This window comes from Amycolatopsis sp. NPDC104587, from assembly GCF_055583645.1.
In genome coordinates, this window is sequence record NZ_JBVJNO010000010.1 from 337,497 (window position 1) to 395,167 (window position 57,671).

Below are 57,671 nucleotides of genomic sequence, written 5' to 3' on the forward strand. Positions count from 1 at the left end.
GGAGCGTTTCCCCGCCTGCTGGATCCGTCCCCCCACCCCCCCGCCCCCCTTGCCCGGTTGTTTGGGGGTGGCCGTTTGCGCCCCACCCCCACCCCCCCCCCACGACAACCGCGGCAGGCCACCCACGTGACGTACACACAAAACCGGGCCGGGGATCGCTCCCCGGCCCGGCTTCGTGGAGAAACCTCAGGCGGCGACCGCCTGGAAGGTGCGCGAGTTCCACCGCACCGCCAGCGCCGCCAGGGTGATGATCACCGCCGCGCCCAGCAGCGTGGGCACCAGCGGCAACGTCTCGCGGAAGCTCGCCCGGCTGATGTCCACCACGTACGCCAGCGGGTTGAACCGCGACAGCACGTACAACCACATCGGCGCGCGGTCCGGCGTGATCGGCAGCAGGATCCCCGACAGCAGCGTCAGCGGGAGGATCACGATGTTCACGATCGACGTGAACGTGTCCTCCTTCCGCAGCTTCAGCACGATCGCGTCCGCGCAGCAAGCGATCGTCAACGCCGTCAGGGCCGTGATCAGCAGGACCAGGACCACCCCCACCACGCTCAGCGCGACGCCGAACACCAGGCTCGCCAGCAGCAGGATGATCACCCCCTGCACCAGCGACAGCGTCACCGACGGCAGCGCCTGCCCGAGGCTCAGGGCGGTGCGGCTCACCGGGGTCACCCGCAGCCGGTCGACCGCGCCCGCGCGGATGCCCGCCAGGAGCACGAACCCGCAGTAGACGCCGTTGGTCGCCGCGATCTGGATGATCAGGGCCGGGGTGAGGTCGACCCAGGACGTCTGGGCCGGCGTGCCCGGCGTCTTGCTCACCAGCACCGCCAGCAGCGGCCCGCACAACACCAGGTACAGCACCGGCTGGATCATGCCCAGCACCAGGTACGGCTTGTTCCGCAGGGTCACCGCGAGCTCGCTGCGGTAGACCAGGATCGCGTCACGCAGCATCGGCCGCTCCTTCGCGCAGGCCCCGGCCGGTCAGGGCGAAGAACACGTCGTCGAGGGTGGGACGTCGCACGCGCAGCGCCACCAGCGGGATGTCCTGCTGGTCGAGGGCCCGCACCAGCGGTGACAGGACCTCCTCGCTGTGGGCGACCTGGAACCGCAGCGTCTCTTCCTCGCGCCGCAGGCCGCGCACACCCGGCAGCCCGGCCAGCAGCAGTTCCGCGTGGTCGGCGCGCTCGGGCGGCACCGTCACCTCGACGCCGTCGCCGAGCAGGCGGGACTTCAGCGCTTCGGGGGTGTCCTCGGCGACGATCACGCCGTCGTCGATGACCTGGATGCGGTCGGCCAGCGCGTCCGCCTCGTCGAGGTAGTGGGTGGAGAGGAACACCGTCACGCCCTGCTCGTCGCGCAAGCGCCGGATGTGGGTCCACAGGTGGGCGCGGCTCTGCGGGTCCAGCCCGGTGGTCGGCTCGTCGAGGAACAGCACCACCGGCAGGTGCACCATGCCCAGCGCCAGGTCCAGCCGCCGCCGCTGGCCACCCGAGAGCGACGCCGTCAGCCGCTCCTCCAGGCCGTCGAGGCCCAGCTGGCCCGAGACCTCTCGGACGCGCTCGGTGGCATCGGCCTTGTTCAGCCCGTACAGCCGGGCTTGCAGCATCAGCTCCTCACGGACCTTGCGCTCGTCGAGCGTGCCGCCGCCCTGGGCGACGTACCCGAGGTGCCGGCGCACCCGCGCCTGCTCGGTGCGCAGGTCGGCGCCGGCGATCCGGGCCTGCCCGGCGGTCGGGCGCAGCAGGGTCGTGAGCATCCGCATGGTCGTGGTCTTGCCGGCGCCGTTCGGGCCGAGGAAGGCCACGATCTCGCCGGGGTCGACCCGCAGGTCGACCCCGCGGACGGCGGCGACCTCACGGCCGTCGGAGACGAAGGTGCGGGCCAGGCCCGCCGCCTCGATCACCGGGCCGACCGGGCCGGCTCGGCCGCGGCGTCCTCATCGGCGACCAGCGCGAGCAGCGCGTCGACGGCGCCGTCGCGGCCCCGTCCCGGCTCGTGCTGCAGCCGGCCCATCTCCCGCGCGCGGGTGGTGAAGGACGGGTTCTCGAGCACCTCGGTCAGCTTCGCGGTGACGTCGTCGACGTTGATGCCGTGCGAGGACTCGACGATCAGGCCGACGCCGGTGTCGCGGGCGCGCACCGCCTGGTCGTAGCCGTCGACGAAGAGCGGGCGCAGCAGCAGCGGCTTGCCGAAGTACAGGCTTTCGATGTACCCGTTGCCGCCGCCGTGGGTGAAGTGCGCGCGCACGTGCGGGTGGGCGAGGACGTCGAGCTGCGACGGCAGCCACTGCTCGGCCCGCAGGTTCGACGGCAGTTCCGCGGCCGGCGGCAGCAGGTGCCACGACTCCTTCGGCAGCCGCCAGAGCACGGCGTGCTTGCCTTCGAGCCGCCGTGCGACCTCGACGAGCCCCTTCACCTCGTCGCCGGTCAGCCGCACGACCGTGCCGAAACCGATGTACACGACCGATTCGTGCCGGTCGAGCCAGCCTTTGACGTCCTGCTCGTCCGGCAGCTCGGGCAGCGGCGGCACGATCGCGCCGAGCATCCGGAAGTTCGCCGGGATGTCCACCGGGTACTCCAGCTCGGCGAGCGAGTAGACGAGCACGAGCGCCGCGTCGTCGATCCGCGCGGTGTACTTCGCGGCTTGCCGGGAGACGCCGAGCTCCTTGTTGGACTTGACGTACTCGACAACCCTCTTGCGCAGCAAGGAGTCGGCCACGAACAGCGTCTTGCGGCGGAACCCGAACAGCGCGTTGGCCCGGCGCTGCTTCGGCGTCATCTCCAGCGGCAGCCCCGAGTGCGGGACGGGGAACCCCTTGGGCAGCTTGGTCAGGTGGTTGCTCACCGAGAACGGCACGCTCACCACGTGCGGGATCCGCAGGGTCACGGCCAGCTCGAACCCGGCGTGCAGCAGCGAGTCGACCACCATCGCGGCCGGCTCGACCTCGCGCACGACCTCGGTGAGCGCGCGGTAGGCCTGGTCGCGGAAGCGGGTGTCGAAGGTGTGCCGCATCAGCGCCTTGTGCGCTTTCCAGCGGGACTTCTGGGTCACGGCGTGGTAGGTCTCGTCGTCCCACGAGCCGGAGGACAGCTCGGGGATCGGCGCGCCGAGCGAGCGGAACCGCACCGGGGTGCCGGTGCCGTCGGCGCCGATCGCCTCGACCTCGGCGCGGCGGTTGTCGAAGGTGGCGAAGTAGAGGTCGGGCACGCCCCGCCGGGACAGCTCCGCCGCGAGGACCAGCAGGGAGTTGACCAGCCCGCTGTCCGGTGAGCTGACGAACAGGATCGGACGCCGTTGTCGGCTCATGGGGAAGCACCTTTCCTCGGGCGGGGAGCACACGGCCGTCGCGACCGTAACGCCGGCCTTTCCGTGAATCACCTACATTCCGCGACCCCGCCGGCGCCGAAATCTAAGGGTTTAAGGGAGGTGGACGCGGTTGACTCACGCGATGCGGAACCCGGACCGCGGTGCCGCGAGCCCTCACCGGACGACCCCCGAGAGGCGAGGATGGCCAGCGAGAGCCAGCTGCGTGACTACCTCAAGCGCGTCACCGCCGACCTGCACCGGTCGCGCCGGCGCGTGCGGGAGATGGAGGACGCGGCCGCGGAGCCGGTCGCGATCGTCGGCATCGGCTGCCGCTTCCCCGGCGGGGTCGCCACCCCCGAGCAGCTGTGGGACGTGCTCGCGGCGGGCACCGACACGATCGGCCCGCTGCCGGCCGACCGCGGCTGGTCGGCGTTGCTGGCCGGGGTGGACCGCAGCACGATCAGCCTGGGTGACGTCGGCGCGTGGCGCGGCGGGTTCGTCGAGGCGGCGGACCGGTTCGACGCCGGGTTCTTCCGCGTGTCCCCGCGGGAGGCCCTCGCGATGGACCCGCAGCAGCGGCTGCTGCTCGAAGTCACCTGGGAAGCCCTCGAACGCGCCCGGATCGTGCCGGCGAGCCTGCGCGGCAGCCGCACCGGCGTGTTCGTCGGGACCAACGGCCAGAGTTACGGCAAGCTGCTCGCCGCGTCCGGCGAGACCGTCGAAGGGCACGCCGGCACCGGCACGACCGCGGCCGTGCTCTCCGGCCGCGTCGCCTACTCCTTCGGGTTCGAAGGCCCTTCGGTCACGGTCGACACGGCGTGTTCGTCCTCTTTGGTCGCCGCGCACTGGGCCGCCCAGGCGTTGCGCTCCGGTGAGTGTTCGCTGGCGCTCGCCGGCGGGGTCACGGTGATGGCGACGCCCGAGGCGTTCGCCGAGTTCAGCAAGCAGGGCGGGCTCGCGCCGGACGGCCGCTGCAAGGCGTTCGCCGAGGGCGCGGACGGCGTCGGCTGGGCCGAAGGCGCCGGGATCCTGGTTCTGGAACGGCTGTCCGACGCGCGGCGGCTCGGCCACCCGGTGCTCGCGGTGCTGCGGGGCACCGCCGTCAACTCCGACGGCGCCAGCAGCGGCCTGACCGTCCCCAACGGACCGTCGCAGCAGCGGGTGATCCGCGCGGCGCTGGCCGCTTCCGGACTGTCCACATCGGACATCGACGTCGTCGAGGCGCACGGCACCGGCACGAAGCTCGGCGACCCGATCGAGGCCCAGGCGCTGCTGGCCACCTACGGCCGTGACCGCGAGCACGAGCTGCTGATCGGTTCGGTCAAGTCGAACTTCGGGCACACCCAGGCCGCGGCCGGGGTCGCCGGGATCATCAAGGCCGTCCTGGCCATCAACCACGGCGAAGTGCCGCGCACCCTCCACGCCGAGGAGCTCTCGTCCGAAGTGGACTGGACCGCGGGCGCGGTCCGGCCGGTGACCGAGCCGGCGCCGTGGCCGGAGACCGGACGGCCGCGCCGCGCCGCCGTCTCGTCCTTCGGGGTCAGCGGCACCAACGCCCACACGATCATCGAGCAGGCGCCGGAGCCCGAGCCGGTCGAGCGCGGTCCGCGGGCCGGTGGTCCGGTGCCGTGGTTCGTCTCCGCGCGCTCGGAACCCGCGCTGCGCGCCCAGGCCGCCGCGCTGCTGGCCGCCACCACCGATGACGCCGACGCGGCCGACATCGCCTTGTCGACCGCGGTGACCCGCACGGCCTTCGACCACCGCCTCGCCGTGACCGGCCCGGACACCGCGTCCCTGCGTGCGGGCCTGCGCTCCTGGCTCGACCAAGGGGCCGCGGCGAACGTGACGACCGGGACCTCGTCACGCGGCGAAACCGCTTTCCTCTTCTCGGGCCAGGGCGCACAGCGGATCGGGATGGGCACCCGGCTCGCCGAGATGTACCCGGTCTTCGCCGAGACGTTCGCCGAGCTCTCCGCACGCCTCGGCGTGGTCACCGACGACCGGCTCGACCGGACGGAGCACGCGCAGCCCGCGTTGTTCGCCTACGAAGTCGCGCTGTACCGGCTGCTCGAGTCGTGGGGCGTGCGCCCGGCGTTCCTGGCCGGGCACTCGGTCGGGGAGATCGTGGCCGCGCACGTCGCCGGGGTGCTGTCCCTGGACGACGCCTGCACGCTGGTTTCCGCCCGCGCTCGCCTGATGGGCGAGCTGCCCGAAGGCGGCGCGATGATCGCCGTGCGAGCGTCCGAAAAGGACGTTCGCGCCCACGACGTCGACCTCGCCGCGGTGAACGGTCCGGAGTCGGTGGTGCTGTCCGGCCCCGAAGCCGCCGTCACCGCGGTTGCCGCCCGGTTCCCCGGGGCCCGGCGGCTCAAGGTGTCCCACGCGTTCCACTCGCGCCTGATGGACCCGATGCTCGACGGCTTCCGCGCCGTGGTGGCGAAACTGTCCTTCGCCGAGCCGGAGATCCCGGTGGTCGCCGGCGGTGACGTCACCGACCCGGAGTACTGGGTCCGGCAGGTCCGCGACACCGTCCGGTTCGGCGACGCGGTCACCCGCCTCACCGGCTCCGGCGTGACGCGGTGCGTCGAGCTGGGCCCGGCGGCCGTCCTTTCCGGACTCGTCGACGGCGCGATCCCCCTGGCGCGCAAGGACCACGACGAAGCCGCCGCCTTGATCGCCGGGCTGGCCGCGCTGCACGTCGCGGGCGGCGCCGCCGACTGGCCGGCCGTCCTCCCCGGCGCCCGCCCGGCCGGCCTGCCCACCTACGCCTTCCAGCGCGAGCGCTACTGGCCCACGCTCACCCCGCGCACCGGCGACGCGGCCGGGCTCGGCCTCACCCCGGTGCGCCACCCGCTGCTCGGGGCCGCGCTCGACGTCGCCGCGAGCACCGAGACCGTGCTCACCGGCACCGTCTCACCGGCCACCCAGCCCTGGCTCGCCGGCCGGACCTCGTTCCCCGGCACGGGTTTCCTGGAACTGGCCCTGCGCGCGGCCCGCACGCTCGGCTGCGCGGAGGTCGCCGAGCTCACCCTCACCGAGCCGCTCGCCCTGGCGCCGAAGGACGTGGTGGCGCTGCAGGTGCGCGTCGGGCCGCCCGGCCCGGACGGCCGCCGCCCGGTCGACGTGCACTCCGCACCCGCGGCACTTTCACGTGAAAGTGCCCACCAGGGGGCGGCACTTTCACGTGAAAGTGCGGCGGGCTGGACCCACCACGCCACCGGCGCCCTCGCCGCGGACGCGGGCCCGGAACCCACCGTCCTGGCCGAAGGCGCGTACTTGACCGACGTCTCCTTCGAAGGGGACCCGGGTGCGTTCGACCTCCACCCCCTCCTGCTCGCCGAGGCCGCGCAGGCGTGCGGCGACGAACCGGTGTCCTGGCGCGGGGTTTCGCTCCACGCGCGGGGGCTTTCCTCGCTGCGGCTGCGTGTCGCCCCGCTCGGCGACCACGCGGTCAGCCTCGCGCTGCTCGACTCCGCCGACCGGCCGGTGCTGCTCGCCGCCGAGGTCGAGTTCGCCGGGGCCGCCCACAAGATCGAAGTCGCGCCCGCGACGCCGGTGCGCGTCCCGGCCAGCCCGGTGGCCGGCGGCTGGGCGGCGCTCGGCGAGGCCGACCGCGGCCGCGCGGCCGAAGACCTCGTGCGCACCACCGTCGCCGCCGTGCTCGGCCACGGCGACACCGGCGCGGTGGGCACCGCCGACCCGTTCACCGACCTCGGGTTCGACTCGATGATGTCGGTCGAGCTGCGCAACCGGCTCGCCGCCGCCACCGCTCTCGAACTGCCCGCCACGCTCGTGTTCGACCACCCGACCCCGGCCGCCGTTGCCCGCCTGCTGCTGGCCGGGCTCTTCGGCGACGACGAGCGGTCCGGGCCGGTCCGCCGCGGCCGCGCACGCACCGACGACCCGGTCGTGATCGTCGGCATGAGCTGCCGCTACCCGGGCGGGGTCCGCTCGCCGGATGACCTGTGGACGCTGGTTTCCGAGGGCCACGACGCCGTCGGCCCGTTCCCGGCCGACCGCGGCTGGGACCTCGCGACCCTCGCCGCGGGCGCGTCCGCCACCACCTACGGCGGGTTCCTCGACGGCATCGACCGCTTCGACGCCGCCTTCTTCGGCATCTCCCCGCGCGAGGCCCTCGCGATGGACCCGCAGCAGCGGCAGGTCCTCGAAACGTCGTGGGAGGCCCTGGAAGACGCCGGGATCGACCCGCTCGGCCTGCGCGCCACCCCGACCGGCGTGTTCGTCGGCACCAACGGCCAGGACTACGCGAGCGTGCTCGCGGGCAGCACCGCCGACGTCGGCGCGCACGCCGGGCTCGGTAACGCCGCCAGCGCGGTCTCCGGCCGGGTGTCCTATGTGCTCGGGCTCGAAGGCCCCTCGATGACGGTCGACACGGCGTGCTCGTCGTCGCTGGTCGCCCTGCACCTGGCGGCGCAGGCGCTGCGGGCGGGGGAGTGCGAGCTCGCGCTCGTCGGCGGGGTGCTGGTGATGTCCAGCCCCAACTACTTCCTCGGCACGAGCCAGCAGGGCGGCCTCGCGCCCGACGGGCGCTGCAAGGCCTTCGCCGACGCGGCCGACGGCACCGGCTGGGCCGAGGGCGTCGGCATGCTCGTCGTGGAACGGCTTTCCGACGCCCGCCGCCGCGGCCACGAGGTCCTCGCCGTGGTGCGGGGGTCCGCCGTGAACTCCGACGGCGCGTCCAACGGCATCACCGCGCCCAACGGCCCGTCCCAGCGCCGGGTGATCCGGGCCGCGCTGGCCGACGCCGGTCTGTCCACTTCGGACGTCGACGTCGTGGAGGCGCACGGCACCGGGACGACCCTGGGTGACCCGATCGAGGCGCAGGCGCTGCTGGCGACCTACGGGCAGGATCGCGAAACGCCGTTGCTGCTGGGCTCTTTCAAGTCGAACATCGGCCACACCCAGGCCGCCGCGGGTGTCGGCGGCGTGATCAAGGTGGTCCAGGCCATGCGGCACGGCCTGGTGCCGCCCACTCTGCACGTCGACGCGCCGTCATCCCATGTGGACTGGACGGCCGGGGCGATCGAGCTGGTCACCGAGGCGACGCCGTGGCCCGAGGTGGCCCGGCCGCGCCGGGCGGGGGTGTCCGCGTTCGGCGTCAGCGGGACGAACGCGCACGTGGTGCTCGAACAGGCGCCCGAGGCGCCCGCGCCGGTCCCGGAACCCCCGGCCGCCGTGGTGCCGTGGGTACTTTCGGCCCGCGGCCGGCCCGCGCTGCACGCCCAGGCCGCCCGCCTGGCCGACGCCGGATCGCCGCTCGCCGCCACCGGGCTCGCGCTCGCCACTCACCGGGCCGCGCTGGAGCACCGCGCGGTCGTCGTCGGCGCCGACCTCGAAGCGATGCGCTCGGCACTGGCCGGAAACCTCGTCGAGGGCACCGCGAGCGACGGCGGCACGGCTCTGCTGTTCACCGGCCAGGGTTCCCAGCGGCTCGGGATGGGCCGCGGGCTGTACAACCGGTACCCGGTGTTCCGCGAGGCGTTCGACGAGGCCTGCGCCGAGTTCGGTGACGAGCTGCGGGACGTCGTGTTCGGCTCCGATGCCGCCCGCTTGGACACCACCGGCTGGGCGCAGCCGGCGATCTTCGCCGTCGAAGTCGCGCTGCTGCGGCTGCTCGACGACTGGGGCGTGCGCGCCGACCACCTCGCCGGGCACTCGATCGGCGAGATCACCGCGGCCCACGCGGCCGGTGTGCTGTCGCTGGCCGACGCGTGCACGCTCGTCGGCGCCCGCGCCCGGCTGATGCAGGAGCTGCCCGAGGGCGGCGCGATGGTCGCCCTGCGCGCGAGCGCCGCCGACGTCGAGCCGCTGCTCGGCCCGGATGTCGCGCTGGCCGCGGTCAACGGGCCGTCGTCGGTGGTGATCGCCGGGACCGAAGCCGCCACGCTCGCGGTGGCGGAGAAGTTCGAGAAGGCCCGGCGGCTCACCGTCAGCCACGCGTTCCACTCGCCGCTGATGGAGCCGATGCTGGAGGACTTCGCGAAGGTCGTCGCCGGGCTCGACCTGCGGCCGCCGAAGCGGTCGCTGATCTCGGCGGTGACCGGGCGGCCCGAGCACGAGCTGTTCGCCACGGCCGGGTACTGGGTGGACCACGTGCGCCGGACCGTCCGGTTCGGTGACGTCGTCGCGGACCTGGCCGGGCGCGGGGTCACGCGGTTCGTCGAGGTCGGCCCGGACGCCGTGCTCTCCGGCATGGCGGCCGAGACCGTCGAGGCGACCTGCGTGCCGCTGCTGCGGGCGGGCCGCGACGAGGAGACCACGATCGTCACCGCGCTGGGCCGGCTGCACGTCGACGGCGTCGCGGTCGACTGGCCCCGGTTCTTCGCCGGGGCCGACGCGCGCGGGGTCCGGCTGCCGACGTACCCCTTCCAGGGTGAGCGGTTCTGGCCGGAGGCCGCGGCGCCGGTGGAGGCGAGCGACACGTTCTGGACCGTGCTCGAAGGTGCCGACGTCGCGACGCTGGCGGCGGAGCTCGGCGCCGACGCCGAGGAGCTGGCGCGGGTCCTGCCCGCGCTTTCCGCACACCGCAAGGGACACGTCGACCGTTCCACGACCGACGGCTGGCGGTACCGCGTCGACTGGCAGCCCTTCACCGGCACCGCCGCGCCGCGCCGCGAGGACTGGCTGATCGCGGTCCCGGCCGCCCTCGACGGTGACGAGCGGGTCGACGTGCTGGTCGACGTGCTGGGAGCGGACACCGTCCGGCTGGTGGTCGACGGGCCGGACCGCGCGGCGCTGGCCGAGCGGATCACGGCGCTGCTCGAGACTTTCCCGAGCCCTACCGGGGTGCTTTCGCTGCTGGCCCTGGACGAGAAGCCGTGCTCCGACGCGCCATCCGTACCCGGCGGCCTCGCGACGACGGCGGCCCTGGTGCAGGCGCTCGGGGACGCCGGTGTCGACGCCCCGCTGTGGTGCCTGACGACCGGCGCGGTCCGGACCGGCCCGGATGACGCGGCGGGCGGTCTCGCCCAGGCCGCGGTGTGGGGCCTGGGGCGCGTGGCCGCGATGGAATACCCCGGCCGGTGGGGCGGGCTCGTCGACGTGCCGCCGGACTTCGACCCCCGCGCGGTCACCCGCCTGCCCGGAACGCTCGCGGCGGCGGGGGAGGAGGACCAGATCGCTCTGCGCCCGACCGGCGCGCTGGTACGGCGGCTCGTACCCGACCCGGCCGGAGCACCTGCCCGGCACCCGGGCGAGGTGCCCGCCGACGGCACCGTGCTCGTCACCGGCGGCACCGGCGCCCTGGGCGGGAAGCTCGCGCACTGGCTCGCCGAGTCCGGCGCCGGGCACATCGTGCTCACCAGCCGCCGCGGCCTCGACGCCCCCGGTGCGCGGGAGCTCGCCGAGGAGCTCACCGCCGCGGGCGCCCGGGTGACCGTCGCCGCCTGCGACGTCGCCGACCGGGACGCCGTGGCCGCCCTCATCGAGAACCTCCCGGCGGAGTTCCCCCTCCGCGGGGTCGTCCACGCGGCCGGCGTGCTCGACGACTGCGTGGTCGACGCCGTCGACCCGGGCCGCTTCGAAACCGTGCTGCGGCCCAAGACCGCCGCCGCGCTGCACCTCCACGAACTGACCGCCGGGCTGGATCTCAGCCTCTTCGTGCTGTTCGCTTCCATCGCCGGCACCGTCGGCGGGCCCGGGCAGGGCAGCTACGCCGCCGCGAACGCCGTCCTCGACGCGCTCGCCGAACAGCGGGCCGCCGCCGGGCTGCCCGCGCTTTCGGTCGCCTGGGGCGCCTGGGGCGAGGTCGGCATGGCGGCCGACCCGGCCATCCAGGAACGCATGCGCCGCAGCGGCGCCGCGGCCCTCGCACCCCGGCGGGCGCTGCTCGCGCTCGGGGAAGCGCTGCGCCGCGGGGACACCTCGGTGACCGTCGCCGACATCGACTGGACGCGCTACGCGCCCGGCATGGCCCTCATGCGCGCGACGCACCTGCTCGACGGCGTCCCCAGCGCCCGCGCGGCCATCGAAGCCGCGCGCCGGGCGCCGGAGACCGCCGAGGAGCCGCTGGCCGCGCAGCTGGCCGGGATGTCCGAGCCCGAGCGCGTCAGCACGCTGTCGAAGGCCGTGCGGACGGCCGCCGCGATGATCCTCGGGCACGCGTCCGGGGACACGATCGAGCCCGAGGCGAAGTTCGGGCTGCTCGGCTTCGACTCGCTGAGCGCGGTCGAGTTCCGCAACCTGCTGGCCCGGCGCACCGGGCTGAACCTGCCGCAGGGCCTGGTCTTCGACCACCCGACCCCGCTCGCGCTCGCGCGGTACCTGCGCGAGGAGCTGGTGCCGGCCGGCCGGCCCGCGGCCGACCCCCTGGACGCCGAGCTGGCCGGCCTGGAGCGGGCCGTGGCGGCCGCCGACCTCGGGGAAACCCGCAGAGACGACGTGGCACGCCGGCTGAACCGGCTGCTCGACGGCCTGCGGCCGGAGCGCGCGGACGGCGAAGACGTCTTCGCGGCTTCGGACGACGAAATGTTCGACCTGCTCGGCAAGGAGTTCGGGATCTCGTGAGCACGCAGGATGGGCGAGCGCTGATGGACAACGAAGAAAAGCTCCGGCACTTCCTCAAGCGGGTCACCGTGGAGCTGCAGGAGACCCGCGCGAAGCTGCGGGAGGCCGAGACGGCCGACCAGGAGCCGATCGCGGTCGTCGGCCTCGGCTGCCGCTTCCCCGGCGGGGCGTCGAGCCCCGAAGCGCTGTGGGAACTGCTTTCCGAGGGGCGGGACGCGATCACGGAGTTCCCCGCCGACCGCGGCTGGGACGTCGAGCGGCTGCACGACCCGGACGGCGCGTCGCGCGGCACGTCCTACGTGCGCCACGGCGGGTTCCTGCACGACGCGGGTGACTTCGACCCGGCGTTCTTCGGCATCTCCCCGCGCGAAGCGCTGGTCATGGACCCGCAGCAGCGGCTGATGCTGGAGATCTCGTGGGAGGCGGTCGAGCGCGCCGGGATCGACCCGTCGTCGCTGCGCGGCTCGGCGACCGGGGTGTTCACCGGCACGAACTTCCAGGACTACATCCACCTCGCCGCGAGCGCCGCGGAAGGCGCCGAGGACTACCTTTCGACGGCCAACGCCTCGAGCGTCCTGTCCGGCCGGGTCGCCTACGCGCTCGGTCTCGAAGGTCCCGCGATCACCGTCGACACCGCGTGCTCGGCGTCGCTCGTCGCGATGCACCTGGCCGCGCACGCCCTGCGCCGCGGCGACTGCTCCCTGGCCCTGGCCGGCGGCGCGACCGTGATGGCCACGCCGACGTTGTTCATCGCCTTCAGCCGCCAGCGCGGGCTCGCGCCCGACGGCCGCTGCCGCTCGTTCGCCGAGGGCGCCGCGGGCACCGGCTGGGGTGAGGGCGCCGGTGTCCTCGTGCTGGAACGGCTGTCCGACGCCGAGCGCAACGGCCACCGCGTCCTCGCGGTCCTGCGCGGCAGCGCGGTCAACCAGGACGGCGCGTCCAACGGCCTGACCGCCCCGAGCGGCCCGGCGCAGGAACGGGTCATCCGCGCGGCGCTCGCCGGCGCGGGGCTGACCCCGGCCGACGTCGACGCCGTCGAAGCGCACGGCACCGGCACCACCCTCGGCGACCCGATCGAGGCCCGCGCGCTGGCCGCCACCTACGGCCGTGACCGCGGCGGCGAGCCGCTGTGGCTGGGCTCGGTCAAGTCGAACCTCGGGCACACCCAGGCCGCCGCCGGTGTGGCCGGGGTGCTGAAGATGGTCCTGGCGCTGCAGCACGGCGTCCTGCCGGAGACCCTGGGCGTCGACGCGCCGACGTCGGCGCTGGACTGGGACGGCAGCGGGCTCGCGCTGGTCACCGGCACCCGGCCGTGGCCGGCGACCGGGCGGCCGCGCCGGGCCGGGGTGTCGTCGTTCGGGCTGAGCGGCACCAACGCGCACGTCATCCTGGAGCAGGCGCCCGCCCTCGAGGCCGCGGCCGAGCCGGCGCCGCGGGTGCCCGGCGTGCTGAACTGGCCGGTGTCCGGCAAGAACGCCGCCGGGCTGCGGGGCCAGGCCGCCCGCTTGCTGTCCTTTGTGGACTCAGGGCCGTCGCTCGTGGACCTGGCGTACTCGCTCGGGGTCTCGCGGGCCGCGCTGCCGCACCGCGCGGTCGTCACCGGGTCCACTGTGGACGACCTGCGGGCCGGACTGACCGCGTTGGCCGAGGGGAACGGTCCTTCCGGCGTCGCGACGTCCGGAGCGGTCGCGTTCCTGTTCACCGGACAGGGGTCGCAGCGTGCCGGGATGGGCCTGGAACTGCGCGAAGCCTTCCCGGTGTTCGCCGAGGCGTGGGACGCCGTGTGCGCCCACCTCGACCCGGCGCTCACCGAGGTCGTGCGCACCGGCGCCGGTCTCGACGACACGAAGCACGCGCAGGCCGCGCTGTTCGCCCTGGAGGTCGCGCTCTTCCGGCTCGTGGAGTCGTGGGGGCTGCGGCCGGACTACCTGCTCGGGCACTCCGTCGGCGAGCTGGCCGCGGCGCACGTCGCCGGGGTGTTCTCGCTGGAGGACGCGTGCGCGTTGGTCTCTGCGCGCGGCCGTCTCATGCAGGAGCTGCCTTCCGGGGGCGCGATGCTCGCCGCCGAGCTCACCGAAGCCGAAGCCCGCGAGCTGATCACCGGCCCGGAGGTCTCGCTGGCCGCGGTCAACGGGCCGGACTCCGTGGTGTTCTCCGGGGACGCGGCGGCCATCGACGCCCTGGAAACCGCGCTGGGCGACCGGCGGACCAAGCGGCTGCGGGTGAGCCACGCCTTCCACTCGGCGCGGATGAAGCCGATGCTCGGCGAGTTCGCCGCCGTCGCGCGCCGGATCTCCTACGGCGAAGCGACGCTGCCGGTCGTTTCGAACCGCACCGGCCGCGTCGCGACGGCCGGGGAGCTGCAGGATCCGGCCTACTGGGTGTCCCACGTGCGGGACACCGTCCGGTTCGGCGACGGCGTGCGGTGGCTGGCCGACCGGGACGTCACCCGGTTCGTCGAGCTGGGCCCGGACGGCGTGCTGTCCGCGATGGCGAGTGGCGCCGGTGACGACGTCAAGTGCGTGCCGCTGCTGCGGGCCGGACGGCCGGAAGAGCAGTCCGCGGCCTCTGCGGTCGCCGCGCTGCACGTCGCGGGTGTTCCCGTTGACTGGCGCGGGTTCTACGCCGGTGCCCGGCTGATCGACCTGCCGACGTACGCGTTCCAGCACGAGCGCTACTGGCCGGCCGCGACGCCGCCGGGCGCGGTGGCCACCGACCCGGGCGGGCTCGGCCTGACCGCGGCCGGTCACCCGCTGCTCGGCGCGGCGACCGGCCTGGCCGACGGTGAAGGCCACCTGTTCACCGGCCGGCTCTCCGCCACGGCGACACCGTGGCTGGCCGACCACGTCATCATGGGCGCGATCCTGTTGCCCGGCACGGCTTTCCTGGAGCTGGCGATGCGGGCGGGCGACAGCGTCGGCTGCCCGCGCGTCGCCGAGCTCACCCTCGAAGCGCCGCTGGTGCTCCCCGATCGTGGCGGCGTCCGGCTGCAGCTGCTCGTCGGCGCCCCGGACCACGCGGGGCGGCGCGCGTTCACCGTCCACTCGCGACTCGAGGACGAACCCGAGGACACGGCGTGGGAACGGCACGCCGGCGGTGTGCTCGCGCCGGGTGCCGCGGCGCCGGCGCCGGTCGAGTGGCCGCCCGCAGGCGCCGAAGAGGTCGACCTCACCGGGTTCTACGACGGATTGGCGTCGGCCGGGTTCGGCTACGGCCCGGCGTTCCAGGGGCTGGAGCGCGTCTGGCGCCGCGGCACCGAGGTGTTCGCCGAGGTGACCCGGCCCGAGCAGGCCGGCGCGACCGACGCGTACGGCCTGCACCCGGCGGTGCTCGACGCGGCCCTGCACGCGCTGGGCGCGGCGGACCGCGGCGAGGACGCGGACCGGCTGCTGCCGTTCGCGTGGTCGGGTGTCACGCTGCACGCGCCGGGCGCGTCGGCGCTGCGGGTGCGGATCGACGCGGCGGACCCGGTGTCGGTGGCCATCGAAGTCGCCGACACGGCGGGCGAGCCGGTGGCGTCGGTCGAGGCGTTGGCTCTTCGACCGGTGACCGCGGGCACCGGCGCGGGCCGGAAAGCCCGGCACGAGTCCCTGTTCACCGTGGACTGGGTCCCGGTCCCGGCGAGCGCGGCGGCCGGTCCGGTGGACTGGCCGGCCCTGGAAGACGCCACCGGGACGCCGTCGCACGTGGTCTACCGGCCCACCGGCGGGGACACCCCCGAAGCCGTTCGCGAGACCCTGCGCGAAGTCCTCCACACCGTTCAAGACTGGCTGGATCACTCCACGGACTCCCACCTCGTGGTCGTCGCCAGTACGACCGATCTCGCCACCGCGCCGATCTGGGGCCTCCTCGGCTCGGCGCAGGCCGAACAGCCCGGCCGCATCACGCTCGTCGACACCGACGACGACGAGCTGCTCGCCGCGGCAGTCGCGCTCGGCGAGCCGAAGGTCGTCGTCCGGGAGGGGCGGCTGCACGTCCCGCGGCTCGGCCGGGCGGCTGTCGCACCCGCTGCCGAAGGCCGCTTCGACGGCACCGTCCTCATCACCGGCGGCCTCGGCGGCCTGGGTTCGCACCTCGCCCGCCACCTGGTCGCCGAGCACGGCGCCCGCCGCCTGCTGCTCGTCGGCCGCCGCGGCCCCGACACGCCGGGTGCAGCCGAGCTGATCGCCGAGCTGGGCGTCGACGCCACCGCGATCGCCTGCGACGTAACCGATCGCGACGCCTTGGCGGCGGTCTTCGCCGAGCACGAGATCACCGCCGTCGTGCACACCGCGGGTAGGCTCGACGACGCCACCTTCGGGTCGCTGACCGAAGACCAGCTCGACGCCGTCCTGCGTCCCAAGGTCGACGCCGCCTGGCACCTTCACGAACTGGCCGAACACGCCGAGACCTTCGTGCTGTTCTCGTCCGTGGCCGGGGTCTTCGGCGCGGCCGGCCAGGGAAACTACGCCGCCGGCAACGCCTTCCTCGACGCCCTCGCCGCCCATCGGCGCGCGCACGGGCAGGCCGCCGTGAGCCTCGCGTGGGGCGCGTGGGAGACCGGCATGGCCGGCACCCTCACCGACGCCGACCGCGACCGGATGACCCGCGCGGGCACGCCGCCGCTGAGCGTCGAGCAGGGCCTGAGCCTGTTCGACGCGGCCCTCGGCGCGGACGACGCCCTGCTCGCCCCGGTCCGGCTCGACCTCGACACGCTTTCCGCCGCGCCCGAGGTGCCGTCGTTGCTGCGCCGCCTGGTCCGCGGCACCGCGCGCCGCCGGGCCCGCGCCGACTCCGGCCTCACCGCGCGGCTCGCCGGGCTCGCCCCCGCCGACCGGCAGCGCGCGCTCGTCGACCTCGTGCGCACGCACGTCGTCGGCCTGCTCGGCTACAGCTCGCTCGGCCAGGTCGAACCCGGACAGTCCTTTTCGGACCTCGGCTTCGACTCGCTGTCCGCGGTCGAGCTGCGCAACGCCGTCCAGGCCGACACCGGCCTGCGCCTGCCCGCGACCCTCGTCTTCGACTACCCGACCGTCCTCGCGCTGGCCCGCCACCTGCACGACGAGCTGGTCGGCACGCTGGAAGCCGTCCAGGCGCCGACGCGGACGACCCCGGTCGAGGCCGACCCGGTGGTCATCGTGTCCATGGGGTGCCGTTACCCGGGCGGCATCACCTCGCCCGACGAGCTGTGGGACTTCGTGCTCGGCGACGGTGACGGCGTCTCCCGCTTCCCGGGCGACCGCGGCTGGCCGGTCGACGCGCTCTACCACCCGGACCCCGACCACGCGGGCACCAGCTACACCCGCGAAGGCGGCTTCCTCGACGACGTCGCCGGCTTCGACCCCGGCTTCTTCGGCATCTCCCCGCGCGAGGCTCTCGCGATGGACCCGCAGCAGCGGCAGCTGCTCGAAACGTCTTGGGAGGCCCTGGAACGCGCGGGCATCCGGCCGGAAACCCTGCGCGGCAGCCGCACCGGCGTCTACGCGGGCATCATGTACCACGACTACCTCGGCGCGAACGTCGAGTTCCCGGCCGACTCGCTCGGGTACCTCGGCACCGGCAACGCGGGCAGCGTGCTGTCCGGCCGGCTGTCCTACGTCTTCGGCCTGGAAGGGCCGTCGGTCACCGTCGACACGGCGTGCTCGTCGTCGCTGGTCGCGCTGCACATGGCCGCGACCGCGCTGCAGCGCGGCGAGTGCGAGCTGGCGCTCGCCGGCGGCGTCACCGTGATGGCGACCCCGGGCACGTTCATCGACTTCAGCCGCCAGCGCGGCCTCGCCGCCGACGGCCGCTGCAAGTCCTACGCCGACGCCGCCGACGGAGTCGGCTGGTCCGAAGGGGTCGGTGTCCTCGTCCTGGAACGGCTGTCCGACGCGAAGCGCAACGGACACCCGGTCCTCGCCGTGGTCCGCGGCAGCGCGGTCAACTCCGACGGCGCGTCCAACGGCCTCACCGCCCCGAACGGCCCGTCGCAGCAACGCGTGATCCGCCAGGCGCTCACCGCCGCCGGACTGTCCACTTCGGACGTCGATGTCGTCGAAGGGCACGGCACCGGGACCACGCTGGGCGACCCGATCGAGGCTCAGGCGCTGCTGGCCACCTACGGCCAGGAGCGTGACGAGTTCCGGCCGCTGCTGCTCGGCTCGGTCAAGTCGAACCTCGGCCACACGCAGGCGGCAGCCGGCGTCGCCGGCGTGATCAAGTCCGTCTACGCGCTGCGGTCCGGCGTGGTGCCGAAGACCCTGCACGTCGACGCGCCGTCGTCCCATGTGGACTGGACGGCGGGGGACATCGAGCTGGTCACCGCGACCCGGCCGTGGCCGGAGACCGGGCGCCCGCGCCGCGCGGCGGTGTCGTCGTTCGGCATCAGCGGCACCAACGCCCACGTCGTGCTGGAGCAGGCCCCGGCGGCCGAGCCCGTGGCCGTCGAGACCGGGCGGGCGACGCCGTGGCTGCTGTCCGCGCGCACCCCGGAAGCCCTGCGGGCGCAGGCGACCCGGTTGCTGTCCACGGCGGTCGGCGACCGGCCCGGTGACGTCGCCTGGTCCCTGGCCACGACCCGCACCACCTTCGAGCACCGCGCGGTGCTGACCGGCGACCCGCTCGCCGCGCTCGCCGCCCTGGCCGCAGGCGCCGAGGCGCCGGGTCTCGCGACCGGTGAAGCGGTTTCCGGCGCCCGCACAGCTTTCCTGTTCACCGGCCAGGGCGCCCAGCGCGCCGGGGCGGGCCGCGAGCTGTACGACCGGTTCCCGGTGTTCGCCGCCGCCCTCGACGAGGTCTGCGCGCAGTTCGACTTCCCTTTGCGCGAAAGGATGTTCGAAGTCGAGGGGTCGCTGGAGTCCACCGACCTCGCCCAGCCCGCGCTGTTCGCGCTCGAGGTCGCGCTGTTCCGGCTGGTGCGCTCCTGGGGCGTCACGCCTGACCTGCTGCTCGGGCACTCGATCGGCGAGCTGGCCGCGGCGCACGTCGCCGGGGTCTTCTCCCTCGAGGACGCCTGCCGCCTGGTCGCCGCCCGCGGCCGCCTGATGGCCGCGCTGCCCGCCGGCGGCGCGATGGTCGCGATCAACGCCCCCGAAGCCGCTGTGTCGGAAGCCCTGACCGACCGGGTGTCGATCGCCGCGGTCAACGGACCCGGTTCGGTCGTCATCTCCGGCGACGCGGACGCTGTCACGGAGATCGCCGCCGCATTCGCCGCCGACGGGCACCGCACCCGCCGCCTCGACGTCAGCCACGCCTTCCACTCGCCGCTGATGGACCCGATGCTCGAGGACTTCCGCGCGATCGCGGAGACGGTCGAGTACGCGCCCGCCGAGCTGCCGGTGGTGTCGAACCTGACCGGCGCGGTCGCCGGCGCCGAACTGTCCACGGCGGACTACTGGGTGCGGCACGTCCGCGCCGCCGTCCGGTTCGCCGACGGCGTCTCGACCCTCCTCGCCGACGGCGTCACGGCGTTCCTGGAGCTCGGCCCGGCCGGGGTGCTCAGCGCGCTGGCCGCGGAAACCCTGCCGCCGGAAGCGGTCGCGGTCCCGTGCCTGCGTCGCGACCGCGACGAAGACGAATCGGTCGTCGACGCGCTGACCGCGTTGCACCTGCACGGTGTCGACGTCGGCTGGGAGTCCTACCTGGACACCGGGCGGCCGGTCGAGCTGCCGACCTACCCGTTCCAGCACGAGCGGTTCTGGCCTCGGGTGGCGCTGCTGACCGGCGGCGGCGGCCTCGACGCCGTCGCCCACCCGCTGCTGAGCGGCGGCATCGAGCTGCCCGAGTCCGACGGTTTCCTCTACACCGCAAGGCTTTCCCTCGCGTCGCACCCGTGGCTGGCCGGACACCGGATTGCCGGTTCCCTGCTGGTTCCCGGAACCGCGCTGCTGGAGCTGGCCACGGCGGCCGGGGAGCAGGCCGGCTGTCCGGCCGCCGGCGAGCTGACGCTCGAAGCGCCCCTGGTCCTGGCCGAGGAGACCGGCACGCACGTCCAGGTCGCCGTCGGCGCCCCGGGCGAGGACGGCGAGCGGCCGGTCTCGATCTACTCGCGCCGCGAAGACGCCCCCGATGAACTGTGGACCCGTCACGCCGGCGGCACGCTGCGTCCCGCCGCCGAGCCCGCGGCCGCGGTCACCCGCCCGGCCGACGCCACCGCGATCGACCTCGACGGCCTCTACGACCGGTTCGCCGACCAGGGTTTCGAGTACGGCCCGGCGTTCCGCGGCCTGACCGCCGCGTGGAGCCACGGCGAAGACGTCTACGCCGAAGCCGAGCTGCCCGAGGACGAGCCCGCCGAGGGGTTCGGCCTGCACCCGGCGCTGCTCGACGCGTGCCTGCACGCGACGTCGTTCAGCTCCGCCGTGCGGCCGGGCGCCCTGCCGTTCTCGTGGGAGGGCGTCACCGTGCACGCCTCGGGCGCGACCGCGGTGCGGCTGCGCGTCACGCCCGCCGGCGACGACGCGGTGTCCCTGCACCTGGTTGATCCCGGCGGCGAGCCGGTCGCGACCGTGCGCTCGCTCGTGCTGCGGCCCCAGTCCGCGGCGCCGGCGGCCGACCGCGACTCGCTGTTCCGGCTCGACTGGACGCCGATCGCCGTCGGCGCGCCCGAAACCGGCCCGGTCTCGGTCGCCGGGGCCGACCCGCTCGGCGTCGCCGGGGTGTTCCCGGCCGCCGCGCGGCTTTCCGGCCCCCTGGAGGCCCGGGACGGCGTTGTCCTGTGGCCGGTCGCGGCCGCCGAGGGCGCCGACGTCGTGCGGGAGACCCACGAACTGACCACGCACGTGCTCGGCGTGCTGCAGGACTGGCTGGCCGACGAGCGGCCCGCGCGGCTTGTCCTGGTCACCCGGGGCGCGACAACCGGGTTCGACCTGCCCGCGGCCGCCGTGTGGGGCCTGGTCCGCACCGCCCAGGTCGAGCACCCGGGCCGCGTCGCGCTCATCGACCTCGACGGCGCCGACGCGTCCCTGACCGCGTTGCCGACCGCGCTCACCACCGGTGAACCGCAGCTCACGCTCGTCAACGGCGAACCGCGGGCCGCCCGCCTGACCCGCGCCGACGCACTTTCACGTGAAAGTGCCCACCAGGGAGCCGCACTTTCACGTGAAAGTGCGGGCTGGGACCCGGAGGGGACCGTCCTCATCACCGGGGGCACCGGCGGGCTCGGCGGGCTGCTGGCCCGCCACCTCGTCACCGAGCACGGCGCGCGGCGCCTGCTGCTGGTCAGCCGCCGCGGCCCGGCCGCCGACGGCGCGGCCGAGCTGGCCGCCGGCCTCACCGCGGCCGGCGCCCACGTCGACGTCGAGGCCTGCGACATCGCCGACCGCGACGCGCTCGCGGCCCTGCTCGCCGCCGTCCCGGCCGAGCACCCGCTCACCGCGGTCGTGCAGACCGCCGGTGTCCTCGACGACGGCGTCCTCGGCTCGCTCACGCCGGACCGGCTGGCGGCCGTGCTGCGTCCGAAGGTCGACGCGGCCTGGAACCTGCACGAGCTGACCCGCGACCTCCCGCTCGCGGCGTTCGTCTCGTTCTCTTCGGTCGCCGGCACCTTCGGCGGCGCCGGCCAGGCGAACTACGCCGCGGCCAACGCCTTCCTCGACGCGCTCGCCCTGCACCGCGCGGCTGACGGCCTCCCGGCGCAGTCGCTGGGCTGGGGTCCGTGGGCGGCGGCCACCGGCATGACCCGGACCCTGACCGAAGCCGACTTCGAGCGGATGGCCCGGCTCGGCATGCCCGTGCTGCAGCCGGAGCAGAGCATCCGGCTCTTCGACCGGGCGCTCACCACCGATCGCGCGGTGCTGCTGCCGGTCCGCCTCGACCTCCCGGTGATCCGGACGCAGCCGGAGATCCCGCCGCTGCTGCGCGGCCTGGTGCGCGTCACCGGCCGCAAGCAGGCCGGCCGCGGCTCGGCCGGGCTGCTTCGCCGCCTGGCGGGGCTGTCGCCGGACGAGCGGGCCGAAGCGCTGCTGACCCTGGTGCGCGAACAGGTCGCGCTGGTCCTCGGGCATGCCGACGCGGCGGCCGTCTCGGCCACGAAGACGTTCCAGGAGCTGGGATTCGACTCGCTCACCGCGGTCGACCTGCGCAACAAGCTGACCGCCGCGTCCGGGGTCGCGCTGCCCGCCACGACGGTGTTCGACTACCCGACGGTCACCGCGCTGGCCCGCCACCTCGTCGAGGTGCTGGGCGAGGGCGGCCGCGTCGAAGACACCCCGGCGCCGGTCGCGGTGGCCGACGAGCCGATCGCGATCGTCGCGATGAGCTGCCGCTACCCGGGCGGCGTCACCACCCCGGAGGAGCTCTGGGACCTGGTCGCCGGCGGCACCGACGCGATCACCGAGTTCCCCGGCGACCGCGGCTGGGACGTCGACGCGCTCTACGACCCCGACCCGGACCACCCGGGCACCTCCTACACCCGCCACGGCGGCTTCCTGCACGACGCGGCCGAGTTCGACGCGGCGTTCTTCGGGATGAGCCCGCGCGAGGCGGTCGCGACCGACACCCAGCAGCGGCTGCTCCTGGAAGTCTCGTGGGAGGCGTTCGAGCGGGCCGGCATCGACCCGCGCAGCCTGCGCGGCAGCCGGACCGGCGTCTTCGCCGGGGTGATGTACAACGACTACAACAGCCTGGTCGCCGGCGCGGACCTCGAGGCCTACCAGGGCAACGGCAGCGCGGGCAGTGTCGCTTCCGGGCGCGTCGCCTACGTGCTCGGCCTGGAGGGCCCGGCGGTCACCGTCGACACGGCGTGTTCGTCGTCGCTCGTCGCCCTGCACTGGGCCGCGCAGGCCCTGCGCTCGGGTGAGTGCTCGCTGGCGCTCGCCGGAGGTGTCACGGTCATGTCGACCCCGGGCACGTTCGTCGGGTTCTCGCGCCAGCGCGGGCTTTCCCCGGACGGCCGCTGCAAGTCCTTCGGCGACGGCGCGGACGGCGTCGGCTGGTCCGAAGGCGCCGGGATGCTGCTGCTGGAACGGGTTTCCGACGCGCAGCGCAACGGACACCCGATCCTCGCCGTGGTGCGGGGCAGCGCGGTCAACTCCGACGGCGCGTCGAACGGCCTGACCGCCCCGAACGGCCCGTCGCAGCAACGCGTGATCCGGCAGGCGCTTTCGGTCGCCGGACTGTCTACTTCGGACGTCGACGTCGTCGAAGGCCACGGCACCGGGACCACCCTGGGCGACCCGATCGAGGCGCAGGCCCTGCTGGCCACCTACGGCCAGGAGCGCGAAACCCCGCTGCTGCTCGGCTCGGTGAAGTCGAACATCGGCCACACGCAGGCCGCGGCCGGCGTGGCCGGCGTGATCAAGATGGTCGCCGCGCTGCGGCAGGGCGTCGTCCCGCCGTCGCTGCACGCCGGAGCGGTGTCTTCGCACGTCGACTGGGCGAGCGGGGACGTCGAGGTCGTCACCGGGAACCGGCCGTGGCCGGAGACCGGCCGGGCGCGGCGCGCCGCGGTGTCCTCGTTCGGCATCAGCGGCACCAACGCCCACACGATCCTCGAGCAGGCGCCGGAACCCGTGGCCGTCCCGGAGCCGCCGGACGCCGGGGTCGTGCCGTGGCCGCTGTCGGCCACCACGGAACCGGCCCTGCGCGAGCAGGCCGCGCGCCTGGCCGGGCTCGACGTCAACCGCGTCGACGCCGGCCACACCCTCGCCACCGGCCGGGCCGCGTTCGACCACCGGGCGGTGGTGCTCTCGGAGCACCGCGCGGAGCTGGCCGCCGCGCTGGACGCGCTGGCCGCCGGCGAACCGCACCCGGCCGTCGTCACCGGCCGGGTCGCCGAGCAGGCGAAGCTCGCCGCGGTGTTCGCCGGCCAGGGCGCCCAGCGGCTCGGCATGGGCCGCAGCCTCTATGCGCGGTATCCGGTCTTCGCGCAGGCTTGGGACGAGATCGCCGAGCGGCTGCCCGGTGACTGGGCCGGGATCGTCTGGGGCGAGAACTCCCGGCGGCTGGCCGGCACCGCCGCCGCGCAACCCGCGCTGTTCGCCCTGGAAGTCGCGCTGTACCGGCTCTTCGAGTCGTGGGGCGTGCGGCCCGACCACGTGCTCGGGCACTCGGTCGGCGAGATCGCGGCCGCGCACGTCGCGGGAGTGCTGTCCCTGCCCGACGCCTGCACGCTGGTGCGGGCCCGCGCCGAGTTGATGGGCGCACTGCCGGCCGGCGGCGCGATGGTGTCGGTGCGGGCGACCGAGGACGAGGTCCGGCCCCTGCTGGGCGACGACGTCGCGATCGCGGCGGTCAACGGCCCGGACGCCGTGGTGCTCGCCGGGGCCGAGGAGGCCGTGCTCGCGGTCGCGGGCCGGTTCGAGAAGACCCAGCGGCTGACCGTGTCGCACGCTTTCCACTCGCCGCTGATGGACCCGATGCTCGCGGACTTCCGCGCGGTCGCCGAGGGGCTGACGTACGCGCCGCCGCGGATCCCGGTGGTTTCGACGGTCACCGGCGCGCTCGTCACGGAGTTTTCGGCGGAGCACTGGGTGGACAACGTCCGCCGCACGGTCCGGTTCGCCGACGGGGTGACGGCGCTGCACGAGCACGGCGCGCGGGTGTTCGCCGAGTTCGGCCCGGACGGCGTCCTGTCCGCCATGACGGCGGGTGTGCTCGCCGACGCGATCACGGTCCCGTTGCTGCGCAAGGAAACCCCCGAGCCGCGGGCGGCGCTGGCCGGGCTCGCGGGCCTCCACGTGGCCGGCGTCCGCGTCGACTGGGCGGCGGTGCTGCCCGGCGGGCGGCGCGCGGAGCTGCCGACGTACGCGTTCCAGCGCGAGCGGTTCTGGCCCCGCGGCGGCGCGACCCCGCGCGGGGACGCGACGGCGGCGGGCCTGGGCGTCGGCGGCCACCCGATGGTCGGGGCCGTGGTGCGCCCGGCCGGGTCGGACGAGGTGCTGCTGACCAGCCGCCTGTCGGTGTCGGGGCACCCGTGGCTGCGCGGGCACGTCGTCGGGGGAGCGGTGGTGCTGCCCGGGACGGTGTTCGCGGAGCTGGCCCTGCGCGCGGGCGGTGAAGCCGGCACGCCGTGCCTGGACGAGCTGACCCTGGAGGCGCCGCTGGTGCTGCCCGAGGGCGGCGGTGTCCAGCTGCAGCTGCTCGTTTCGAAGGCGCGCGAAGACGGTCGCCGGACACTGACCGTCCACTCGCGACCGGAGGACGGCGACGACCTGACGTGGGTCCGGCACGCGACCGGCGCGCTCGGCCCGCACCGCACGCCGGCCGAGGTCTTCCCGTGGCCCCCGGCCGCGGCGCCGGCCGACCTGTCCGCGCACTACGAAAGCCTGGCTGGATCGGGGTTGGCGTACGACGGCACGTTCCGCGGCCTGAAGGCGGCCTGGGTGTCGGGCGACGAGGTGTTCGCCGAGGTAGCGCTGCCCGCAGACGACGCGGGCGAGGCAGGCGCGTTCGGTCTGCACCCGGCGCTGTTCGACGCGTGCCTGCACGCGATCGGCCTGCTCGGCGGCGAGGCAGGGCTGCCGTACGCGTGGGAGGGTGTGCAGCTGCACGCCACCGGCGCGGCTTCGGTCCGCGTCCGGATCGCCCGCGCCGGCGCGGGGGTGTCGCTGACGATCGCGGACACGGCCGGCGAGCTGGTGGCCGAGGTGACAAGCCTGCGCCTGCGGCAGCCGGCCGAGGTGCGTTCGGGCCCGGTGGGCCAGGAGAACCTGTACCGGTTGACGTGGACTCCGTTGGCGGTCGAGCCGAAGGAGCTCGGCACGGCGGGAGCGCTGTTCCTGCCGACGCCCGACGGAGATCCGGCGGGCTCCGGCGTGCCGGGCGAGGCTTCCTCACCCGACTCCCCATCCTCCGCGCCCGAAGCCGCCGAGCTCCTCGCCTCAGCCGGGATCTCGACCACCTTCCCCGACCTCGAAGCCGTGGCCACGGCCACGCCTGACCTGGTCGTCCTGCCCCTCCTCGACCCGCCGCCCGCCGACCTCGCCACCGCTGCCCTCGACCTCACCACCCGGGTCCTGGACCTCCTCCAGCGCTGGCTCGCCGACGACCGCCTCCGCGAAACCCGCCTGGCCGTCCTCACCCGCGGGGCCACCGAGGGCGATCCCGTCGCCGCGGCGGTGTGGGGTCTGGTGCGCTCGGCGCAGGCCGAACACCCCGGCCGCGTCACGCTTCTCGATCTCGACGACACCGGTGCGCACCTGGCCGCCGCCCTCGCGGCCGGTGAGCCGCAGGTCGCCGTCAAGGACGGGCGGGTGCACGGCGGCCGGCTCGCCCGGGTCGCGGTCCGGCCCGATACGCCGGCCTTCGGCGATCCGGACGGCACCGTCCTCGTCACCGGCGGCACCGGTGGCCTCGGCGCCGTCTTCGCCCGGCACCTCGCCGCCGAACACGGGATGCGGCGGCTGCTGCTCGTCAGCCGCAGCGGGGGAGACCCCGCCGAGGTCGCCACGCTCGTCGCGGAGCTCGCCGCGCACGGTGCCGAAGCCACCGCCGTCGCCTGCGACGTAGCCGACCGGGACGCCCTCAAGGCGCTCATCGACGGGCTCGAACACCCGCTGACCGCCGTGGTGCACAGCGCCGGCGTCCTCGACGACGGGGTCCTGGACTCCCAGACCGCGGAGAGCTTCGGGCGCGTGCTGCGGCCCAAGGTCGCCGGGGCCTGCAACCTGCACGAGCTGACCCGGGACCTCCGGTCGTTCGTCGTGTTCTCCTCGGTCGCCGGCACGGTCGGCACCGCGGGGCAGGCCAACTACGCCGCCGCCAACGCCTTCCTCGACGCCCTCGCCCGCCGCCGGCACGCGGCCGGCCTGCCCGCCACCTCGCTCGCGTGGGGTCCGTGGGCGACCGGCAGCGGCATGACCAGCGCCCTGTCCGAAGCCGACCTCGCGCGCATGGCGCGGGCCGGCACCCCGGCCATCCCGGCCGAACTGGGCACCACGCTGTTCGACGCCGCCCTCGCCGCCGAGGTCCCGGACGTCGCGCCGGTCCGGCTCGACCTGCCCGTCCTGCGCGCCGTGGGTGACGTCCCGCCGGTGCTGCGCGGCCTCATCCGGGTGCCGCTCAAGCGGTCCGCGGCGGGCGCCGAAGCGGCCGTCGGGCTCGTCCAGCGGCTCACCGCGCTCGACGCCGCCGGGCGCACCCGGGCCGTCCGGGAGCTGGTCACCACCCAGGTCGCGCAGGTGCTCGGGCACGCCGACGGCGGCGCGATCGACGCCGGGCAGACGTTCCAGCAGCTCGGCTTCGACTCCCTGACCGCCCTCGAGCTGCGCAACCGGCTCGACGGCGTCACCGGTGTCCGGCTCGGCGCCACCGCCGTGTTCGACTACCCGACCGTGGCCGCGCTGGGCGAGCACCTCCTGGACGCGCTGCTCGGCTCCGGCGCCGTCGCCGCCGAGACCCCGGCGCCGGCCGCGGTGGCCGGCGACCCGATCGTCATCGTCGGCATGAGCTGCCGCTTCCCGGGCGGGGTCGCCTCGCCCGAGGACCTCTGGCGGCTGCTCACCGAGGAACGTGACGCCATCACGGCGTTCCCGGCCGACCGCGGCTGGGACGTCGGGTCGCTCTACCACCCGGACCCGGACCACCCGGGCACGACCTACACCCGCGAAGGCGGCTTCCTGCACGACGCGGGCGAGTTCGACCCCGAGTTCTTCGGGATGAACCCGCGCGAGGCGCTCGCCACCGACGCCCAGCAGCGGCTGCTGCTGGAAACCGGCTGGGAGGCCGTCGAGCGCGCGGGCGTGGACCCGGTGTCACTGCGCGGCAGCCGCACCGGCGTGTTCGTCGGCGTGATGTACAACGACTACGGCCTGACGCTCAACCACCTCGCCGACACCGACGGGTACGAGAGCAACGGCAGCTCGCCGAGCGTCGCCTCCGGCCGCGTCGCCTACACCTTCGGCTTCGAAGGCCCGACGCTGACCGTCGACACGGCCTGTTCGTCGTCGCTGGTCACCCTGCACCTCGCCGCGCAGGCGCTGCGCAGCGGCGAATGCGAGCTGGCGCTGGCCGGCGGGGTGACCGTGATGGCCACGCCGGGCACGTTCGTAGGGTTCAGCCGCCAGCGCGGGCTCGCGCCGGACGGGCGCTGCAAGGCGTTCTCCGACGACGCCGACGGCCTGGGCTTCGCCGAAGGCGCCGGCATGCTGCTGCTGGAACGGCAGTCCGACGCGGTGCGCAACGGCCACGAGATCCTCGCGGTCGTCCGCGGGTCGGCGGTCAACTCCGACGGCGCGTCCAACGGCCTGACCGCGCCGAACGGCCCCTCACAGCAACGGGTGATCCGCGCCGCGCTGGCGAACGCCGGACTGTCCACATCGGACGTCGACGCGGTCGAGGCGCACGGCACCGGCACCGCGCTCGGCGACCCGATCGAGGCGCAGGCGCTCATCGCCACCTACGGCCGCGACCGCGAAAACCCGCTGCCGATCGGCTCGGTCAAGTCCAACATCGGGCACACCCAGGCCGCGGCGGGGGTCGCCGGGATCATCAAGATGGTCCTCGCGATGCGCCACGGCGTCTTGCCGCGGTCGCTGCACGCCGAAACGCGGTCGTCCCATGTGGACTGGGCGGACAGCGGTGTCGAGGTGCTCGCCGGCGCCCGGCCGTGGCCGGAGACCGGCCGGGTGCGCCGCGCGGCGGTGTCGTCGTTCGGCATCAGCGGCACCAACGCCCACGCCGTGCTCGAAGCCGGCCCGGCGCCGGTGCCCGCGCCCGAACCGGCGCAGGCGCCACCGATCGTGCCGTGGGTGCTGTCCGGCCGGACCGCCGGCGCCCTGCGCGGGCAGGCCGAACGGCTGCTGGCGCACCTGGACGGCCAGGACGTCTCGGCGGTCGGCCGGGCGCTGTCCGGCCGGACGGCGTTCGCCCACCGGGCCGTCCTCGTCGGCGAGGACCGGGCCGGGCTCACCGCCGCGCTCACCGCGGTGGCGGCGGGCGAGGCGGCCCCGGACGTCGTAACCGGCCGGACCTTCGGGACGCGCAACCCGGCCTTCGTCTTCCCCGGGCAGGGTTCGCAGTGGGCCGGGATGGCCAAGGACCTCCTGGCCGCGTCGCCGGTGTTCGCCGCGAAGCTGGCCGAGTGCGCCGCCGCGCTGGCGGAGTTCGCCGACTGGTCCCTGCTCGACGTCCTCGACGACGCCGAGGCCCTCGAAGAGGTCGACATCGTCCAGCCGGCGCTGTGGGCGGTGATGGTGTCGCTCGCCGCGCTGTGGCGCGAGTTCGGCGTCGAACCGGCCGCGGTGGCCGGGCACTCGCAGGGCGAGATCGCCGCCGCGTGTGTCGCGGGTGGACTGTCCCTTCAGGACGGTGCCCGCGTGGTCGCCCTGCGCAGCCGCCTGATCCGGCAGAAGCTGGCCCGCACCGGGGTGATGCTCTCGGTCGTCGCCCCGGCCGACGACGTCCGCGCGCTCGTCGCGGAGCTCGGCGGCGAGGTCTCGATCGCCGCGGTGAACGGCCCCAAGCTGGTCACCGTCTCCGGCGACGAGACCGCGATGGCGAAGCTGGAGAAGCGGCTTTCGGCCGCCGGCATGATGCGCTGGCGGCTGGCCGGGGTGAACTTCGCCGCGCACTCGCCCCAGGTCGAGCTGCTGGAGGACGACCTGCTCGAGCTGCTCGCGCCGGTGTCGCCGCGCAGCTCGGCCGTGCCGTTCTTCTCGTCGGTGACCGGCGGGCTGCTCGACACCGCGGAGCTGGACGCCCGGTACTGGTACCGGAACCTGCGTCAGACCGTGCTGTTCGGCGAAGCGGCCGACGCGCTGGTGGCCGGCGGCGCGAGCGCGTTCGTCGAGCCCAGCCCGAACCCGGTGCTCAAGATGGCGCTCGAGCAGACCATGGACCGCACCGGCGAGCCGCTGGTGTTCCAGGAGACGTTGCACACCGGCGAAGGCGACTGGCGCCGGATGGTGACCGCGGTCGCCGGGGCGCACGCCCAGGGTGTCACGATCGACTGGGCCGCCTTCTACGAGCGCGCCGGTGTCACCGCGCGCGTGCCGCTGCCTACGTATGCCTTCCAGCGCAAGAACTATTGGCCGGAACCGGCGCCGCAGGCCGTCGCGAGCGGCGAAAGCGCCGCCGACGCGCGGCTGTGGGGCATGGTCGCGGCCACCGACGGTGAGGTGCTGGCTTCGGCGCTGGAGGTCGACCGGAGTGCGCTCGACGCCGTGCTGCCCGCGCTCGCGTCGTGGCGGGAGAAGCTGCGCACCGAGGCCGCCGTCGACCGCTGGTGGTACCGCATCGACTGGACCCCGCTGAAGCCGCCCGCCGGCAGCGCCGCGCCGGGCCGCTGGCTGGCCGTCGTCCCCGGAGACACCGGCGACGACTGGGGCGCGCGGGTGCTCGGCGCGCTGCCCGGCGACGTCACCGTGCTGACGGTGACCGACCCCGACCCGGCCGCGCTGGCCGCCCGCCTCGGGGAGCTGCCGGGACCGTTCGACGGTGTCGTCTCGCTGCTCGCGCTGAGCACGCGGAAGATCGACGCGGCGCCGACCGCGCCGCCGGGCGTCGTGCTCACGGCCGTCCTGGTCCAGGCGCTGGCCCGGGCCGAGGTCGAAGCCAAGCTGTGGTGCCTGACCCGCGAGACGCTCCCGATCGAGGGGCGGCACGCGGCCGCGGACACCGTCGGGCAGGCGGCGGTCTGGGGCTTCGGGCGCACCGTCGCGCTGGAACGGGCGGCGGCGTGGGGCGGGCTCGTCGAGCTGCCTGCCGAACCGGGCGAGGCCGACCTGCGGAACCTGCCGCACGTGCTGGCCGGGCTCGGCGGCGAGGACCAGATCGCGTTGCGCGACGGCCGGTTGCTCGGGCGGCGGCTGCGCCGCACGACGGCGGCCGAGACCCCGGCGGTCACCCCGGCGCTGGCCGGTCCGGGCACGGTGCTGATCACCGGCGGCACGGGCGCGCTCGGCGTCGAGACGGCCCGCTGGCTGGCCGACGCCGGCGTCCGGCGGCTGCTGCTGACCAGCCGTCGCGGCCCCGACGCGCCGGGTGCGGCCGAGCTGGTCGAGGAGCTGACCGGCCGCGGCGCCGAGGTGTCGGTGGTGGCGTGCGACGTCGCCGATCGCGCCCAGGTCGAGGCGGTGCTGGCGGCAATCCCCGAATCGGACCCGCTGCGCGGCGTCGTCCACGCGGCCGGCGTCGCCCAGGACGGTGCCGACGTCGTCGCGCTGACCCTGGAAGAGGTCGAGGGCGTCCTGAAGTCCAAAGTCGAAGGTGCCCGGCACCTCGACGAGCTGGTCGGCGACCGGCCGCTCGACTTCTTCGTGCTGTACTCGTCGGTGTCGGGCATGCTCGGCAGCGGCAAGCTCAGCGCGTACGCCGCGGCGAACGCCTACCTCAACGCGCTGGCCGAAGACCGCGAACGCCGCGGCCTGCCCGGCGTGTCGATCGGCTGGGGCGTCTGGGGCGAGGCCGGGATGGCGCTGCAGGGCGACATGCTGGAGCACATGCAGCGCCACGGCTTGGTGCCGCTGGCGCCGGCGGAGGCGATGGTCGCGTTCGGCCGCGCGCTCGGCGTCCGCGGCGCGGTGCTGGCGGCGGACTTCGACTGGAACCGCTTCGCGCAGACGTTCACGCTGCCCCGCGAGAGCGCGTTGCTGAGCGAGCTGCCCGAGGTCCGCGAGGCCCTCTCGGCGGCGGGCTCGGAGCGCGACGCGGTGGTGGCCGAGGCGACCCTGTACGAGGAGCTGGCGGGCCTCGACCCGGCCGAGCGCCGCGACGCGCTGTTGCGGCTGGTCCGGGAAGTGGCGGCCGAGCTGCTGGGCTACGGCGAGCCGGGGGACATCGAGCCGGCGCAGGCGTTCCGCGAGATGGGCGTGGACTCCTTGGCGGCGGTGGAGGTCCGCAACGTCCTGGGTGAGCGCACCGGCTTGCGGCTGCCGTCGACGCTGGTGTTCGACCACCCGACGTCCCAGGCGGTGGCGGCCCACCTCCACCGCGAGCTGTTCGGCGACGAAGCCGACGCCCCGGCGTCGGCGGAGGAGGCCCGGGTCCGGAAGTTCCTGGCGGCGGTGTCGTTCGACCAGCTGCGGTCCCTGGGCCTGATGGAGCTGCTCTCGGAGGCGGCGGACCGCGCGGACCGGCCGGAGGAGGACGTCCGGCCGGACGAGGACGGCGACGTGGGCGACATGGACGCGGACGACCTGGTCCGCTTCGTCCTGGGCGGCGACCAGGACTGACCCCCACGCCCCAATGTGGCCTTCGGTGCGTCAGACGCACCGAAGGCCACATTGGGTGCGTCAGACGCAACCAAGGCCACATTGGGGCGCTCGGGCCAAGTCTGGGGGTTTCCGGGCTGGGCGTGCGGTTGACTCCCCGGCAAGTGGACGTCGCTCGGCGCCGAACGCCGTCGCGGTGGCGTCACCCGGGTAAGACCACGCTCACCCTGGAGATCTCTATGCCGGCCGGGTCGGATCGAGTCGTCGAAGCACTGCGCGTCGCCGTGCAGGAGAACAAGCAGCTGCGGCGGCAGAACACCACGCTGCTCGCCGCGGCGGCCGAACCGGTCGCCGTGGTCGCCATGAGCTGCCGGTACCCGGGTGGTGTCCAGTCGCCCGAAGACCTGTGGCGGCTCGTCGACGACGGTGTCGACGCCGTCACCGACTTCCCCGACGGCCGCGGCTGGCCGGATTCGCCGCACCAGGGCGGGTTCCTGCACCGCGCCGGGGACTTCGACCCCGCCTTCTTCGGCATCTCGCCGCGCGAAGCGCTCGCCATGGACCCGCAGCAGCGGATCGTCCTGGAACTGGCCTGGGAGGCCTTCGAACGCGCCGGCATCGACCCGCACGAGGTCGAAGGCAGCACCGGCGGCGTTTTTGTCGGCGCCGGGTCCATGGGGTACGGCCGCGGTCTCGCCGCGCTGCCCGACGGCGTCGAGGGTTATCTCGTCACCGGCACCGAATCCTCGGTGATCTCCGGGCGCATCGCCTACTTCTACGGCCTCGAAGGCCCCGCGGTCACCGTCGACACGGCGTGCTCGTCGTCGCTGGTCGCCCTGCACTGGGCCGCGCGGGCGCTGCGGGCGCGGGAGTGCTCGTTCGCCCTCGCCGGCGGTGTCGCCGTGATGGCCACCCCCGGTCTTTACGGCGAGTTCGACCGCCAAGGCGGGCTCGCCTCCGACGGCCGTTGCAAGTCCTTCGCCGAGGCGGCCGACGGCGCCGGGTTCTCCGAAGGCGCCGGGCTCCTCCTGCTGGAACGGCTGTCCGACGCGCGCCGCAACGGGCACGAGGTGCTCGCCGTCCTCCGCGGCTCCGCGGTCAACTCCGACGGCGCGTCCAACGGCCTCACCGCGCCCAACGGACCTTCGCAGCAGCGGGTCATCCGCCAGGCGCTGGAGAACGCCGGGCTGACCCCCGACGACATCGACACCGTCGAGGCGCACGGCACGGGCACGGTCCTCGGCGACCCCATCGAGGCGCAGGCGCTGCTGGCCACCTACGGCCGCGAGCGTGCGGGCGAACCGCTGTGGCTCGGCTCGTTCAAGTCGAACGTCGGGCACACGCAGTCCGCCGCCGGGGTCGGCGGGGTCATCAAGACCATCCAGGCCATGCGCCACGGCGTCCTGCCGCGCACCCTGCACGTCGACACCCCGACGTCCCATGTGGACTGGACGGCCGGCCGCGTCGCGCTGCTGACCGGCCCGCGCCCGTGGCCGGAGACCGGGAAACCGCGGCGGGCCGCCGTGTCGTCGTTCGGCATCAGCGGCACCAACGCGCACGTCATCCTCGAACAGCCCGCCCCGGAACCGGTCGAAGCGGCCCCGGTCCGCGAGCCCGCCGGCTACCTGTGGCCGGTGTCCGGCCGCACCCCGGACGCCCTGCGTGCCCAGGCTGCCCGTCTGCTGGCCCACCTCGACGCCCGCCCGGAGCACTCGCCGCTCGACGTCGCCCACTCGCTGGCGAGCACCCGGGTCGCCTTCCCGCACCGGGCCGTGCTCACCGGCGCCGACCGCGGCGAGCTGCTGACCGCCCTGCACGCGCTGGCCACTTCGGCCGCCGCGCCCGGTGTGCACACCGGCTCGGCCCTGCACCCCGGCGCGTCGGCGTTCCTGTTCACCGGTCAGGGTTCCCAGCGCGCCGACATGGGCGAGACCCTGGCTTTCCCCGTGTTCGTCCGCACACGCGACGAGATCCTCGGCCTGCTCGACCTGCCCGAGACGTCCACTGTGGACGACACCGGTGTTGCGCAGCCCACGCTGTTCGCCTTCGAGGTCGCGCTCTTCCGCCTCCTGGAGTCCCTCGGCGTGCGCCCGGACTTCGTCGCCGGGCACTCCGTCGGCGAGATCGCCGCGGCTCACGTCGCCGGGGTGCTCTCCCTGCCGGACGCGGTCAAGCTGGTCGAAGCCCGCGGCCGGCTCATGCAGGCGCTGCCCGCCGGCGGCGCGATGGTCGCGATCCAGGCGGCCGAAGCCGATGTCCTGCCGCTGCTCACCGACGACGTCTCGATCGCGGCGGTCAACGGCCCCGACGCGGTGGTCGTCTCCGGCGCCGAAGACGCCGTGCTCGTCGTCGCCGCGCACTTCGCGAAGACCAAACGGCTCACGGTGAGCCACGCGTTCCACTCCCCGCTGATGGAACCGATGCTCGGCGACTTCCGCGCGGTGCTCGAGACCCTGACCTTCACCGCGCCGTCGATCCCGGTCGTCGCCGCCGGTGACGTGTCCACTGTGGACTACTGGGTGCGGCACGTGCGCGACGCCGTCCGGTACGCCGACACCGTCGCCGACCTGGTTTCCCGCGGGGTCACCACCTTCCTCGAGGTCGGCCCGGACGCGACCCTCTCGGCCATGACCGCCGAGCTGACCGGGCCCGGCGCGGACTGTATTCCCAGCACCCGCCGCGGCCGCGACGAGACCACGACACTGCTCTCGGCCCTGGCCCGCTGGCACGTGCGCGGGGGCGGCTTCGACTGGACGGCCTGGCACGACGGCTCCGGAGCCCGGGTGGTCGACCTGCCCACCTACGCCTTCCAGCGCCGCACCTACTGGCTCGAAGGCGGCACCGGCGGCGACCTCGGCCAGGTCGGGCTCGACCCGGCCGGGCACCCGCTGCTCGGCGCGGCCGTCGAGCTGCCCGAGTCCGGCGGCTTCCTCTTCGCGGGCGAGCTGTCCGCGCGCCGCCAGGCCTGGCTCGGCCAGCACGAGATCCTCGGCGCGAAACTGCTGCCCGGCACGGCGTTCCTGGAGCTCGCCGGCCGCGCGGGCGCGCAGGTCGGCTGCGCCCGCGTCGAGGAGCTGACGTTCGCGGCGCCGCTCGTGCTGCCCGCGTCCGGCGGGGTGCGCGTGCAGGTCGTCGCCGGCCCGGCGGGCGAGGACGGCGGCCGCTCGGTCAGCGTCTACTCCCAGCAGGACGAAACCTGGGTGCGCCACGCCTTCGGCCGCCTCGGTGTGGGCGGCGCGCCCGCCGCCGTCCTGCCGGGGGAGTGGCCGCCCGCCGGCGCCGAGCCGATCGACCTGGACGGCTTCTACGAGGACCTGGCCGGCCGCGGACTCGGGTACGGCCCGGCGTTCCAAGGGCTGCGCGCGGCGTGGCGGCTCGGTGACGAAGTCCTGGCCGAAGTCGCGCTGCCGCCGGAGCACGAGGCCGAGGCCGCGTCGTTCGGCGTGCACCCGGCCCTCCTGGACGCGGTCCTGCACGCCTGCGCGCACCTCGACCGCGACGGCCTGCCGTTCTCCTGGAACGGCGTCGGCGTCCAGCCCGCCCACACGACGACTCTGCGCGCCCGCCTGACCCCGACCGGTGAGAACGCCGTCGCCCTCGCCGTCACCGACCCCGCGGGCACGCCGGTGCTCGCCGCCGACTCGCTGACCTTCCGCCCGGTCGCCGCCGGGGAGCTGCGCGCGACCCGGCACGAGTCCCTGTTCCGTCCCGTGTGGACACCCGCGCCCGCCGTCGCCGTGACACGGCCCGCCGACGACGCCGACTGGGTCGTCCTCGGCGCCGGGCTCGGCTTCTCCACGACGGCCGTGTTCGCCGACCTGGCGACCGTGCGGATCAGCGGGATCCCGGCCGTCGTCCTCGCTCCCGTGCCCCTCGGCGCGGGGGACGCGCAGGCCGCGCACGCCGCCACGGCGTGGGCCCTCGAGCTCCTGCAGACCTGGGTCGCCGAACCGGACTTCGCCCGGTCGCGGTTGGTTTTTGTCACCACGAACGCCGTCCCGGCGGCCGAGGGCGACCTCGTGGACCCGGCCGTCGCGGCGGTCTGGGGCCTGGTCCGCTCGGCCCAGGCCGAGCACCCCGACCGGTTCGTGCTGGTCGACGTGGCCGACACCGCCGAGCCCCTCGCCGCGCCCCTGCAGCGGATCCTCGACTCCGGCGAGGCCCAGGCCGCGGTGCGCGACGGCGAGATCGTCCTGCCGCGGCTGGCCCGCCTCCCGGTCGGCGACGGCCCGGCCGCGCACTTCCCGGCCGGCGCCACCGTCCTGGTCACCGGCGGCACCGGCGGCCTGGGCGGGCTGGTCGCGAAGCACCTGGTCACCACGCACGGCGTCCGGAACCTGCTGCTCGCCGGCCGGCGCGGCCCGGACGCGCCGGGCGCCAGCGAGCTGCGCGCGGAGCTGACCGCGCTCGGCGCCGACGTCACCGTCGCCGCATGCGACGCCGCCGACCGCGCCGCCCTCGCCGCGCTGCTGGCCGAGCACCCGGTCGGCGCCGTTGTGCATGCCGCCGGAGTCCTCGACGACGGTGTCATCGAGACCCTGACCCCCGAGCGGGTCGCGACCGTCTTCCGCGCCAAGGTCGACGCCGCCTGGAACCTGCACGAGCTGACCGGCGACCTCGGCGCGTTCGTGCTGTTCTCCTCGGCCGCCGGCGTGCTCGGCAGCCCCGGCCAGGGCAACTACGCCGCCGCCAACGCCTTCCTCGACGCGCTCGCCCAGCGCCGTCGCGCGGCGGGGCGGCCCGGCCAGGCGCTGGCCTGGGGCGCGTGGGCCGGCGACGCGGGCATGGCGGCCCAGCTCTCCGCCGCCGACCACCGCCGGCTCGCCGCGGCGGGCCTGCCGCCGCTCGACCCGGCCCAGGGCCTGGCGCTGTTCGACGCCGCGCTCGCCGAAGCGGAACCCGCCGTGCTGCCGATGCGCCTGGACGTCGCCGCGCTGCGTGGCCGCCCGGGGGTGCCCGTGGTGCTGCGCGGGCTCGTTCCCGGCGGAGTCGCCCCGGCTGCGAGCCGCGGCCCCTTCCCGGCCGACGGCGTCGACCGCGCCCGGGCGCTGGAAGACCTGGTCCTCACCGAAGCCGGGCTCGTCCTCGGGTACGCGGCCACCGACACCGTCGACGTCCGGACCGCGTTCAAGGACCTCGGTTTCGACTCGCTCACCGCCGTCGAACTGCGCAACCGCCTCGACACCGCGACGGGCCTGCGGCTGCCCGCGACACTCGTCTTCGACTACCCGACCCCGGAGGCGCTCGCCGCGCACCTCGACCGGGAGCTGACCGGCGCGGCCGTCGAAGAGACCCCGGTGACCGCGCGGCCGGTGTCCGACGACCCGGTCGTCATCGTCGGCATGGGCTGCCGCTACCCCGGCGGCGTCGGCTCGCCCGAAGACCTCTGGAACCTGGTCGAGAACGGTGTGGACGCGGTGTCCGGCTTCCCGGTCAACCGCGGCTGGGACGTCGAGGGTCTCTACCACCCGGACCCCGACCACCCCGGCACGTCCTACACGCGCCACGGTGGTTTCCTGCACGACGCGGGGCAGTTCGATCCGGCGTTCTTCGGGATGAGCCCCCGCGAGGCGCTCGCCACGGACTCGCAGCAGCGGCTGCTGCTCGAAGTGTCGTGGGAGGCCGTCGAACGCGCGGGTGTGGACCCGGTGTCGCTGCGCGGCTCCCGGACCGGCGTGTTCGTCGGCGTGATGTACTCGGACTACGGAATGCTGCTGCAGGGCAGCCCGGAAGCCGAGGCCTACCAAGGAAACGGGAGCGCGCCGAGTGTCGCCTCCGGCCGGATCGCCTACACGATGGGCCTCGAAGGACCGACCGTCACCGTCGACACGGCCTGCTCGTCGTCGCTGGTCGCGCTGCACTGGGCCGCCCAGGCCCTGCGGCAGGGGGAGTGCTCGCTCGCGCTGGCCGGCGGTGTGACCGTCATGTCGACCCCCGGCTCGTTCGTCGCCTCCAGCCGGCAGCGCGGCATCGCCGCCGACGGCCGGTGCAAGTCCTTTTCGGACACCGCCGACGGCGTCGGCTGGTCCGAAGGCGCCGGGATCCTCGTCCTGGAGCGGATGTCGGACGCGCGCCGCAACGGCCACGAGATCCTCGCCGTCCTGCGCGGCTCGGCGGTCAACTCCGACGGCGCGTCCAACGGCCTGACCGCGCCGAACGGCCCGTCGCAGCAGCGCGTGATCCGCCAGGCCCTCGCCGCCTCCGGTCTGTCCACTTCGGACGTCGACGTCGTGGAGGCGCACGGCACCGGGACCACCCTCGGGGACCCGATCGAGGCCCAGGCCCTGCTGGCCACCTACGGCCAGGATCGGGAAACACCGCTGCTGCTGGGCTCGATCAAGTCCAACATCGGACACGCGCAGGCAGCCGCCGGGGTCGCCGGGATCATCAAGGTCGTCCAGGCGATGCGCCACGGCACCCTGCCGCGCACGCTGCACGTCACCGAACCGTCCACGCACGTCGAATGGACCGCCGGCAACGTCGAGCTGCTCACCGACGAGCGGCCGTGGCCCGCCGAGGCCGGCCGCCCGCGCCGCGCCGGTGTTTCGTCGTTCGGGATCAGCGGCACCAACGCCCACGCGATCATCGAAGAACCGCCCGTCGTCGTCCCGGCCCGCGACGAGGCCGAGCGCGAGCTGCCTTGCGTCCCGCTGGTGCTCAGCGGCCGCACACCGGAAGCCCTGCGCGCGCAGGCCGCCCGCCTGCTGGACGTCGCCGCGAACGGCGCCGACCCGATCGACCTCGGCTACTCGCTGGCCACGACGCGCCCGGCGTTCGACCACCGCGCCGTCGTCCGCGGCGCCGAGGCGCTGGCCGCGCTCGCCGAGGGCCGTCCCTCGCCGTTGGTCATCACCGGTGAGGCGAAGGGCGCGCCCAAGGTCGCGTTCGTCTTCACCGGCCAGGGCGCCCAGCGGCCCGGCATGACCCGCGGCCTCTACGACACCTTCCCCGAGTTCACCACGGCGCTCGACGAGGTGCTCGACCGGCTCGACCCGCGTGTGCGCGAAGTCCTGTGGGGTGACGACGCCGATGCGTTGTCTCGGACCGGGTTCGCGCAGCCCGCGTTGTTCGCGGTCGAGGTCGCGCTCGTGCGCCTGCTGGCTTCCTGGGGCGTCCGGCCGGACGTCGTCGGCGGTCACTCCGTCGGCGAGATCGCCGCCGCGCACGTCGCCGGCGTGCTGTCCCTCGACGACGCGTGCGCGCTGGTCACGGGCCGCGCGTCGCTCATGCAGGACCTCGAGCCGGGCGGGGCGATGGTCGCCGTCCGCGCCACCGAGGACGCCGTCAAGCCCTATCTGAACGACGAAGTCGCGCTCGCGGCGGTCAACGGCCCGGACTCGGTGGTGCTGTCCGGGGCCGAAGCCGCCGTGCTCGCCGCCGCCGCGCACTTCGAGGACACCAAGCGGCTGACCGTGTCGCACGCGTTCCACTCGCCGCTGATGGACCCGATGCTGCCCGCGTTCCGCGACGCCATCACCGGGCTGGCCTTCGCCGCGCCCGCCGTGCCGATGATCGCCGAGGGGGACCTCACCGACCCGGACCGCTGGGCCGCGCACGTCCGCGAGCCGGTCCGGTTCGCCGACACCGCCGCGCGCCTGCGGGAAGCCGGGCTGGTCGTCGAGATCGGCCCGGACGCGGTCCTCTCCGCGATGACCGGCGGGATCCCGGTGGCCCGCCGCGGCCGCGACGACGTCGAGACGCTGGTCGGCGCCCTCGGGCAGCTGCACGTCTCCGGCGTCCGGATCGACTGGTCCGCCTTCTTCGCCGGGACCGGCGCCCGCCGGGTTCCGCTGCCCACGTACGCGTTCCAGCACGAGTGGTTCTGGCCCTCGGCCGCCGCCCCCACCGGCGAGACGGCCGACGCCGAGTTCTGGGCCGCCGTCGACCGCGGGGACGCCGCGGGACTGGCCGCGCGGCTCGACGTCGACGACGCTTCGGTGGGCGCGCTGCTGCCCGCGTTGTCCTCCTACCGCCGCTCGCGCCACGAAGAGTCCGTTGTGGACAGATGGCGCCACCAGGCAACGTGGGTCCCGGTCACCGCGGCCCGGCCCGGCACCGGAACCTGGCTCGTGGTCGTCCCGGCCGCGCTCGCCGGCGACCCGTGGGTCACCACCGTCGCCGGGTACTTCGACGGCGAACCCCTGGTCTTCGACGGCGCCGTCGGCGACCGCCTGCGCGACCGCGAGTTCGACGCCGTGCTTTCCCTGCTGGCCCTGGACGAAACCGGCTTCCCGGGGGTCCCGGCCGGGCTCACGGCCACCGCCACGCTGCTGCAGGCGCTCGGCTCCACGCCACTGTGGTGCGTGACCCGCGAGGCCGTCGCGGTGGCCTCGGGCGACCCGGTGGCCCGGCCCGCGCAGGCCGCCGTCTGGGGCCTCGGCCGCGCCGCCGCGCTGGAGCTCCCGCAGCGCTGGGGCGGTCTGGTGGACCTGCCCGCCGAGCTGGACGCCGAAGTGCCGCGGCGGCTCGCCACCGCGCTGACCGGCGCCGGCGGCGAGGACCAGCTGGCGATCCGCGCGGCCGGGTTGTTCGGCCGCCGGATCGTCGCCGCGCCGCCCGCGAGCCGCGGCCGCGAACCCGGCGAGGGCACCACGCTCATCACCGGCGGCACCGGCGCCCTCGGCGCCGAAGTCGCGCGCCACCTGGCGAAGACCGGCCGCCGCCTGGTCCTGCTCAGCCGCCGCGGGCCCGACGCCCCGGGCGCGGACGGCCTTCGCCGGGAGCTCACCGAACTCGGCGCCGACGTCACGATCACCGCGTGCGACGTCGCCGACCGCGACGCCCTCGCCGCCGTGCTGGCCGACGTGCCGGACCTGACGGATGTGGTGCACACCGCCGGTGTCCTCGACGACGGCGTCCTCGGCGCCCTCACCCCGGACCGCTTCGAGACGGGCTACCGCGCCAAGGTCACCGCGGCCGTCCACCTGCACGAGCTGACGCGCGCCACGGACCTGCGGAGCTTCGTGCTGTTCTCTTCGGTCGCCGGCACGTTCGGCTCGGCCGGCCAGGCGGCCTACGCCGCGGCCAACACGACGCTGGACGCCCTCGCCGAGCACCGCCGCGGCCTCGGCCTGCCCGCGACGTCGGTCGCCTGGGGCCCGTGGGCCGGTGGCGGCATGCTCGCCGCGGACCCCGCCGTCGCCGACCGCGCCCGCCGGGGCGGCCTGAACCCCCTCGCCCCGGAACGCGCGGCCGCCGCGCTGGACCGCGTGCTCGCGGACACCACCGTCGTCGTCGCCGACATCGACTGGACGCGCTACGCGCACGTGCTGCGCCCGGGCCCGCTGCTCAGCGGCATCCCGGCGGCCGCGCGCGTCGAAGCCCCGCGCGGTGACGACGAGCTGCGCGGACGGCTCGCGGCCGTGCCCGAGGACGACCGGTTCGACTTCCTGCTCGGCCTGCTGCTGGAGCAGGTCGCCCTCGTCCTCGGCCACAGCGGCGCCGGGGGAGTGGCGCCCGACCGCGCGTTCCGCGACCTCGGCTTCGACTCGCTGACCGCGGTGGAGCTGCGCAACGTCGTCGCGCTGGCGACCGGGCTCGACCTGCCCGCGTCGCTGGTGTTCGACCACCCGACCCCGGAGATCCTCACCCGTCACCTGCTGGGTGAGCTGGCCGGGACACTCGTCGAAGCCGCCGCGCCGGTGCGCGCCGCGACCGGCGACGACCCGATCGTCATCGTCGGCATCGGCTGCCGCTTCCCCGGCGGTGTCCGCGGGCCCGAGGACTTCTGGCGGCTGCTGGCGACCGGCGGGGACGGCATCACGTCCTTCCCGGACGACCGCGGCTGGGACCTCGCCACCCTCGCCGCGGGCTACGAATACGCGCTCACCGGTGGTTTCCTCGACGGTGTCACCGACTTCGACGCCGACTTCTTCGGCATCTCGCCGCGCGAAGCGGTCGCGATGGACCCGCAGCAGCGGCTGCTGCTCGAAGTGGCGTGGGAAGCCCTGGAGCGCGCCGGGATCGACCCGGCGACCCTGCACGGCGGGGACACCGGCGTGTTCGTCGGCACCAACGGCCAGGACTACGGGACCCTCCTGGCGACCTCCGGCGAGGACGTCCAGGGTCACCTGGCCACCGGCACCACCGCGAGTGTCCTTTCCGGACGGTTGTCCTACACGCTCGGCTTGGAGGGCCCGTCGGTCACCGTCGACACCGCGTGCTCGTCGTCGATGGTCGCGCTGCACTGGGCCGCGCAGGCGCTGCGCCGCGGCGAGTGCACCACCGCCCTGGCCGGGGGCGTCACGATCATGACCACGCCCGGCTCGTTCGCCGAGTTCGCCCGCCAGGGCGGCCTCGCCGCCGACGGCCGTTGCAAGCCCTTCGCCGACGGCGCCGACGGCACCGGCTGGTCGGAGGGCGCCGGCATCCTCGTGGTCGAACGCCTGTCCACGGCGCGGGAAAAGGGCCATCCGGTGCTCGCCGTGGTCCGCGGCACGGCCGTCAACTCCGACGGCGCGTCCAACGGCCTGACCGCGCCGAACGGGCCCGCTCAGCAACGCGTGATCCGCCAGGCCCTCGCCGACGCCGGACTGTCCACTTCGGACGTCGACGCGGTCGAGGCGCACGGCACCGGCACGGTCCTCGGCGACCCGATCGAAGCCCAGGCCCTGCTGGCGACCTACGGCCGCGACCGCGAAGAGCCGTTGTGGCTCGGCGCCGTCAAGTCCAACCTCGGCCACACCCAGGCCGCCGCCGGCGTCGCCGGGATCATCAAGATGGTCCTCGCGCTGCGCCACGGCGAGCTGCCGCGGACCCTGCACGTCGACGAGCCGTCCAGCCGGGTCGACTGGACCGCGGGTGAGGTCCGGGTGCTCACCGAGCACCGCGCCTGGCCGGAGTCCGGCCGCCCGCGCCGCGCCGGCGTCTCGTCGTTCGGCCTGAGCGGCACCAACGCGCACGCCATCCTCGAGCAGGCTCCGGCCGCCGGGACCGCCGTTGCCGGCGAGCCGCCGGTCGTGCCGCTGCTGCTGTCCGCGCGGACGCCGCGAGCGCTGTCCGCACAGGCCGCACAGCTGCACGCGCTGCTCAGCGACCGCGCGCCCGCCGGGATCGCCCGAGCGCTCGCCACGACGCGCACCGCGTTCCCGTATCGCGCGGCGATCGTCGGTGACCCTCTCGGTCAGCTGGCCGCGCTCGCCGAGACGCCCTCCGGCGCACCCGCGCGAGCTCGCGCCAAGACCGCGTTCGTCTTCGCCGGCCAAGGTGCGCAGCGGCCGGGCATGGGAGCCGGGCTGTACCGGCGCTTCCAGGTCTTCGCCGACACGCTCGACGCCGTCTGCGCACACTTCGACCAGCCGCTGCGGGACGTGCTCTTCGCCGAGGACGGCACCCTGCTCGACCGCACCGACTGGACCCAGCCGGCGACCTTCGCCCTCGGCGTCGCCCAGTTCCGGCTGCTGGAGTCGTTGGGGGTCAAGCCGTCCTGGCTCGCCGGGCACTCGGTCGGCGAGATCGCCGCCGCGCACGTCGCCGGCGTCCTGTCGCTGAAGGACGCCTGCACGCTCGTCACCGCCCGCGGCCGCCTGATGGCCGCGCTCCCGGCCGGCGGCGCGATGGCGGCGGTCCGCGCACCCGAAGCCGCCGTCCGCGAGCTCCTGGCCGACGGCGTGACGATCGCCGCGGTCAACGGCCCGGCCGCGGTGGTCGTCGCGGGCCCCGAAGCCGCCGTCACCCGGACCACCGACGCGCTCGCCGGCGCCGGGCACACCGTCCGGCGGCTCGCCGTCAGCCACGCCTTCCACTCGCCGCTGATGGACCCGATGCTCGAGGACTTCGCCGCGGTGCTGGCGGGCCTGGAGTTCGGCGAGGCGCGGCTGCCGATCGTGTCGACCGTGACCGGCGAAGTCGCCGACCTGCGCACGCCGGAGTACTGGGTCGAGCACGTCCGGCAGCCCGTCCGCTTCGCCGACGCCGTCCGCGTGCTCGGTGAGCAGGGCGCGGCGGCCGTCGTCGAGCTGGGCCCGGACGGGTCGCTGTCCGCCGCCGCGAGCGAAATCCTCGGCTCGGACGTCGCGTGCGTCCCGCTGCTGCGGCGCGACCAGCCCGAGGAGACCGCGTTCGTCACGGCACTGGGCCGGTTGCACGTCGCCGGGGTGCGCGTCGGCTGGCCCGCGTTCTTCGGCCCGGCCGGCGGCCCCGGCCCGGACCTGCCGACCTACCCGTTCCAGCGCGAGCGCCACTGGCCGCGCACGTCCGGCGCGGTGGCCGGCGACCTCGGCTCGGCCGGCCTCGACGCCGCCCGGCACCCGCTGCTCGGTGCGGGTGTCGAACTTCCGGACTCCGGCGGGTTCCTCTTCACCGCGCGGCTTTCGCTGCGCACGCAGCCGTGGCTGGCCGACCACTTCGTGCTCGGCGCCGCCCTGCTCCCCGGCACGGCTTATCTCGACCTCGCGATCAAGGCGGCCGACCGGGCGGGCTGCGACCGGGTCGACGAGCTGACCCTCGAGGTCCCGCTGGTGCTGCCGGCCGACGGCGCCGTGCGCCTGCAGGTCGTCGTCGGCCCGGCCGGGCCCGCGGGCGACCGCACCCTGGCCGTCTACTCGAGCCCGGACGGCGGTGGCGAGCAGCCGTGGACACGGCACGCGAGCGGCCGCCTCGGCACCGGCACGGCCGCGCCGGACACCACCGCCGCCTGGCCGCCGCCGGCAGCGGAAACCGTTTCCCTGGAAGGGTTCTACGAGCGGCTCGCCTCCGGCGGGTTCGCCTACGGCCCGCTGTTCCGCGGCCTCACGGCCGTCTGGCGGACGCCGGAAGCGGTGTACGCCGACGTCGTCCTGCCCGAGGCGGCCGAGCGTGACGCGGCGGCGTTCGGGCTGCACCCGGCGCTGCTGGACGCGGTCCTGCACGCCGCCGAACACGCGGGCCTGACCGAAGTGGACGGTGGCCGGCTGCCCTTCACCTGGAGCGACGTCACCCTGCACGCCGGGGGCGCCGCGGTCGTGCGGGCCAAGCTGACCCGGCGCGGCGAAGACTCCGTCACGATCGAGCTGCGCGACGCGGCCGGCGACCCGGTCGCCACCGTCGGCTCGCTGGTGCTGCGGCCCGCCGCCCCGGCGCGCGCCGGGCACACCGACTCGCTGTACCGCCTGGACTGGGTCGCCGCGCCCCGGCCGGCCGAGGTGGCCGGACCGGACTGGGCCGTGCTCGACGACTTCGCGGCGATCGCCGAGGCCGCGCCCGGGGTGGTCGTCCACCACGTCCCGGCCCGCGAACCGGGCCCGCGCGGGGTGCGCGCCGCGGTCGCGGACGCGCTGGCGTTGCTGCAGTCCTGGACGTCGACGCCGCGGCTGCGCGACTCGCGGCTGGTGTTCGTCACCGACGGGCCGGACGACCCCGCCACCGCGGCGGTCTGGGGACTCGTGCGCTCCGCGCAACGTGAGCACCCGGGCCGGTTCCTCCTGTCCGATGTGGACGGAACGCCGGAGTCCATCGCCGCCCTGCCCGCCGTCGTGGCGTCGGGCGAACCGCAGACGAGGGTGCGCGACGGCGAGATCAGCGTCGCGCGCCTCACCCGCGTGCCGTCCGCCGACGCCGTCCCGCCGAAGTGGGACGAGGGCACCGTGCTGATCACCGGCGGCACCGGCGGGCTCGGCGCGACGCTGGCCCGCCACCTGGTCACCACCCACGGCGCCCGGCGGCTGCTGCTGGTCAGCCGCCGCGGCGCGGACGCCCCCGGCGCGGCCGGGCTGGTCGCCGAGCTGACCGCGGCCGGCGCCGAGGTCGACGTCGCCGCCGCGGACGTCGCCGACCGCGCGGAGCTGGCCCGGGTGCTGGACGGCGTCGAGCTGTCCGCCGTCGTGCACACCGCCGGTGTCCTCGACGACGGCGTCCTCGGCTCGCTGACCCCCGAGCGCCTCGACACCGTGCTGGCGCCCAAGTTCGACGCCGCCTGGCACCTCGACGAGCTGACCCGCGACCGGGACCTGACGGCGTTCGTCGTCTACTCGTCGGTGGCCGGCACCTTCGGCGCGGCCGGCCAGGCGAACTACACCGCGGCCAACGCGGCGGTGGACGCGCTGGTCCGGCGCCGCCGGGCCCGCGGGCAGGCCGCGCTGTCGCTCGGCTGGGGCGCGTGGTCGCGGGCCGGCGGCATGACCGCCACCCTCACCGACGCCGACCTGCGGCGGATGGCCGCCACCGGCATGCCCGCGCTGGAGCCGGAGCACGCGCTGGCGTTGTTCGACGCGGCCTGTGCGTCCGGGCTCGACACGGTCCTGCCGGTCCGGCTCGACTTCGCCGCGCTCGGCGCCCAGCCCGAGGTCACGCACCTGCTGCGCGGCCTGGTCCGCACGCCCGCCCGGCAGAGCGCGGCGAACCTGCCGCGCCTGGACGGCCCGCTGACCGGCCTCTCCGGCGCCGAGCGGTCCCGGGCCGTGCTCGACCTGGTCCGCGCCCAGGTCGCCGCCGTGCTCGGGCACACCGGCACCGCCGGGGTGGCCGCCGACCGGCCGTTCCGCGAGCTGGGCTTCGACTCGCTCACCGCGGTCGAGCTGCGCAACCGCCTCGACGCGGCCACCGGGCTGCGGCTGCCCGCCACCCTCACCTTCGACTACCCGACCCCGGCCGAGCTGGCCGCGTTCCTGCTCGGCGAGGTCGACGTCCCCGAGCCGGTCACCACGCCGGCCGCGGTGGACGGCGACCCGGTGGTCATCGTCGGCATGGGCTGCCGCTACCCCGGCGGCGTCGGCTCGCCCGAAGACCTCTGGACCCTCGTCGAGAACGGCGTGGACGCGGTCACCGGCTTCCCGGCCAACCGCGGCTGGGACGTCGAGGGCCTCTACCACCCGGACCCCGACCACCCCGGCACGTCCTACACCCGCAGCGGCGGGTTCCTGCACGAGGCGGGCGAATTCGACCCGGCGTTCTTCGGGATGAGCCCCCGCGAGGCACTCGCGACCGACTCGCAGCAGCGCCTGCTGCTGGAGGTCTCCTGGGAAGCCGTCGAACGGACCGGCGTCGACCCGCGCTCGCTGCGCGGGTCCCGGACCGGGGTGTTCGTCGGGGTCATGTACTCCGACTACGGCCTGCTGCTGCAAGGCAGCCCGGACACCGAGGGCTACCAGGGCAACGGCAGCGCGCCGAGCGTCGCTTCCGGCCGCGTCGCCTACGCGTTCGGCCTGGAGGGGCCGACGCTGACCGTCGACACGGCGTGTTCGTCCTCGCTCGTCGCCCTGCACCTTGCGGCCCGCGCCCTGCAGAACGGGGAGTGCTCGCTCGCGCTCGCCGGCGGGGTCACCGTGATGTCCACCCCGAGCACGTTCATCGGGTTCAGCCGGCAGCGCGGCCTGTCCGCCGACGGCCGCTGCAAGTCCTTTTCGGACACCGCCGACGGCGTCGGCTGGTCCGAGGGCGCCGGCGTCCTGGTGCTGGAACGGCTGTCCGACGCGCAGCGCAACGGCCACGAGGTCCTCGCGGTCGTCCGCGGCAGCGCGGTCAACTCCGACGGCGCGTCCAACGGGCTCACCGCCCCGAACGGCCCCGCGCAGCAACGCGTGATCCGCCAGGCCCTCGCGGCCGCCGGACTGTCTGCTTCGGACGTCGACGTCGTCGAGGCGCACGGGACCGGCACGACCCTGGGCGACCCGATCGAGGCCCAGGCGCTGCTGGCCACCTACGGCCAGGACCGGGAAGAGCCCCTGCTGCTGGGTTCGGTCAAGTCGAACCTGGGCCACACGCAGGCCGCGTCCGGGGTCGCCGGGATCATCAAGATGGTGCAGGCCATGCGGGCCGGCTCGCTGCCGCGCACGCTGCACGTCGCCGAGCCGTCCTCGCACGTCGACTGGTCGAGCGGCGCGATCGAGCTGCTCACCGAGGCGCGCGCCTGGCCCGAGCGCGGCCGCCCGCGCCGGGCCGCCGTGTCGTCGTTCGGCATCAGCGGCACCAACGCCCACACCGTGCTCGAAGCGCCGCCGGCCGCCATGGTGGCGCCGCGGCCCGGACCGGCGCCGTCGGTGGTGGCCTGGCCGCTGTCCGGAAGGACCCCGGAAGCGGTGCGGGCGCAGGCTTCCCGGCTGCTCACGCACCTCGCCGGCCAGCCGGGCGACGCGGCGGACATCGGGTTCGCGCTGGCCACCACCCGGACGCACTTCGCCGAGCGCGCGGTCGTCGTGGGGGACAGCCGCGAGGACCTCGAGAACCGCCTGTCCGTGCTGGCCCGCGGTGGCACTACCACCGGCCTGGTCACCGGGACGGCGGGGGAGCAGGTGCCCGCGTTCCTCTTCGCCGGGCAAGGCAGCCAGCGGCCGGGCATGGGCCGTGACCTCCATGCGCGCTTCCCGGTGTTCGCCGAGGCGTTCGACACCGTGCTCGCGCGGCTGGACCGGGAGCTGGACCGGCCCCTGCGCGAGGTGCTGTTCGCCGAGGAGCCGGGCGCGCTCGACGAGACGCAGTACGCGCAGCCCGCGCTCTTCGCCTTCGAAGTGGCGCTGTACCACCTGGTCCGCTCGTGGGGGATCACCCCGGAGTACCTGGCCGGGCACTCGATCGGCGAGCTCGCCGCCGCGCACGTCGCCGGGGTGTTCGACCTCGACGACGCGTGCACGCTGGTCGCCGCGCGCGGCCGGCTCATGCGGCAGCTGCCCGCCGGCGGCGCGATGGTCGCCGTGCAGGCCACCGCGGACGAGGTCCGGCCGCTGCTGGCCGGGCACGAGGACGAGGTCGCGCTGGCCGCGGTCAACGGGCCGTCGTCGGTCGTGGTGTCCGGGGCCGCCGGCCGCGTCGAGGAGATCGCCGCGCACTTCGCCGCCGACGGCCGCAAGACCCGGCGGCTGCGCGTCAGCCACGCGTTCCACTCCCCGCTGATGACCCCGATGCTCGACGACTTCCGCAAGGTCGTCGCCGGGCTGAACCCGGCCGAGCCCCGGATCCCGATCGTCTCGACGGTCACCGGCGACCAGGTCTCCGCCGCGACGCTGGCCTCGGCCGAGCACTGGGTCGAGCAGGTGTGGCGGCCGGTGCTCTTCGGCCCGGCCGTGCGCCGGCTGACCGAGCTGGGCGTCACCGCGTTCGCCGAGCTCGGGCCGGACACCACCGTCTCCGCCATGGCGGCGGAGACCCTCGGCGCGAACCACGTCGCCGTCCCGTTCCTGCGTCGCGATCGCTCCGAAGCCGAAGCGGTCACCGACGCGCTCGGCCGGCTGCACGTCGCCGGGGTCACCCTCGACTGGGCGGCGGTGTCCGGGCCGGGCGCGCGGGCCGTGCCGCTGCCCACCTACGCCTTCCAGCACCAGTGGATCTGGCCGGGCGGCGGGCTCGCCCAGGCCGGTGACGTGTCCGCGGCCGGGCTCTGGGCCGCCGGGCACCCCCTGGTCGGCGCCGCGGTCGAGCTGCCGGACTCCGGCGGCCTGCTGTTCACCGGACGGCTGTCGCTGGCCGCGCAGCCGTGGCTGGCAGGGCACACCGTCGGCGGGGCCGTCGTGGTCCCGGGCACGGCGCTGCTGGAGCTGGCCGTGCGGGCCGGCGACCAGGCCGGCTGCCCACGGGTCGAGGAGCTCACCCTGGAAGCGCCGCTGGTCGTCCCCGACGGCGGCCGGGTGGTCGTCCAGGTCGCCGTCAGCGGCGCCGGGGACGACGGCGCCCGCACCCTGCGTGTCTACTCGCGCGACGACGGCGAGCCCGGCGACGCCTGGACCCGGCACGCGAGCGGCACCCTCTTGCCCGCCCTCGACGAACCGGCCGTCTCGTGGCCCGAGTGGCCGCCAGTCGGTGCGGAAGCCGTTGCGCTGGAAGGCTTCTACGACACGATGGCCGACCGCGGCCTCGGGTACGGCCCGATGTTCCAGGGCCTGACCCGGGCGTGGCGGCACGGCGACGACGTCTACGCCGAGGTCGCGCTGGCCGAGGAGGACCACGAGTCCGCCGCGCGGTTCGTCGTGCACCCCGCGCTGCTGGACTCGGCGCTGCACGCCGCGTCGCTGCTGCCGGTCGGCGGTGGCCTGCCGTTCAGCTGGGCCGGCGCGGCGTTCCTGGCCTCCGGCGCGACCGCGCTGCGGGTCCGGCTCAGGCCGGCCGGCGGTTCGGTCGAGGTCACCGCGACCACGCCGGACGGCACCCCGGCCGTCGCCGTCCGTTCCCTGGCCCTGCGCGCGGTGCCCACCTCGGCCGCCCCGGCGCCGACCGGCTACCGGCTCACCTGGCCGTTGCTGCCCGAAGGCCCGGCGATCCCGGCCGCGCCTCCGGTCGTCCTGCTCCGGGTGCCCGCCGCCGACGGGCCGGTCCCGGTCGCCGTCCGCACGGTGACCGCCCAGGTGCTCGCCGACGTCCGGCGCGCGCTTGACGGCGAACCGACCCTGGTCGTGGTCACCCGCCACGGCGTCGCGGTCGAACCCGGCCAGCACGTCGACCTGGCGCACGCCGCCGTCTGGGGCTTGCTCCGCGCGGCCCAGCTGGAGAACCCGGGCCGCATCGTCCTCGTGGACTCCGACGGTGACGACGTTCCGGCGGAAGCCGTCGCGGGCGCGCTCGCCGCGGGCGAACCCCAGGTGGCGCTGCGCGCCGGTCGGCTCCACACGGCCCGCCTGACCCCCGAGCTTTCCCGTGAAAGCGACGCTTTGCGCCACAAAGCCGCACTTTCACGTGAAAGTGCGGGCTGGGGGGAATCCGTGGTCGTCACCGGTGGGCTCGGCGGGCTGGGCGCGACCTTCGCCCGGCACCTCGCCGAACGCGGTGTGCGGCACCTGGTGCTGCTCGGCCGCCGCGGCGAGGACACGCCCGGGGCCGGTGAGCTCGTCGCGGAGCTGGCGAAGCTGGGTGCGGACGCCGAGGTCGTCGCGTGCGACGTCGGCGACCGCGACGCCCTTGCGAAGGTCCTCGAAGCGGCCGAGCCGACTGCGGTCGTGCACGCCGCCGGGGTCCTCGACGACGGTGTCTTCGACACGCTGACGCCCGACCGGTTCGACACCGTGTTCGCGCCCAAGGTCGACGCCGCCTGGCACCTGCACGAACTGGCCGCACCCGGCACCCGGCTCGTCTTCTTCTCTTCGATCGCCGGGACGCTCGGCGCGGCCGGCCAGGCGAACTACGCCGCCGCCAACGCCTTCCTCGACGCGCTCGCCCACCGGCGGGCCGCCGACGGCGAGCCCGGCGTCTCGATCGCCTGGGGCGCCTGGAACTCCGGCAGCGGCATGACCGGCGCGCTCACCGACGCCGAACTGGCCCGGCTGCACCGCTCGGGCTTCCCGCCACTGTCCGCTGAGGACGGTGTCGCGCTGTTCGACGCCGCGCTCGCGTCCGGCCTGCCCGCGGTCGCGGCCCTGCGCCTCGACCTCGCCACGCTGCGCGGCCAGGACCCGCTCCTGCCCGCCCTGCGCGGCCTCGTGACCGCGACGCCCCGCCGCGCGGCCGCCGCCGAACCCGGCGGCGACCTGGCCGCCCGGCTGGCGCCGCTGCCCGCCGAGGACCGGCTCCCGGTCACGATCGGGCTGGTCGGCAAGCAGGTCGAGGCCGTGCTCGGCCACGACGGCGCGGTCGGCGCCGACGTCGGCTTCACCGACCTCGGCTTCGACTCCCTGACGTCGGTGGAGCTGCGCAACCGCCTGGAGGCCCGCACCGGGCTGCGGCTGCCCGCGACGCTGGTCTTCGACCACCCGACGATCACCCGGGTCGCCGAGTTCCTCGTCGCGACGGCGCTCGGCGACGGCGCGGCCGCCCGCCCGGCGCTGGCCGAGATCGAAAAGCTGGAAGACCTGCTGGCCGCCGTCGCCACCGACGACGACGCCCGCGCCGCGATCACCGTGCGGCTGCAGGCCCTGCTCGTCAAGTGGACCGGCCCCGGCGACCCGGGGGAGACCCCGGCCGCCGGCGCGCTGGGCGCCGACGAGCTCCTCGCGTTCATCGACAACGATCTGGGGGTGAAGTGACCCGTGGCGACCGAAGCCGAGCTGCTCGACTACCTCCGCCGGGTGACCGCCGACCTGCAACGCACCCGTGAGCGCCTGGTCGCCGCGGAGTCCGCGGGTGACGAGCCGATCGCCGTGGTCGGCATGAGCTGCCGCTACCCCGGCGACGTCGACACCCCCGAAGCCCTGTGGCGCCTGGTCGACGACGGCGCCGACGCGATCGGCGGTTTCCCGGACGACCGCGGCTGGCCGCTGGCCGACCTGCTCGGCGACAGCGGCGGGCCCGGCACCTCCGCCACCGCCGAGGGCGGTTTCCTACACGGCGCGGGCGGGTTCGACGCGGCGTTCTTCGGGATGAGCCCGCGCGAGGCGCTGGCCACCGACCCGCAGCAGCGGCTGCTGCTGGAAACCGCCTGGGAGGCCTGCGAAAGCGCGGGCATCGACCCGCTTTCCCTGCGCGGCAGCGCGACCGGCGTCTTCGTCGGCGTGATGTACAACGACTACGCGATCGCGCTGCAGGGCGTCACCGAAGACCTCGAGGGGTACCAGAGCAACGGCAGCGCCGGCAGTGTCGCTTCCGGGCGCATCTCCTACACCTTCGGCTTCGAAGGCCCGACCGTCAGCGTCGACACCGCATGCTCGTCGTCGCTGGTCACCCTGCACCTCGCCGCGCAGGCCCTGCGCCGCGGTGAATGCTCGCTCGCGCTGGCCGGCGGTGTCGCGATCATGTCGACGCCGATGGTGTTCATCGAGTACAGCCGCCAGGGCGCGCTTTCGCCGACCGGCCGCTCCCGGGCGTTCGCCGAGGGCGCCGACGGCACCGGCTGGTCCGAAGGCGTCGGCATGCTGGCGCTGGAAAAGCTGTCCGACGCGCGGCGCAACGGCCACGAGGTCCTCGCCGTGCTGCGCGGTTCGGCCGTGAACTCCGACGGCGCGTCCAACGGCCTCACCGCGCCCAACGGCCCGTCGCAGCAACGCGTGATCCGCGCCGCGCTGGCCGACGCGAAGCTGTCACCGTCCGATGTGGACGTCGTCGAGGCGCACGGCACCGGCACCGCGCTGGGCGACCCGATCGAGGCGCAGGCGCTGATCTCGGTGTACGGCCAGGACCGGCCCGAAGGCCGGCCGCTGTGGCTCGGCTCGCTGAAGTCGAACATCGGGCACACGCAGGCCGCGGCCGGCGTCGGCGGGGTGCTGAAGATGATCCTCGCCATGCGCAACGGCGTCCTGCCGCGGACCCTGCACGCCGAAGAGCCGTCCACCAAGATCGACTGGACCGCGGGCGCCGTCGAGCTGCTGACCGAACCGCGGCCGTGGCCGCGGACCGGGGCGCCGCGCCGGGCCGCCGTCTCGTCGTTCGGGGTCAGCGGAACCAACGCGCACGTAGTCCTCGAACAGGCCCCGCCCGCCGAACCCGCCACGGCCGCCGCGGAACCGGTCGCGATCCCGTGGGTGCTCTCGGCGAAGTCGCCGGAAGCCCTGGCCGGGCAGGCCGCCCGGCTGCTGGCGCACCTCGACGAGCACCCCGCCCAGCCCCTGTCCGGGATCGCCCGCACGCTGCTGGCCCGCAGCCGCTTCGACCACCGCGCCGTCGTGGCCGGGACCGGCCACGCCACCCTGCGCGAAGGCCTCTCCGCGCTCGCGGCCGGGGTCCCGGCGCCGACCGTGGCCACCGGCACGGTGACGGGCGCGCCCGGCCCGGTGTTCGTCTTCCCCGGCCAGGGTTCGCAGTGGCCGGAGATGGCGATCGCGCTGCTGGACACCGAACCGGCCTTCCGCGCCCGCATCGAGGAGTGCGCCGAAGCGCTCACGCCGTACGTCGACTGGTCGCTGCTGGACGTCCTGCGCGGCGTCGAGGGCGCGCCCTCGGTCGACCGGGTGGACGTCGTGCAGCCGGTGCTGTTCTCCGTGATGGTCTCCCTCGCCCACCTCTGGCGCTCCTACGGCGTCCGGCCGGCGGCCGTGCTCGGGCATTCGCAGGGTGAGATCGCGGCCGCGTGCTTCGCCGGGATCCTGTCGCTGCCCGAAGCCGCGCGGATCGTGACGCTGCGCAGCCGCCTGATCGGCGACCGGCTGGCCGGGCGCGGCGGGCTGCTGTCGGTGATGGCGTCCGAGGCCGAAGTCGGCGAGCTGCTCGGCGACTTCGAGGGAAAGCTGTCGATCGCGGCGGTCAACGGGCCGCGCACGGTCACCGTCGCCGGCGAGCCGGAAGCCCTGACCGCGCTGGAAAAGCGGCTGTCCTCGGCCGGGCTGATGCGCTGGCGCGTCGAGGGGGTCGACTTCGCCGCGCACAGCCCCCAGGTGCGCGTGCTGCACGACGAGCTCCTCGACGTCCTGGGTGAGCTGCACCCGGGCGAGACCTCGATCCCGTTCTTCTCCACCGCCGACCGGCGCTGGCTCGACGGCCCGGAGCTGGACGGCGAGTACTGGTACCGCAACCTGGAACACACCGTGCGCTTCGACGCCGGTGTCCTCGCCGCCCTCGACCGCGGCGCCCGTCACTTCGTCGAGATCAGCCCGCAGCCGGTGCTCAGCCTCGGCCTGCAGGCGCTGCTGGAGCAGTCCGGCACCGGCGCGACGGCGTCGGCGACCCTGCTGCTCGGCCACGGCGGGCCGGACCGGTTCCTGGCCGCGCTCGGCGCCGCCTTCGCCCGCGGCGCCGACGTCGGCTGGCGCCTCCCCGACGGCGACCGCGTCGCACTGCCGACGTACCCCTTCCAGCGCACGGACTTCTGGCCCCGCGGCACGCTTCAGGCGACCGGCGACATCACCGCGCTGGGCCTCGCCGCGGCGGAGCACCCGCTGCTCGGCGCCGTGACGGCGTTGCCGGACACCGAAGGTTTCCTGTTCACCTCGCGGCTGTCGGTCGCGACGCACCCGTGGCTCGCCGAACACACCTTCGGCGGCGCGGTCCTGCTGCCCGGCACCGCGTTCCTGGAGCTGGCCGTCCGCGCCGGTGACGAGGCCGGCTGCCCGGTCGTCGACGAGCTGACCCTGACCGTGCCGCTGGTCGTCCCGCCGGGGCAGGCCGTGCGCACCCAGGTGGTGCTCGGCCCGCCGACCCCGGCCGGCCGGCGCACGCTGTCGGTCTACGCCCGGCCCGACGCCGGCGACGAGCCGTGGACCTGCCACGCCACCGGCGTGCTGAGGGCGGGCGACGTCCCGGAGGCGGGGGAGTTCCCGGCCGAGTGGCCGCCCGCCGGGGCCGAGCCGATCGACCTGACCGGCTTCTACGAGCAGGCCGCCGACAACGGTTTCGGCTACGGCTCGCTCTTCCGCGGGCTCGAAAAGGCTTGGCGGCACGGCGAAGACGTCTACGCCGAGGTCGCGCTGCCGGAGGCCAACCGGCCCGAAGCGGCCGCGTGCGCCCTGCACCCGGCGCTGCTCGACGCGGCGCTGCACGCGGCGTCGTTCACCGGCGAAGGCCGCAGCCGGCTCCCGTTCTCGTGGACCGACGTCGAGCTGTACGCGGTCGGCGCGTCCCGGGCCCGCGTGCGCGTCAGCCCCACCGGCCCCGACGGTGTCCGCGTCGACCTCGCCGACACCACCGGCATGCCGATCTTCTCCGTCGGCTCGCTGCTGCTGCGCGACGCCGGGACGATCGAGAGCGCGCCGGCCCACGGCGACAGCCTCTTCCGCTGGGAGTGGCAGCCGGTGCCGGCCCCGGAACCCGGCCGGCTCGAAGACGGCACCTGGGTCGTGGCCGGGGCCGACGAGTTCGGGCTGACCGGCGCCGTCTACACCCTCGGCCGCGCGGTCGAGACGTTCCTCGGCCTCGGCGCGCTGACCGCCGCGCTCGACGAGGGCCTGCCCGCGCCCCAGGTGATCCTCATGCCGCTGGTGCCGGTGCGGCCGGAGAACGACCGCGAAGCGGCTCGCGACCTGACGAAGTGGGTGCTCGGCGAGGTCCAGGCGTTCCTCGAAGAGGACCGGCTGCGCACCACGCGGCTGGTGTTCGTCACCCGGGGCGCCACCGAAGACGCCCTCGCCGGTGCGACCGCGTGGGGCCTGCTGCGCTCGGCGCAGACGGAGAACCCCGGCCGGATCGTGCTGGCCGACCTGGAACGCGAAGGCGACCAGTCCATCCGCGACCTGCTGCCGCTGCTGCCGGGCCTGCTCGCCTCGGGCGAGCCGCAGGTCGTGCTGCGCGACGGCGTCCCGCACGTCGGCCGCCTCACCCGCGTCCGCGGCGAAGAGTCCACTATGGACTGGTCGGCGGCGGGCAAGGTGCTCGTCACCGGCGGCACCGGCGCGCTGGCCCGGACGGTCGCCCGGCACCTGGTCACCGAGCACGGCGTCCGCGAGCTGCTGCTGGTCAGCCGCAGCGGCCCGGACGCGCCGGGCGCGGCGGCGTTCGCGGCCGAGCTCGACGCCACTGTGGACGTTCGCGCCTGTGACGTGTCCGATCGGGACGCGCTCGCCCGGCTGCTCGACTCGGAACCCTCGGTGCGGGCGGTCGTCCACACCGCCGGCGCCCTGGAGGACGGCGTCCTCGGCTCGCTGACCCCGAAGAAGCTCGACACGGTGTTCGCGCCGAAGCTCGACGCGGCCTGGCACCTGCACGAGCTGACCCGCGACCGCGAGCTGACGGCGTTCGTGCTGTTCTCGTCGTTCGCCGGGCTGGCGGGCAACGCGGGCCAGGGCAACTACGCCGCCGCAAACGCTTTCCTCGACGCCCTCGCCCGGCACCGCCGCGGCCTCGGCCTCCCCGCGACGTCGATCGCGTGGGGCGCCTGGGCCGGTGACCGCAGCGTGATGGCGGCCCGGCTCGACGAGACGAGCCGCCGCCGTCAGGAGCGCGGGGGAGCGCTGGCGCTCTCGCCCGAGCAGGGCGTCGCGCTGTTCGACGCCGCCTTGGCCCGGCCGGAACCGGTGCTCGCCGCCATCCGGCTCGACCTGGCCGCGATGCGCGCGGCCGGAGAAGTGCCGCGTATGATGCACACGCTCGTCCCGCCGCCGTCGCGCCGCTCGGCGGCCACGGCGGAGCAGGACGCGGGCTCGTTCGCCCGGACGTACGCCCAGCTGCCTGCCGGCGACCGCCCGGGCGCGGTGCTGGAGCTGGTTCGTGGCCTCGCGGCCGCGGTGCTGGGGCACTCGAGCGCGGCCGCGGTGGCCGCCGACGGCAGCTTCCCCGAGCTGGGCTTCGACTCGCTGACCGCGATGGACCTGCGCAACCGCCTCCAGACGGCGACGGACCTGATCCTGCAGGTCGGGGTCGTGTTCGACCACCCGACGCCGGAGGAGCTGGCCGCGCACCTGGCAGGAGAGCTCGCCACCGGAACGACGGCCGAAGTCACGAGCACGGTGTCCGTGCAGGCCCCGGAGACGATCGCGGGCCTGTTCACCGACGCGCTGAAGGCCGGGCAGCAGGCGGACGCGATCGCGTTCCTGCGCGCGGCGGCGACGTTGCGCCCGAAGTTCCGCACGTCCGAAGAGCTGACCCGGCCGATCCGCCCGCTGCGGCTGGCCCGCCGGTCCCCGGACGCCGAGCCCGGCCCGCACCTGATCTGCGTCCCGGCGCTGGTGGCGATGGCGGGGGTGCAGCAGTACTCGCTGTTCGCGGCGTCCTGCCGCGGCCGCCACGACGTCTCGGCGGTCCCGATCCCGGGGTTCACCGACGGCGAAGCGCTCCCGGCCGACCGCCAGGCCCTGGTCGCGGCGGAGGCCGACGCGATCTCCGCGTACACGGGCGGCGAGCCGGCGATCGTGCTCGGCGTGTCCACCGGCGGCCTGCTGGTGCACGCCATCGCGACGGAGCTGTGCCGCCGCGGCACACCCCCGGCCGGCGTCGCGCTGCTCGACCCGTACGCGGTGGACAGCGAGTTCGTCTCGAGTGCCGGCGGCGGGCTGATGCAGGGCCTGTACAAGCGCAACCAGCAGTACACCGAGGTGACGAGCGCGGGGCTGTCGGCGATGGCCTGGTGCTTCGACCTGATGGAGGGCTGGG

The 57,671-nt window shown here is 75.3% G+C and carries 6 protein-coding genes and 1 pseudogene (1 of these 7 only partly in view); 4 read left to right on the forward strand and 3 right to left on the reverse strand.

The features are described from left to right. Positions 1-186 precede the first annotated feature (186 nt). The 3 genes from ACZ61C_RS31115 to ACZ61C_RS31125 are packed head-to-tail and all read right to left on the reverse strand — an operon-like array spanning position 187 to position 3,309. On the reverse strand, positions 187-954 hold the full coding sequence (locus ACZ61C_RS31115; protein WP_465311404.1) for an ABC transporter permease: 768 nt from the start codon (positions 952-954) through the stop codon (positions 187-189). Beyond that, positions 944-1,906 (reverse strand): ABC transporter ATP-binding protein, encoded by a 963-nt coding sequence (locus ACZ61C_RS31120; protein ID WP_465311405.1) that lies wholly within the window; start codon positions 1,904-1,906, stop codon positions 944-946. Before ACZ61C_RS31120 ends, ACZ61C_RS31115 begins: the two co-directional genes overlap by 11 nt. Continuing rightward, positions 1,903-3,309, reverse strand: a complete 1,407-nt coding sequence (locus ACZ61C_RS31125) for a glycosyltransferase (RefSeq protein WP_465311406.1) — start codon at positions 3,307-3,309, stop codon at positions 1,903-1,905. The genes ACZ61C_RS31120 and ACZ61C_RS31125 overlap by 4 nt, the downstream gene beginning before the upstream one ends. Positions 3,310-3,510: 201 nt before the next feature. On the opposite strand from ACZ61C_RS31125, the gene ACZ61C_RS31130 reads away from it, so the two are divergent. The 4 genes and pseudogenes from ACZ61C_RS31130 to ACZ61C_RS31145 form a co-directional block, all read left to right on the forward strand. Further along, positions 3,511-11,835, forward strand: coding sequence for a type I polyketide synthase (locus tag ACZ61C_RS31130; RefSeq protein WP_465311407.1), 8,325 nt, complete (start codon positions 3,511-3,513; stop codon positions 11,833-11,835). Next, positions 11,832-31,907 (forward strand): type I polyketide synthase, encoded by a 20,076-nt coding sequence (locus ACZ61C_RS31135; RefSeq protein WP_465311408.1) that lies wholly within the window; start codon positions 11,832-11,834, stop codon positions 31,905-31,907. Before ACZ61C_RS31130 ends, ACZ61C_RS31135 begins: the two co-directional genes overlap by 4 nt. Before the next feature lie 218 nt (positions 31,908-32,125). Continuing rightward, the gene (locus ACZ61C_RS31140) at positions 32,126-51,745 is read left to right on the forward strand and encodes a type I polyketide synthase (RefSeq protein ID WP_465311409.1); all 19,620 of its coding nucleotides are present in this window, start codon (positions 32,126-32,128) and stop codon (positions 51,743-51,745) included. 9 nt (positions 51,746-51,754) lie between these two features. Then, a pseudogene (locus ACZ61C_RS31145) lies at positions 51,755-57,671 on the forward strand (SDR family NAD(P)-dependent oxidoreductase); its annotated part runs 200 nt beyond the window's last position; the annotation flags it as partial.

Excerpts from the sequence above, each read along its gene's own strand:
- ACZ61C_RS31115 (WP_465311404.1), bottom strand. The coding sequence starts at position 954 with ATGCTGCGTGACGCGATCCTGGTCTACCGCAGCGAGCTCGCGGTGACC.
- ACZ61C_RS31125 (WP_465311406.1), bottom strand. The coding sequence starts at position 3,309 with ATGAGCCGACAACGGCGTCCGATCCTGTTCGTCAGCTCACCGGACAGC.
- ACZ61C_RS31130 (WP_465311407.1), top strand. The coding sequence starts at position 3,511 with ATGGCCAGCGAGAGCCAGCTGCGTGACTACCTCAAGCGCGTCACCGCC.
- ACZ61C_RS31140 (WP_465311409.1), top strand. The coding sequence starts at position 32,126 with ATGCCGGCCGGGTCGGATCGAGTCGTCGAAGCACTGCGCGTCGCCGTG.